The organism is Streptococcus sp. 4094 (assembly GCF_013277125.1).
Classification (GTDB): Bacteria; Bacillota; Bacilli; order Lactobacillales; family Streptococcaceae; genus Streptococcus.
This window is the reverse complement of record NZ_VMMI01000012.1, coordinates 1-57,671: the sequence shown is the minus strand read 5'-3', so window position 1 is coordinate 57,671 and position 57,671 is coordinate 1. Positions and strand designations below refer to the sequence as shown.

Annotated in this window: 49 protein-coding genes (1 of these 49 running past the window's edge); 3 read left to right on the top strand and 46 right to left on the bottom strand. The window is 41.6% G+C overall.

Features of this window, described 5'->3' with window-relative positions; all coding sequences use genetic code 11:
• From HT721_RS04075 to HT721_RS04010, 14 genes are all read right to left on the bottom strand, one after another.
• Window positions 1-449: the beginning of a glycosyltransferase family 2 protein gene (locus HT721_RS04075; RefSeq protein ID WP_164226464.1), read on the bottom strand. Its footprint begins 538 nt before the window's first position; the window shows 449 of its 987 coding nt (coding positions 1-449); it begins with the start codon at window positions 447-449; its stop codon lies beyond the left edge, outside the window.
• A 1-nt stretch (window position 450) separates the two neighbouring features.
• Complete coding sequence (locus HT721_RS04070) at window positions 451-1,554, bottom strand: glycosyltransferase (protein ID WP_173214124.1); 1,104 nt, start codon at window positions 1,552-1,554, stop codon at window positions 451-453.
• Window positions 1,544-2,389: a phosphorylcholine transferase LicD gene (locus HT721_RS04065; protein WP_173229023.1), complete on the bottom strand. Its 846-nt coding sequence runs from the start codon at window positions 2,387-2,389 to the stop codon at window positions 1,544-1,546. The genes HT721_RS04070 and HT721_RS04065 overlap by 11 nt, the downstream gene beginning before the upstream one ends.
• 125 nt (window positions 2,390-2,514) lie before the next feature.
• The gene (psr, locus tag HT721_RS04060; RefSeq protein ID WP_054386687.1) at window positions 2,515-3,789 is read right to left on the bottom strand and encodes a polyisoprenyl-teichoic acid--peptidoglycan teichoic acid transferase Psr; all 1,275 of its coding nucleotides are present in this window, start codon (window positions 3,787-3,789) and stop codon (window positions 2,515-2,517) included.
• Complete coding sequence (gene pheA, locus HT721_RS04055; RefSeq protein WP_173229021.1) at window positions 3,786-4,634, bottom strand: prephenate dehydratase; 849 nt, start codon at window positions 4,632-4,634, stop codon at window positions 3,786-3,788. The genes psr and pheA overlap by 4 nt, the downstream gene beginning before the upstream one ends.
• Window positions 4,631-5,107: a shikimate kinase gene (locus HT721_RS04050; RefSeq protein ID WP_173229019.1), complete on the bottom strand. Its 477-nt coding sequence runs from the start codon at window positions 5,105-5,107 to the stop codon at window positions 4,631-4,633. The genes pheA and HT721_RS04050 overlap by 4 nt, the downstream gene beginning before the upstream one ends.
• Complete coding sequence (gene aroA / locus HT721_RS04045) at window positions 5,100-6,383, bottom strand: 3-phosphoshikimate 1-carboxyvinyltransferase (protein WP_173229017.1); 1,284 nt, start codon at window positions 6,381-6,383, stop codon at window positions 5,100-5,102. The genes HT721_RS04050 and aroA overlap by 8 nt, the downstream gene beginning before the upstream one ends.
• Before the next feature lie 91 nt (window positions 6,384-6,474).
• Window positions 6,475-6,813, bottom strand: a complete 339-nt coding sequence (locus tag HT721_RS04040) for a YlbF/YmcA family competence regulator (RefSeq protein WP_173229015.1) — start codon at window positions 6,811-6,813, stop codon at window positions 6,475-6,477.
• A gap of 10 nt (window positions 6,814-6,823) precedes the next feature.
• A complete protein-coding gene (locus HT721_RS04035) occupies window positions 6,824-7,927 on the bottom strand; it encodes a prephenate dehydrogenase (RefSeq protein WP_173229013.1) in 1,104 nt (367 codons plus the stop codon).
• Between the two features lie 9 nt (window positions 7,928-7,936).
• Entirely contained in the window at window positions 7,937-9,103 is a 1,167-nt protein-coding gene (gene aroC / locus HT721_RS04030; RefSeq protein WP_173229011.1) for a chorismate synthase, read from the bottom strand.
• 9 nt (window positions 9,104-9,112) lie between these two features.
• Window positions 9,113-10,180 (bottom strand): 3-dehydroquinate synthase, encoded by a 1,068-nt coding sequence (aroB, locus tag HT721_RS04025; protein WP_173229009.1) that lies wholly within the window; start codon window positions 10,178-10,180, stop codon window positions 9,113-9,115.
• An 18-nt stretch (window positions 10,181-10,198) separates the two neighbouring features.
• Entirely contained in the window at window positions 10,199-11,053 is an 855-nt protein-coding gene (locus tag HT721_RS04020; protein ID WP_173229007.1) for a shikimate dehydrogenase, read from the bottom strand.
• A complete protein-coding gene (gene aroD, locus HT721_RS04015) occupies window positions 11,043-11,720 on the bottom strand; it encodes a type I 3-dehydroquinate dehydratase (protein ID WP_173229005.1) in 678 nt (225 codons plus the stop codon). The genes HT721_RS04020 and aroD overlap by 11 nt, the downstream gene beginning before the upstream one ends.
• Window positions 11,717-12,880: a class I SAM-dependent rRNA methyltransferase gene (locus HT721_RS04010; protein ID WP_173229003.1), complete on the bottom strand. Its 1,164-nt coding sequence runs from the start codon at window positions 12,878-12,880 to the stop codon at window positions 11,717-11,719. The genes aroD and HT721_RS04010 overlap by 4 nt, the downstream gene beginning before the upstream one ends.
• A 149-nt stretch (window positions 12,881-13,029) precedes the next feature.
• On the opposite strand from HT721_RS04010, the gene HT721_RS04005 reads away from it, so the two are divergent.
• Window positions 13,030-15,147 carry an LTA synthase family protein gene (locus tag HT721_RS04005; RefSeq protein ID WP_173229062.1) on the top strand — a complete coding sequence of 706 codons (2,118 nt, stop codon included), beginning with the start codon at window positions 13,030-13,032 and terminating at the stop codon, window positions 15,145-15,147.
• Between the two features lie 565 nt (window positions 15,148-15,712).
• On the opposite strand, the gene HT721_RS04000 is transcribed toward HT721_RS04005, so the two are convergent.
• Both HT721_RS04000 and HT721_RS03995 read right to left on the bottom strand, forming a co-directional pair.
• Window positions 15,713-17,347 carry a hypothetical protein gene (locus tag HT721_RS04000; protein WP_173229001.1) on the bottom strand — a complete coding sequence of 545 codons (1,635 nt, stop codon included), beginning with the start codon at window positions 17,345-17,347 and terminating at the stop codon, window positions 15,713-15,715.
• Complete coding sequence (locus tag HT721_RS03995) at window positions 17,328-18,077, bottom strand: ABC transporter ATP-binding protein (RefSeq protein WP_173228998.1); 750 nt, start codon at window positions 18,075-18,077, stop codon at window positions 17,328-17,330. Before HT721_RS03995 ends, HT721_RS04000 begins: the two co-directional genes overlap by 20 nt.
• Before the next feature lie 178 nt (window positions 18,078-18,255).
• Here HT721_RS03995 and HT721_RS03990 point away from each other — a divergent pair, with 178 nt between their 5' ends.
• On the top strand, window positions 18,256-19,710 hold the full coding sequence (locus HT721_RS03990; RefSeq protein ID WP_173228996.1) for an alpha-amylase: 1,455 nt from the start codon (window positions 18,256-18,258) through the stop codon (window positions 19,708-19,710).
• Window positions 19,711-19,905: 195 nt separating this feature from the next.
• Here HT721_RS03990 and alaS read toward each other — a convergent pair whose 3' ends face one another.
• The 10 genes from alaS to budA form a co-directional block, all read right to left on the bottom strand.
• Entirely contained in the window at window positions 19,906-22,524 is a 2,619-nt protein-coding gene (alaS, locus tag HT721_RS03985) for an alanine--tRNA ligase (protein ID WP_173228994.1), read from the bottom strand.
• 21 nt (window positions 22,525-22,545) lie between these two features.
• On the bottom strand, window positions 22,546-23,031 hold the full coding sequence (locus tag HT721_RS03980; protein ID WP_173228992.1) for an LURP-one-related/scramblase family protein: 486 nt from the start codon (window positions 23,029-23,031) through the stop codon (window positions 22,546-22,548).
• Window positions 23,032-23,540: 509 nt separating this feature from the next.
• Window positions 23,541-24,074 (bottom strand): DUF5626 family protein, encoded by a 534-nt coding sequence (locus tag HT721_RS03975; protein ID WP_023939759.1) that lies wholly within the window; start codon window positions 24,072-24,074, stop codon window positions 23,541-23,543.
• A gap of 159 nt (window positions 24,075-24,233) precedes the next feature.
• A complete protein-coding gene (locus tag HT721_RS03970) occupies window positions 24,234-25,304 on the bottom strand; it encodes an ABC transporter substrate-binding protein (protein ID WP_023939757.1) in 1,071 nt (356 codons plus the stop codon).
• On the bottom strand, window positions 25,301-26,074 hold the full coding sequence (locus HT721_RS03965; protein WP_000712740.1) for an ABC transporter permease subunit: 774 nt from the start codon (window positions 26,072-26,074) through the stop codon (window positions 25,301-25,303). Before HT721_RS03965 ends, HT721_RS03970 begins: the two co-directional genes overlap by 4 nt.
• Window positions 26,071-26,877, bottom strand: coding sequence for an ABC transporter permease (locus HT721_RS03960; protein ID WP_000753801.1), 807 nt, complete (start codon window positions 26,875-26,877; stop codon window positions 26,071-26,073). The genes HT721_RS03965 and HT721_RS03960 overlap by 4 nt, the downstream gene beginning before the upstream one ends.
• A complete protein-coding gene (locus HT721_RS03955; RefSeq protein WP_042750955.1) occupies window positions 26,858-28,015 on the bottom strand; it encodes an ABC transporter ATP-binding protein in 1,158 nt (385 codons plus the stop codon). The genes HT721_RS03960 and HT721_RS03955 overlap by 20 nt, the downstream gene beginning before the upstream one ends.
• A gap of 159 nt (window positions 28,016-28,174) precedes the next feature.
• Window positions 28,175-29,080 (bottom strand): UDP-N-acetylmuramate dehydrogenase, encoded by a 906-nt coding sequence (murB, locus tag HT721_RS03950; protein ID WP_173214092.1) that lies wholly within the window; start codon window positions 29,078-29,080, stop codon window positions 28,175-28,177.
• Between the two features lie 110 nt (window positions 29,081-29,190).
• Window positions 29,191-29,943, bottom strand: a complete 753-nt coding sequence (locus tag HT721_RS03945; RefSeq protein ID WP_173214089.1) for a YhfC family glutamic-type intramembrane protease — start codon at window positions 29,941-29,943, stop codon at window positions 29,191-29,193.
• Window positions 29,944-29,952: 9 nt separating this feature from the next.
• A complete protein-coding gene (gene budA / locus HT721_RS03940; protein ID WP_000360314.1) occupies window positions 29,953-30,684 on the bottom strand; it encodes an acetolactate decarboxylase in 732 nt (243 codons plus the stop codon).
• Window positions 30,685-30,825: 141 nt separating this feature from the next.
• On the opposite strand from budA, the gene HT721_RS03935 reads away from it, so the two are divergent.
• Window positions 30,826-32,097 (top strand): PLP-dependent aminotransferase family protein, encoded by a 1,272-nt coding sequence (locus HT721_RS03935; protein WP_173214087.1) that lies wholly within the window; start codon window positions 30,826-30,828, stop codon window positions 32,095-32,097.
• A 150-nt stretch (window positions 32,098-32,247) separates the two neighbouring features.
• Here HT721_RS03935 and HT721_RS03930 read toward each other — a convergent pair whose 3' ends face one another.
• From HT721_RS03930 to hprK, 20 genes are all read right to left on the bottom strand, one after another.
• Window positions 32,248-33,063 (bottom strand): ABC transporter substrate-binding protein, encoded by an 816-nt coding sequence (locus HT721_RS03930; protein WP_173214085.1) that lies wholly within the window; start codon window positions 33,061-33,063, stop codon window positions 32,248-32,250.
• Between the two features lie 158 nt (window positions 33,064-33,221).
• Window positions 33,222-33,875 carry a phosphate signaling complex protein PhoU gene (phoU, locus tag HT721_RS03925; protein ID WP_000946458.1) on the bottom strand — a complete coding sequence of 218 codons (654 nt, stop codon included), beginning with the start codon at window positions 33,873-33,875 and terminating at the stop codon, window positions 33,222-33,224.
• 11 nt (window positions 33,876-33,886) lie between these two features.
• Window positions 33,887-34,645, bottom strand: a complete 759-nt coding sequence (gene pstB / locus HT721_RS03920; RefSeq protein ID WP_173214083.1) for a phosphate ABC transporter ATP-binding protein PstB — start codon at window positions 34,643-34,645, stop codon at window positions 33,887-33,889.
• A 12-nt stretch (window positions 34,646-34,657) separates the two neighbouring features.
• A complete protein-coding gene (gene pstB, locus HT721_RS03915; RefSeq protein ID WP_173228990.1) occupies window positions 34,658-35,461 on the bottom strand; it encodes a phosphate ABC transporter ATP-binding protein PstB in 804 nt (267 codons plus the stop codon).
• A gap of 10 nt (window positions 35,462-35,471) precedes the next feature.
• Window positions 35,472-36,356, bottom strand: a complete 885-nt coding sequence (gene pstA, locus HT721_RS03910; protein WP_000543046.1) for a phosphate ABC transporter permease PstA — start codon at window positions 36,354-36,356, stop codon at window positions 35,472-35,474.
• A complete protein-coding gene (gene pstC / locus HT721_RS03905; RefSeq protein WP_001070903.1) occupies window positions 36,346-37,263 on the bottom strand; it encodes a phosphate ABC transporter permease subunit PstC in 918 nt (305 codons plus the stop codon). Before pstC ends, pstA begins: the two co-directional genes overlap by 11 nt.
• On the bottom strand, window positions 37,263-38,141 hold the full coding sequence (locus HT721_RS03900) for a phosphate ABC transporter substrate-binding protein PstS (protein WP_173228987.1): 879 nt from the start codon (window positions 38,139-38,141) through the stop codon (window positions 37,263-37,265). The genes pstC and HT721_RS03900 overlap by 1 nt, the downstream gene beginning before the upstream one ends.
• Window positions 38,142-38,466: 325 nt before the next feature.
• Complete coding sequence (locus tag HT721_RS03895) at window positions 38,467-39,771, bottom strand: RsmF rRNA methyltransferase first C-terminal domain-containing protein (protein WP_173228985.1); 1,305 nt, start codon at window positions 39,769-39,771, stop codon at window positions 38,467-38,469.
• Window positions 39,772-40,545: an inositol monophosphatase family protein gene (locus HT721_RS03890; protein ID WP_173228983.1), complete on the bottom strand. Its 774-nt coding sequence runs from the start codon at window positions 40,543-40,545 to the stop codon at window positions 39,772-39,774.
• Window positions 40,535-40,813 carry a UPF0223 family protein gene (locus HT721_RS03885; RefSeq protein ID WP_001041974.1) on the bottom strand — a complete coding sequence of 93 codons (279 nt, stop codon included), beginning with the start codon at window positions 40,811-40,813 and terminating at the stop codon, window positions 40,535-40,537. Before HT721_RS03885 ends, HT721_RS03890 begins: the two co-directional genes overlap by 11 nt.
• Entirely contained in the window at window positions 40,813-41,214 is a 402-nt protein-coding gene (locus HT721_RS03880; RefSeq protein ID WP_000631259.1) for a Spx/MgsR family RNA polymerase-binding regulatory protein, read from the bottom strand. Before HT721_RS03880 ends, HT721_RS03885 begins: the two co-directional genes overlap by 1 nt.
• Before the next feature lie 209 nt (window positions 41,215-41,423).
• Window positions 41,424-42,041 carry a TIGR01906 family membrane protein gene (locus tag HT721_RS03875; RefSeq protein ID WP_173228981.1) on the bottom strand — a complete coding sequence of 206 codons (618 nt, stop codon included), beginning with the start codon at window positions 42,039-42,041 and terminating at the stop codon, window positions 41,424-41,426.
• Complete coding sequence (locus tag HT721_RS03870; protein ID WP_173228979.1) at window positions 42,031-42,804, bottom strand: TIGR01457 family HAD-type hydrolase; 774 nt, start codon at window positions 42,802-42,804, stop codon at window positions 42,031-42,033. Before HT721_RS03870 ends, HT721_RS03875 begins: the two co-directional genes overlap by 11 nt.
• Window positions 42,805-42,814: 10 nt before the next feature.
• Complete coding sequence (locus HT721_RS03865; RefSeq protein ID WP_112444284.1) at window positions 42,815-43,552, bottom strand: acyl-[acyl-carrier-protein] thioesterase; 738 nt, start codon at window positions 43,550-43,552, stop codon at window positions 42,815-42,817.
• Window positions 43,553-43,556: 4 nt separating this feature from the next.
• Window positions 43,557-44,687 carry a radical SAM family heme chaperone HemW gene (hemW, locus tag HT721_RS03860; protein ID WP_112444131.1) on the bottom strand — a complete coding sequence of 377 codons (1,131 nt, stop codon included), beginning with the start codon at window positions 44,685-44,687 and terminating at the stop codon, window positions 43,557-43,559.
• A gap of 175 nt (window positions 44,688-44,862) precedes the next feature.
• Window positions 44,863-54,561, bottom strand: a complete 9,699-nt coding sequence (locus HT721_RS03855) for a Rib/alpha-like domain-containing protein (RefSeq protein WP_173228977.1) — start codon at window positions 54,559-54,561, stop codon at window positions 44,863-44,865.
• 452 nt (window positions 54,562-55,013) lie between these two features.
• Entirely contained in the window at window positions 55,014-55,403 is a 390-nt protein-coding gene (locus HT721_RS03850) for a YtxH domain-containing protein (protein WP_173214060.1), read from the bottom strand.
• A gap of 14 nt (window positions 55,404-55,417) precedes the next feature.
• Window positions 55,418-55,801, bottom strand: coding sequence for a DUF948 domain-containing protein (locus tag HT721_RS03845; protein WP_173214058.1), 384 nt, complete (start codon window positions 55,799-55,801; stop codon window positions 55,418-55,420).
• Complete coding sequence (gene lgt, locus HT721_RS03840) at window positions 55,802-56,590, bottom strand: prolipoprotein diacylglyceryl transferase (RefSeq protein ID WP_173228975.1); 789 nt, start codon at window positions 56,588-56,590, stop codon at window positions 55,802-55,804.
• Entirely contained in the window at window positions 56,583-57,518 is a 936-nt protein-coding gene (hprK, locus tag HT721_RS03835) for an HPr(Ser) kinase/phosphatase (protein WP_173228973.1), read from the bottom strand. Before hprK ends, lgt begins: the two co-directional genes overlap by 8 nt.
• Window positions 57,519-57,671 lie beyond the last annotated feature (153 nt).

Here is a 57,671-nt window from a genome sequence, read left to right as displayed (position 1 = left end):
TATTCCCTCAGAAATGTTTGGGAATCACAGACAAAATAGTCATCCTGATTGGCTGACTGTGGGCTTTCATCATTAGCATAGACATTCATGACACCACAGCTCGAAACATCGGCATCTTCTTGCATTATTTGCTCATATAAGCTCTGAATCATTTCTGGATGGATATAATCATCTGAATCAATAAAAATCAGATAATCCCCATGAGCCTGCTTCATTCCATCATTTCGTGCTTGTGACAATCCTTCATTCTTTTTATGAAGCACTGACACCCTATCATCTTGTTCAGCGATTGAATCACACAAGCGACCACTTTCATCTGTTGCACCATCATCAACAAGAATGATTTCCAGATTTTGATAGGTCTGCTTCTGAATGGAAGCTATCGATTTTTCTAGGTACTGCGCCACATTATAGACTGGCACAATGACACTAATTAATGCAGTTTCCATGCTACTCCTCTAATAGTTTTTCTACTTGTTCGATTTGTTTGGCAATTGTAAATTGTTGAATGAATTGACTAGCCTCATCGACATCAAAGTTTGAGGCAGAAGTCATATAGTTCGTAATTGCCTGAGCTGCCTCTTGATTGCTCTCAATGATTTGTCCAAATCTTCCTTCTTGGGATAGTTCCTCAGCACCTCCAACATCCGTAGAGACAAAAGGGATTCCAAGGCTCAAGGCCTCCACATACACCCCAGGAAAACCTTCTTGTTTAGACATAGACAAGAGGATCTTCATCTGAGACAAATACTGGTATGGATTTTTTTGATAACCAAGGAAATGCACATAGTCTTCAAGCTCATACTCTTTAACTCGTTTTTTCAGTTCCTCTTCCATATCACCAGCCCCGATAAAATAGAGATGATAGTTTTTCCCCTCTTGGTGCAATAACCGTATCACTTCCACCACACGGTCAGAACCCTTATTTTCCTCAATCCGTCCGATGGTACAGATACTTTGAGGAGCAATCTCGATATCGATCTTCTCTTGAGATTTTTCTAAAATAGTCTTAAAATCATATCCATTGTAGACTGTCTGTAATTTAGAAGCATAATCTGGATAGACTTCCTTGATAGAATTGCTGGTCTTTTTTGAAATTCCTACAATGGTATTCGCAGCATCCAACTGGCGTCTATGTGATTCTCTTTTGGAGCTATCCTTAAGAAATTCTTCGATACTTCCATGAATCCAAGAGATTTTCTTGACTTCTTTTCTTTTAGAGAACAACAGTGGTGGATTCATAATGGTAAAGGAAACTTCAACATCATAATCATCTTCTACAAGCAAACGACGAGTCAGTCTTGGAAAATAAATTCTCATTCTCCACAAAAAAGCTCGTAACCATCTAGCTTGGCGATAATCTTGAAGAGATTTTAAAATGCCTACATGCTTGGGAACAGATTCGTATCCCTTGTCAAAGTGCTCCATTTCAAGAATATCAATATCATACTTTTCTGGATCCAGATTTGAAACAATGGTAGACAGAATCTTTTCTGCACCGCCTCCGAGAGAAAAAGACCACATAAAAAATAAGATTTTTTTCTTAGCCACCATATTCTCCCTTGTATTCTGTATAAGACTTATCCATATCAGCGATGACAGCATCATGATGCGGCATCTGCTTGTCTGCTGGCGGAGGCGTCATATAATCCCCAAAAGCAGTGCTGAGATAGGCATCATAGCCGATTGGAATAGGCATCTCTGTTCCTCCAAATGGCAAGAAAAGATTGTCTTCAAAAGATGCGATTGGGTACTTGTTTCTCATATAGCCAGGACCTGAGCATAATTCTGTAACGCCATCACTCTCAGACAAATCATACTTGGTCATTTCTTTCTCAGCTTTTTTCCAAATGCGATAACGGAGAGATTTTGGAGTCACACCCAGTAAAATACGGCTTCCCCATTTCATAAGTGTACCATGCTTTTCTGGGACAGTTTGCGCACAAAAAAGAGAATAAATCAAGGCCCAGCGAACCTGTTTCTTCCGCTCAGCTGGATTTTTCGGATAATAATCCAAAGGCAAAACGTCCAAGGCCAAACCATGTGGCAATTCTAAATCCTGCTGATAAGGCTTGATACAAGTGGTTTCCTTGTCACGAATGGTAATAAAAAGATTACGGTCTACAAAATTCTTGTTACTCTTTGACAAGAAATAACGTTCATCTGCATAACGAGGCCATAATTCTGCCAATTTCTCATAATCCTTACGGGGCATGAAAAAGTCTAGGTCGTCGTCCCAAGGAATGAAACCCTTGTTTCGAAGGGCACCAATAGCACCTCCCCCACAGAGGTAACAAAGCAAATCATGTTCTTTACAAAAGGCAACAAAATATCCAGCCATCTCCAGACTACGAGCCTGAATTGCTTTTAAATCAGTCATATTGTTCATTATTCTTTCTATCGTATCGTTTCATTATACCACAAATAGGGGGTGAAAATCTATTGAAGACTGTAAAAAATCAAAGCCTGACTGCTAGATAAATAGCTTTCAAGCTTTGATTTTCCTATCTTATTTTATCTCAAACCCATCTGAGCTAATTTATTCTGATATTTGTTTTGATCGACCAGCAAGCCCAAGCCTCCATAAACATCATAGGCATCTACCCAGTCACCCAGTTCTGGAATCGTCAATTTTTCAATACCATTTTTTGCTCCATCCAAAACAGATAAACCGTTTGTTAGGAGGAAAGTATAGGGTGCGTTGGTTGAGGTCATAGCAAAAACCTTTCCAAGAGCTTCAGAACCAGTGAAAAGTTTAGTGGGATCTTTAATTTGCTCTAAAATTGCTGTTAAAACTTGCTGCTGTCTTTTGGTACGGCCGTAATCCGCCTCATCGTCATCACGGAAACGAGCATAATTGAGCAGGGTCGAGCCATTCATCTGCTGCTTCCCGACTTTGATGGTTTGGGTTGGAGACTCAGTCTCAGTAGCGTGTAAATCATCTCCGACTGTAGCTTCTGTTAGTGGACGCCCATTCAATGTTGAAAATTGAGCATCAATCGTCACCCCATCAGGGAAAAGCGTGTCAATCGCTGTTGCAAAGGCCTGAAAATCGACCAAGGCATAGTACTTAATGTCCAAGTCAAAATTATCTTTCAAGACTTGGCGAACCATTTCTGCCCCTTTTTGTCCCTCTTGTTCTCCTAACTCATAGGCTACGTTTAACTTGTTATCCGTCTGTTTTCTACCATTAATCACTTGACTATAACCATCTATATAGACCAAATTATCACGCATGAAACTGACTAGCTTGATTTTCTTGTCCGAACCTCCGACATTTAAGACCATAATAGAGTCAGTCCGCGTCTCAGCACTATTTTGACCAATTCGACCGTCCGTCCCCATGATCAAAATATTAACCCCGTCTCTAGTGTCCTGACCATTAAAGACTTGAACCTGTGCTGCCTTAGCATCAGCAGTTTTCTTTGCACTAGCATCTTGGTAACCACGTAAAAACATGAATACCATGGCCAAAGCCACACAGACCAAAAGTGAAAAAATCACCATAAAAATGCGTTTAAGACGGAGCTTCCGTCTTTTCTTTTTGGGAGGGGAAGAGAGTGCTTGTGATTTGGATTGTGAACGACTCCGGTTCGCATAGCTTGGTAAGTCAACCTGCTCTTCTCTTTCTTGTTCCAAGCTGGAACTACTATTTACCCTAGCAAGAGTTAGCTTTTCTTGCAAATAGGCAAACTCATTTTTTTCTCTCTCATTGAGATAGTGAATATTTTTTAGCAAATAATCATAACGTAATTTTTCATGATGACTGAGAGGATTTTCTTTACTCATCTTCTCTCCTTTCCATGGTCTGATATTGGATAAATCGGATAGGTACCCAGAACTTTATACTGGATTCCAATCGCTTCTAGTTCTTTTTGGGCAAAGTGAACCAAGTCCTTATCAGTATAGTCCACATCGATAATGAAAAAGTATTCGCCTAGCGCTGTCTTGAGTGGACGACTTTCAATTTTTGTCAGGTCAATTCCTCTCCAAGCAAAGGTCGACAGGGCCTTATAAAGTGCACCTGGAAGGTTGTCCGGTAAGGTCAAGGCCAAACTCATTTTTTCAGTTTGTGCTTGCAAGAGAATAGAAGGCTTTTTAGCTCCCAAAACCCAGAATCTTGTGAAATTGGCTTCCATTTCCTGAATATCCTCGGCAATCAGTTCCAAGCCATATTCTTCAGCAGAACTTCTAGGTGCAATGGCTGCAAAGGGCTGGTCTGGATGTTCGGAAATAAAACGGGCCGCATAAGCTGTACTAGCTGTTACCTCGATTTGAGCCTCTGGATATTGTTCATCGATGAATTTCTTTCCTTGAGCTAAGGCCTGTGGATGAGAAAAAATCTTTTCAATCTTAGTATGGCCTGGAACCACCATCAACTGCTGATGAATGGGCTGAACGATTTCTGCCACTGCTTGGATGCGAGCCTGATGAAAAAGATAGTCCAAGGTTTCATGAACACTACCCTCGATAGAATTTTCAACTGGCACCACAGAATAGTCCACCAAGCCTTGCTCATAGGCCTTGATGACATCTGTAATGTTGGCAAAGGCCTGCAATTCCTCCTGAGGAAAAGCTGTCTGCACAACGTGGTGTGAAAATGATCCCTTGGGACCTAGATAAGCAATTTTCATCTCAGTTCCTCTATAATTTCCTCTGGGCTTAGCTTGATTACATCCAAAACCCGACTGGCCACTTCCTCATACCAAGCCTGTCTTTCTTGGAAAATAGCTGCTAATTCTTCCTTGCTATTATTTAGAAAAAGCGGACGCTGATTGTCCTGATCAGCTGCGATACGTTGGTAGAGGGTTTCAAAATCGGCTTTCAGATAGATGTTATCAGAATTAGTCTTGAGTAAGTCACGATTTCGCTGAGAAATGACAACTCCTCCGCCAGTTGACACAACTTGATCTCTTTGTAATAACTCAGCTAGGACTTCTGACTCTATCTGTCGAAAGGCTTCTTCTCCCTTTTCCGCGAAAAATTCCGCAATGGACATACCTAAACGCTTCTCTATCAGAGCATCCATATCGAGATAATTTGGATCTAAAACTCTGGCGATTGTGGATTTGCCAGCCCCCATAAAGCCTAATAACACCTTAGCCATGAATCAAGCTCTCCAAATCATCAAAGAAACTAGGATAGCTGGTATTGATGGCTTCTGCACGGTCAAGCTCCACCTCTCCATCAGCAACCAAGAGGGCCGCGATAGCAGTCATCATGCCGATACGATGGTCTCCAAAAGTATTGACTCTAGCACCGTGAAGGGCTGATTTTCCTTTGATAATCATTCCATCTGCCGTCGGAGTAATATCTGCTCCCATGCTATTTAAAGCGTCTGCCACCACCTGAATGCGATCTGTTTCCTTGACCTTGAGTTCCTCAGCATCCTTAATAACTGTTACACCTTGTGCTTGGGTAGCCAGAAGAGCAATAATGGGCAATTCATCAATCAAGCGTGGAATCAAGGCACCACCAATCTCTGTTCCTTTCAAGTCAGAAGACTCAACAGTCAAGGTAGCAGATTTAGCGACTGGATTGATTTCAGTTATTTCCAATTTTCCACCCATGGCGCGAATGACATCAATAATACCGGTGCGCGTTTCATTGATACCCACATTCTTAAGCACCACACGAGAATTTGGAACAATCAAACCTGCGACCAGCCAAAAGGCTGCACTGGAAATATCTCCTGGCACGACCACCTTTTGTCCTGTCAATTTTTGTGGTCCTTGGACTGTGATTTTCTTACCGTCCACACTTAAATGGCCACCAAATTGTTGCAACATATCTTCAGTATGATTACGGGTGCACTCTTTTTCGATAATAACTGACTGACCCTTAGCTTGCAAGGCTGCAAACATCAAGGCTGACTTGACTTGGGCAGAGGCAATTGGCAACTCATAGTGAATAGGTCTTAGGTTTTTCGTCCCTTTTAAATGAAGGGGAGGAAGGTCTCGCTCAGTTTGCCCTGAAATGCTGACGCCCATTTTTTTCAATGGAATCGTCACACGGTCCATAGGACGTTTGGAAAGACTATCATCTCCAAACATTTCTATTTCAAAGTCTGCACCAGCAAGAACACCTGAAATCAGGCGAATAGAGGTACCAGAATTTCCCATATCAAGAGCATTTCGCGGAGCTTTTAAACCATCCATGCCTACACCTTGAATGGTAATAACCCCATCTTTATCCTCAATTTCAACACCAAGGTCACGAAAAACCTGCATGGTTGAAAGGACGTCTTCACCCCGCAAAATATCATAAACCTTGGTCTCTCCCTCAGCCAAACTTCCAAAGATAATGGAACGGTGGCTGATAGACTTGTCACCTGGGACGCGGATACTGCCATGTAAGTGGCTAATGTTTGTTTTTAGTTTCATACTGGACCTCATACTTGCAATACTTTTACCTATTTTATCATAAAAAGCCAGAAATTCCTTAAAAATTCCTGACTTTAGGATAGTTATTTTCTTATTTTAGCAATTCTGAAACTGGCTCGAAAACAATTTTTTCAATGTCAGAAAGGTAAATTGTCAATTGTTGTTGCTTGGTAAAGAATTCTGACAAGAGGCTATTTCCTTGAATCTGTTTACCAAAGCCTTCCATTTTCGCTTGGAAGGATGCGTCTGGCACTTGACCTGTCTGTGCTAGTTTTTGAATTTCCTCTTGAAAGGCAACATATTCTGTAAAAATTTTGCTTGTCTCAGCATCTGCTGCAATCGCATCTTTAGCTGCCTTAATAGCCTTATATTCTGGCAGTTCGCATAGACCGCGACTGAGTTCGTTTGCACTATCGTAAATATTTGACATGATTTTCTCCTTATTTGATAACGACTGTGTAGTCGGTATTTTCTGTTATGAGGTACTCGGCTCGTTCCAAGTCTTGAGCGTTTTTAAATGAAATTTGTAGGATCCCGTGAATATCTTCACGGTTTTCCTCATTGATGTGAATATTAACCAAGGAAGTTCCACGTAGCAGTTCCAAGATTCGTAAAATGACATCTTCTTCATCGGGAACATCGACATAGAGGTCATAAGAGCTATCTACTCCACCACGCTTATGGATTTCCATGGCCTGACGTTGCTCACGCGCTTGGTTGAAAAAGTTCCAGATTTGCTCTTCATCTCCCTTGCTGATTGCCTGACCAATCGCTTCTAAACGTTCCTTGAAATCCTCAATCCGCTCTAGGATAGTCTCGCGATTGGACAAGAGAATGGAGGTCCACATACCTGGCTCGCTTTCCGCAATCCGAGTCATATCTCGAAAACCACCAGCCGCAAAGCGCCTTGCCATCTCATGTTCTTGAGCATAGACCGCTGTCTGCTCCATGAGACTAGAAGCTAAAATATGAGGGAAATGGCTAATCTGAGAAGTCACGCGATCATGCTCCTGGGCATCAATCTCGATAAAACGAGCATGAAGACCTGAAAGCAGATCCTTCATTTTCTCAAGCGTATCCTGACCTGTCAGACTCGAAGGTGTAAAGATATAATAGGCATTTTCAAAAAGATTGACATCCGCAGAAGCAGCCCCTGTCTTGTGACTACCGGCCATGGGATGAGCCCCGACAAAGCGAACAGGCTTGCCAGCTAAATACTGCTCGGCCGCATCCACAATGGCTGACTTGGTCGAACCAGCATCTGAAATAATGACGCCTTCTTTCAAATCCAAGTTGGCCAACTCCTTAATAAAGGAAATGGTTTGCTTTATTGGCAAGCTGAGGATAATGATATCTGCCAAAGGAGCAAAACTGGCAAAATCATCCGTTGCTCGGTCAATCATGCCTTCTTTCAAGGCTATATCTCTCGAAGCTTGACTGCGATTATAGCCTAAAATTTCATAATCTGGATGATCGCGTTTGATACCAAGTGCCATCGAGGCACCAATCAAACCAAGACCTGCGATATAGATTGTTTTTGCCATAGGAACTCCTTAATAGTTCTTTGTATAGTCTCGGTGTTTGGCTACCGCTTCTTTTAATTCCTCTAGATTGTCTGATGAGAATTTTTCAAGGATTTCTTGTGCCAGAACCGTTGCCACAACAGCTTCCATGACCACTCCTGCTGCTGGAAGGGCGGTCGGATCACTTCTTTCGACTGTTGCCTTGTAGGGTTCATGGGTTTCGATATCCACACTCATGAGTGGTTTGTAGAGAGTAGGAATGGGCTTCATAACGCCTCGAACAACAATGGGTTGCCCATTAGTCATACCACCTTCAAAGCCGCCAAGATTATTGGTACGGCGAGTATAGCCGTCTTCTTTATACCAGAGAATTTCATCCATGACTTGGCTACCTTTACGATAACCAGCTTCAAAGCCGAGACCAAATTCCACCCCTTTAAAAGCATTGATAGAAACAACGGCTTGGGCAAGTCTGGCATCCAATTTTCTGTCCCATTGGACATAGGAACCAAGACCAACTGGAACACCTCCAACGACTGTCTCCACAACTCCACCGATGGTATCACCGTCACGCTTGATTTGGTCAATATAGTCCTTGATTTCCTGTTCCCTTTCTTGGTTGACAATAGAAACTTCTGACTGGGCAGCTCTTTCCTTAATCTCAGCAACTGTGAGATTCTCAGGAACATCGATTTCCTTGCCACCAAAGACAACGACATGGTTGGCAATCTCCATATCCAGCTCAGCCAAGAGGCGTTTGGCTACTGCCCCAACTGCCACCCGCATGGTGGTTTCACGAGCTGATGAACGTTCTAAAGAATTTCGCAAATCGTCAAAACGGTACTTGATGCCCCCTACCAAGTCGGCATGACCTGGACGAGGATGGGTGATTTTTCGTTTGCTTTTAAGGCGGTCTTCAATGTCCTCCGCAGACATAATATCCAGCCATTTCTGGTGGTCTTTATTGACGACATCCATGGTAATGGGAGCCCCAGTCGTCTTCCCGTGGCGAACACCCGAAGTAAAGACAACCTGGTCACTCTCAATCTTCATACGACCACCACGACCGTAGCCACCCTGACGGCGCTTAAGGTCCTCATTGATATCTTCAGCTGTCAAAGGAAGTCCAGCTGGAATTCCCTCAATGATAGCTGTCAGACGGGGGCCGTGTGATTCTCCTGCTGTTAAATATCTCATACACTCTCCTTATTTTACCAAGTAGTCTTTCATCTCTTCCAGAGAAACTGGGTGAATAGTCGCTGAACCGAGCTCTGGTACCAAGACCAATTTCAAGGTGTTGCCACGCGCTTTTTTGTCATGAGTCAAAGCTTGATAAAGCTTATCAACATCCCAGTTTTCATAGTCAACAGGTAGTCCAAATTTCTGACACATAGCTGTAATGGACTGAGTTATGCCAGCTGGCATGAGGCCTTTTTCCTCAGCAACCTTGGAAATCTGTACCATACCCATGGCTACAGCTTCTCCATGCATGACTTTTCCATAACCGGCAGTTGCTTCAATGGCATGGCCAATAGTATGGCCAAAATTGAGGTAAAGGCGAACACCATTGTCCAACTCATCCTCAACTACCATCTTGCGCTTGACCTGACAAGAATGTTCAATCAAAGTCTCCGCATGTTCCAGAACACTCTCCACAGAACCATCCAGCTCCGTCAAGAGAGCCCACAGTTCTGAATCCTCAATCAAGCCATACTTGATGACCTCACCCATTCCTTCAATCAACTCTCTCTTTCCGAGTGTTTCAAGGACAAGCGGATCAATCAGAACCCCGTCTGGTTGGGCAAAAGTCCCCACCATATTCTTAGCAAATGGAGTGTTAACGCCTGTCTTTCCGCCGATAGAAGAATCAACCTGGGCTGTCAAGCTAGTCGGTATCTGAACAAAATGAATACCCCGCATATAGGTAGAGGCTACAAAACCAGCCAGGTCCCCAACGACACCACCACCGAGAGCCACGATTCCATCGCTACGAGTCAACCCCTGCTTAACTAGGAATTCATAGACTTTCTGGACAGTGGTTAAATTCTTTCTTTCTTCCCCTTCTAAAAAGTCAAAAACTGCTACCTGAAAACCAGCATCTTCTAGGCTGAGCTTGACCTTCTCTGCATAAAGAGAAGCTACATGGTTATCTGTCACAATGACCACTTTTTGAGGTTGCCAGAGTTCTCGCAACCATTGACCAGCCTGAGCCAGACAACCTTTTTCAATCTGAATATCATAAGGATGATGAGGAATATCGATTCTGATTTTCATAGGAGAATCTCCCTTTCTTTATTGGTATTTTTCTGTTAAGGACTGCCAAATCTCTTCTGTCGGCATTTCCTTGCCTGTCCACAGTTGAAAAGCTTCTGCAGCTTGATAGAGCAACATTCCCAGACCATTGACGGCTGAATTCCCCTGACTTCTGGCCCATTTTAAAAATGGTGTTTCAAAGGGTTGGTAAATGATATCTGCCACCAAGAGAGTTTCTGGTAAGCCTAGGCTTTCAGGAACTGGAGAGGATTGACCATCCATGCCCACACTTGTCGCATTGACCAGTAAATCAGACTCGGCAATCCTTTCTTGCAGTTCAGAAACATCTTCTAAAGCATACAAGTCCACTTTAAAGCCTGTCTGCTCCTGTAATTTGTCTAGGTAAGGTCTTGTTTTTTCCATCGAAACCGAACGAACAAAGACTGAAATCTGACTGACTCCGTCCAAAATAGCTTGTGCCAAAATGGACTTGGCCGCACCACCTGCACCCAGCAGGGTCATCTTTTTACCTGTAATTGTAAAAGAAGGCAAGCTCTTAAAAAATCCCTTGCCATCTGTATTATATCCAATTAAATTGCCATTCTCATTGACAACCGTATTAACCGCACCAATCAAGCATGCTTCATCGCTCAATTCATCCAAATAAGGAATCACTTGCTCCTTATAGGGCATGGATAGGTTGATACCAAACATCTGGTAGCGACGAATATTAGCCACCGTTTCTGCTAAGTCACTCGCTTCAATCTCCCAAGCCACATAAGCACCGTTGGTAGCTGTCGCCTCAAAGGCGCTGTTGTGAATAAAGGGGGAAATAGAATGCTTAATAGGATTGGCAACAACGGCAGCTAAACGTGTATAGCCATCAAGCTTCATCCAAAATCTCCCGAATTTTTTTCATGTTAGCTAAGGAAATCTGACCTGGGGCACTTGCCTCATCTAGACTAGCAAAGGACCAGCTCGAACCTGTCACATCCGCAGTGATACGAGAGACCTTACCCACCTTGCCCATAGAAATGGTCACATATTCCTGCTCAGGATTGAGGGTTTTAAAGCCTCGTGTATAGTTCATCAAGTCTAAGACATCCTGCTCCGTGTGAGCCATCACCGCAACCTTAACCAGTTTTGGATTTAGGCTCGTCAACTCTGACAAGATTTCCATCATATTTTCAGGTGTTCCTTGGAAATTGTGGTAACTCAAAACGAGATTTGGGAAGTCCAGCATTTCCTCAAAAACATCCTTGTAGCTGTAGTACTCAAAATCAATATAGTCTGGTTGATAGAGTTGCGCCACTTCCTTGATTAGATGGATATATTCTTCTGGAGAAAGGTCGATTTGTCCCCCTTCAGAGCGAGTTCTCAGGGTAAAAACCAACTCACGACCTGCGAATTTTTCAAAAATGGCTGGAGCTACCTGCAAAATCGCTTCCTTAGGCAGATAGTCGGCACGCCATTCAATGATGTCGGCATCCAGGTACCTTGTGGCATCCAGAGCCTGGGCCTCCTCTAAACTTCTTGGCATTACTGAAACGATCAATTTCATTTACTAACCTTCATACTAATCACCTTGAGGTAATTACTACTTTCATCTTTTTTATTATAGGCAAAATCTGCTGGAAGACCGTATTTGTTTAAAATCTGGTAACTTCTTCCTGCAAAGCCTTTATCAATTTGTTCTGTAAATTTCTGACGGGAAACATTGGCAGCATTGGTACTGGCAATGATAATCCCTTCCGGATTTAAAATCTCAAGACTCTGGAAAATCAACTTGTGATAATCCTTGGCCACAGAGAAAGTTTGTTTTTTATTCCGAGCAAAGCTAGGCGGATCTAGGACAATCACATCATAGGTCAAGCCTTTTCGCTTGGCATACTTGAAATATTCAAAGACATCCATGACCACAAAACGGTGGTCGTCTGTACTGATTCCATTTGCCTGAAAATGCGCTTGAGACAATTCTCGTGAACGTTTGGCTAGGTCAACAGAGGTTGTCTGGCTAGCTCCTCCCATGGCCGCAGCTACTGAAAAGGCTGCTGTGTAGGAAAACATATTGAGCAAGGATTTGCCCATAGCCAAACCGTCAACTAAGCTACCGCGAACTTCATGCTGGTCTAGGAAAATTCCTGTCATCAAACCATCATTCATAAAGACCTGATACAAGACACCATTTTCTAAAACAGTGAAAAAGTCAGGTGCTTCTTGACCATAAACATGGGCTGATTCATAGTCCAAACCCTTAAAGCGGATCTTCTCATAGGTCCCTAAAACCTCAGGAAAAACCTGTCTAAAGGCTTCTGAGATAACCTTGCGAATCTGATAAACATAAGAGTTATACCAAGAAAAGACAGCATAGTCGCCATAAAGGTCCACTGTCAGACCGCCAAAGCCATCTCCCTCTTGGTTGAAGAGACGAAAGGCAGTTGTCAAATCATCTTGATAGTAGGCGCTTCTCTTTTCTTTAGCTTGTCTAAACAGCATTTCAAAAAAATCTTGATTGAAGGTGATCTTGTCTTTACTGATAAACCAACCCAAACCCTTGTTTTGCTGAGAAAGGTAGGCAGTCCCAAGAAAGGTTCCTTCTTGACCCTGCACCTCTACTTCCTGATCCTTAAGATTGACATTCTCAAGATCACTGGCTTCTAGTAAAACTAGCCCCTTAGCGAGCTTCTTTTCAACCCTTTTGCTGACTCTTATTCTATTCATAACTACCATTATATCAAACTTTTAGACAATTCTCAAAAAAGAAACTACCCTTGCTTTTTTACTCTTCTTTTAAAAAATGGTATACTAATACTAATAAAAAATTAGGAAGTAAATGTGTGAAAAGCAATTTTAACAAAATCCAAAAAGCCATGGGTACCAGACTGGGTTTTGTCCTAACCCTTTTAATCCTCTATTGGCTCAAAACCTTATTAGCCTATGCCGTTGACTTTAATTTAGATATTCAAGTAGGCAAGTTGCAGGGAAATTACCTTGCCTTTATCGCCTTTTTCAACCCCCTTCCTCTAGGACTACTCCTGCTGGCTCTAGCCCTCTATGCTCGCTCAACCAAGATCTTTTATGGCCTGAGTATAGCTATTTATAGCCTATTGTTCATTTGGCTTTATTCCAATGTCTTTTACTATCGAGAATTTAGCGACTTTATCACGGCTAATACCATGAAGGTGGTCAGCAAGGTGTCTGTTGGTACTGCAGAACTAGAGTTACTGCGTCCTTGGGATTTTATCTATTTTATGGATTTCCCATTGCTAGCTTTCCTTTTCTATAAAAAATTCATCCATCTGGATAGGAGACCTTTCAAATTCCGCTCCAGTGTTGCTATCACTGCACTCTCAGCCCTGCTCTTTTCAGCTAATCTTTTCTTGGCTGAAATTGAGCGTCCCGATCTCCTATCACGAGGATTTTCGAATTATTATGTTGTCCGCGCCCTCAGTTTACCAGCTTTTCTAGGTTATAGTGCCAACCAATCCTATAGCGCCAACAAGGAGCGTGCCAAGGCCTCTGAGACCGACCTGCAACCTATTACAGATTATATTCAAGAACATTCGGCTAAGCCCAATCCAGACTATTTTGGCTTGGCCAAAGGAAAAAATGTGATTTATCTCCACTTGGAAAGTTTCCAGCAGTTCCTACTTGACTATAAACTCAACATAGATGGAACTGAGCATGAAGTCACTCCCTTCCTTAATTCCCTCTACCATTCGCAATCAACCCTAGCCTTTTCGAATATCTTTAACCAAGTCAAGGCTGGTAAGACCTCAGATGCGGAAACCATGCTGGAGACTGGTTTGTTTGGACTTGACCAAGGTTCCTTTATGGTCAACTATGGAGGTACCAATACCCAGCAGGCAGCGCCTTTCATCCTATCGAAAAATGGCTACCAATCAAGTGCAGTCTTTCACGGTAATATCGGGACCTTCTGGAATCGAAATACGACCTATAAACAATGGGGCTACCAATACTTCTTTGATGCTTCCTACTTCACCAAGCAAGACAGTAGCAATTCTTTCCAATATGGTTTAAATGATAAAATCATGATGAAAGATTCTATCCAGTATCTGGAGCATTTACAGCAGCCTTTTTATGCTAAGTATATCACGGTGTCCAATCACTATCCCTATGCTAGCAATCTGACTGGCGATGAGCTTGGTTTCCCCTTGGCCAAAACCAAAGATGAAACTATCAATGGCTATTTCCAAACAGCTAACTATCTGGATAGTGCTATCAAGGCCTTCTTTGACTATCTCAAAGAAAGTGGCCTCTATGAAAAATCCATCATCGTCATCTACGGAGACCATTATGGTATTTCCAACTCCCGCAATCCTGAGCTGGCACCCTTGATTGGCAAGACTTCTGAGAACTGGTCGAATTACGACAATGCCATGTTGCAACGAGTGCCTTTTATGGTGGTCATGCCTGGCTATGAAAAAGGACAAATCATCAATACCTACGGTGGACAAATCGATATCTTACCGACTCTCGAACACCTCCTTGGTATCGAATCCAGTTCCTTCCTTCAAGTTGGACAAGACCTCCTATCACCAGATCATCAAGAAATCGTTGCCTTTCGAACTGCCAATTCCTTCGTCACACCAAAATATACCAGCTACGACGGACGAACCTACTATACTGAGAGCGGTCTTGAAATCAGTAATCTTGATGAACAAGCTCAGACTGAACTGGAAAGCGTTCGGCAGGCAGCCAGCCAACAGCTAAAAATCAGCGACCAGATTCAAACTGGTGATTTGATCCGTTTCTACCAAGCAGATCATCTTGGAAAAGTTGATACAGAAAATATTTCTTACCTCAATTCCTTACCAATTCTTCAAAAGATTGAGCAGGAAAAAGGTAGTCAATCCACCAGTCTCTTTAGCCAACGACAAGGTAAGACCAGTACTGACCTTTTCAAGGCACCAAGTTACCAAGAACTCCATCCAGAGTCGGCAGAAACCGAATCAAAATCACAATAAAAATGCTCTTCCATCGTGGAGGAGCATTTCTTTTTATAAAATAAAATTCAATGAAAATCAAATAACAAACTAAGAAACTAACCTGTAAGATTGTAGGTAGAGAGGTTGTACCTGCAATATATGTCTGTCAAGTTTAGTGACGTAAATAGTAGAAGAACGATGAGAAGGCATAGAGAGAAGATAAATCAGCTTCAGCAGGTATCTGGAAAATTTGATTTTATAGAAAAGCCTTTTGTTACAAACTCAATATACTATCAATAAATAATATTATAGAAGCAACAATAATTAAAATTTCACCTATCTGCATCATTCTATTTCGAACTTTAAATATATGTTCTATCAAAAACACTTGGATCACACACATTATAGGAATTAACGTTTTTGAAATTGAAAAATATCCAAATAAATAAACTATAAACAACAAAAATAGAACTAGATTATATTTCTTATTCAAAACATTCCTCTCTATATTTTTGATTACCAATCTTAATCATTTATAACTACATTCTAACAAACTATAAAAGCGTTTGTCGAATTGAATTTATCAAGCAAGCGACCAACTATCTCATCTTTTTTCTATTTCTGCCAATATGCGTGACAGGTAGTAATGATAGCCAAAAATAGCAAGAGCAAGCAAGAGGATAAGAACTCCTACTCCCAAGCTGATGGCAAGGACAGGGGCGAGAGACTGAACCAAGAATAAGCTCCCTATTACAAGGGCCATTAAGATTGCACTATAAACCAAAATCAAAACAATTGCTACTATACGATTTGAACGGTTCACCAGGTCCGTAATGTTACTCCAATTGGTTGACAAATTTTTCACGTCCTTAAGGTAATGGTGGCAAGAAAGGATGACACTGGCAAGGATCCAAACTACAAGAAGGTAAATCATCGAAAGGATGGGCAAGCCTAGATATAGAGAAAGACCAAGTAAAGTCAGAACTGGTAAAAAGGACTGGACAGCAAATATAATCCAAAATTTCACTTTCACATAACGAGCAAAGTCAAAGGGTAAACTCTTAAGAAAATCAACATTTTCCCTCTCCAAGGACAAGGCAATTGAATGCAGGCTGGTGATATTGTTATTGACAACTGCTATAAAGAGAGCTACAAAAAACAAGGGTAACCAGTATGGAGGATGAATGTCTGGAACTATCTGAGAATCTCGGATTTTGGAAATCAGACCAATCATCATGAGATAAGGAAGGAAAGCACTTGTAAAAAGCACTGTAATCACGCCAGTCCCCTGTCCCAAGAGGGTGAGGTGGTAGCGTAAAACCATACGGAAAAATCCCTTTTTAGTAGTTGAAATTCTCTCCTTACTGCGACGTTCTTTCTTGACCTTCTCCTCACTGTTAAGCAGAATCACGTCATAAAAATGAGGAAGAACCTTCTTTTTGGTCAGGTAAAGTAAGAAGACAGTTAGAGTTATCCAAGCGAGCAGACCCAGTATGGCTTCTGTCGAAAAAGGCTCCACTGCTATTTTGTAAAAGATATGAAGAGGATAAAGGAGAAATGGAATGTCTCTAACTTTGTCAACAATACTTCCAAAAGTCGACTGTAGAAAGAGGACAAATATTAAAGGTATGAGAACTCCTATCCCAATCATCACATTGGCAAAAATAGACTGATACTTTCTGAAGACCGTAGTCTGAGCCAAGAAATGTACTGCCACTATCATCACTAGAGTCACAGAGACAAATAATAAGGCCAAGGACAGTAGCATCAAAGGCAAGCCCAGCCAAAGAGAAGGAGCTAGCCTAATGTAAAGGGCTAGAAAATAAGCTGGGATTGGTAAAATTCCAGTTAGAGCTGGCAAGAGAACAGACAGTCCTTTAGCGATTATAATCTCTGATTCTTTAAAAGCATAGGGCCTATAAGATGCCAAGTCCTTACTCTCATAAAAGACATTGTAAAAGGCAGTGAAAGAAGTTGAAAAGGCAACCACTAGTAAAATAGCAACCATGAAACTAAAATAAATAGGCATTTCCTCAAAAGGAAAATGAATGGCTATAATACTAAAAAAGATGAGCATCAAGAGACTGAAAAAAATGTAAGAACTTAGGACTCTAGCGGAAACATTTACTTTTTTCCCAGGATTCTTAGCCTGCTTCTTTCGTAGGTTAGCCAGATTAGCTTCTTGAGATGAATAGAGGATATTGATATCAACTAATTTTTTAATGACCTTGAGACGCATCCGCAACCTCCTCTTTTCTACCAGCAAGACTAAGGTAGATACTTTCCAAAGACTGGTCTGGGTGGTCTTTTCTCAAGTCCTCTACACTACCACAATAAATCAAATGCCCCTTTTTCAAAATGGCAATCCGATCACAGACTTGCTCAGCTACCTCTAGGACATGGGTTGAAAACAAGACTGTCTTGCCTTTTTGCGCATGCTCCTTCATCATTTGCTTCAAATCAAAGGCAGCCTGGGGATCCAAACCAGTCAAGGGTTCGTCCAAAACCCAAATATCGGGATCGGACAAGAGTGCTCCGATGACAAAGACTTTCTGACGCATTCCGTGAGAAAGAGTTTCAATAACCTGATAGCGGTTTTCAGCAAAATCAAAAACGTTCAATAGCCTAGCTAGACTAGCCTCCAAGTCAGAGCTAGTCAGATCATAGGATGAGGCGATCAATTCCCAAAATTCATTGGCCGTTAAACGTAAAAATAAGTCAGGCGAGTCTGCAACGTAGCCAATCTTTCGTTTGATAGCCAAGCGATTTTCCGATAACTCCTGACCATCTACCAAAATACGACCACTGCTGGGCGAAATGATACTGACTAAGGATTTTATGGTGGTCGATTTCCCAGCACCATTATGGCCAATCAAGCCCATAATCTCCCCATTTTCAATCTGCAAATTGAGATTGTTCAAGGCCTCTTTATCACCATACAACTTACTAACATTTTGAAATTCAATCATGGGATGACTCCTATCTTTATCTATATTACATACTATTATACTAGCACTTTGATACAAAAAAATCAATACTTTATTTTAAGTAGATACAATAGTTTCCTTCTATCTTACGCAAACGTTTGCGCCAAGAGATACTTTATGATAGAATAAAGAACAAGATTCACAAGTAAGAGGAAACATCATGCAAAATCAAACACTCATGCAATACTTTGAATGGTATCTGCCCCATGACGGTCAGCACTGGACGCATCTGGCTGAAGATGCTCCACACCTAGCTCATCTGGGGATTAGCCACGTCTGGATGCCACCAGCTTTTAAGGCAACCAATGAAAAAGATGTAGGTTATGGGGTCTATGATTTATTTGACTTAGGAGAGTTCAACCAAAAAGGGACTGTCCGCACCAAGTATGGTTTCAAAGAAGACTATCTTCAAGCCATTCAAGCCCTTAAAGCACAGGGAATTCAACCTATGGCCGATGTAGTTCTCAACCATAAGGCTGCTGCCGATCACATGGAAGCCTTTCAGGTCATCGAAGTGGACCCTGTAGACCGTACGGTTGAACTTGGAGACCCCTTCACCATCAATGGCTGGACTAGCTTTACCTTTGATGGTCGCCAAGATACCTACAATGACTTCCACTGGCACTGGTACCACTTCACAGGTACAGACTACGATGCAAAACGCCGAAAGTCTGGGATTTATCTGATCCAAGGGGACAATAAGGGCTGGGCCAACGAGGAATTGGTCGATAACGAAAACGGTAACTACGACTACCTCATGTATGCCGACCTAGACTTTAAACATCCTGAAGTCATCCAAAATATCTATGACTGGGCTGATTGGTTCATGGAAACGACTGGTGTAGCTGGTTTCCGCTTGGATGCCGTTAAGCACATTGACTCCTTCTTCATGCGCAATTTCATCCGAGATATGAAGGAAAAATATGGTGATGATTTCTATGTTTTTGGTGAATTCTGGAATCCTGACAAGGAAGCCAATCTAGACTATCTTGAAAAAACGGAAGAACGCTTTGACCTTGTCGATGTTCGTCTCCACCAGAATCTCTTTGATGCTAGCCGAGCAGGTTCCAACTATGACCTTCGTGGTATTTTCACAGATAGCCTGGTTGAACTCAAGCCTGACAAGGCTGTGACTTTTGTCGACAACCACGATACACAACGAGGTCAGGCTCTTGAGTCTACCGTTGAAGAATGGTTTAAACCAGCAGCCTATGCCCTCATTCTGTTACGCCAAGATGGGCTTCCATGTGTTTTTTACGGAGACTACTATGGGATTTCAGGGCAGTATGCTCAACAAGATTTCAAAGAAGTTCTTGACCGCCTCCTACTCATCCGAAAAGATTTGGCCTATGGAGAACAAAATGACTACTTTGATGATGCTAACTGTATCGGTTGGGTACGCTCAGGTGCTGAAAATCAATCCCCAATCGCAGTATTGATTTCAAATGACCAAGAAAACAGCAAATCAATGTTTGTCGGCCAAGAATGGGCTAACCAAACCTTTGTAGATCTACTTGAAAACCACCAAGGTCAAGTTACAATTGATGAGGAAGGTTATGGACAATTCCCTGTCTCAACTGCTTCGGTAAGTGTCTGGGCAGCCAATACAATCTAATTGCCAATGATTATTAAGTCAGATCCAATCGGATTTGGCTTTTTTCTATTCACAAAAAAGACCTACCCAAATGGATAGATCTTTATACTCAATGAAAATCAAAAAGCAAACTAGGAAGCTAGCCGCAGGCTGTACTTGAGTACGGCAAGGTGAAGCTGACATTGTTTGAAGAGATTTTCGGAGAGTATTACTTGATTACAATTTACCTGCTACTGCATCCAACAATTCTTGGATTTTAGCTTGGTTGCTTCCTCCTGCCATGGCCATGTCTGGTTTACCACCACCACGTCCATCGACGATTGGTGCCAATTCTTTGACAAGGTTTCCTGCATGAAGGTCTTTTGTCTTGCTTGCTACAAGGACATTGACTTTGTCACCGATAGCGGCAACTAGGACAAGAAGATCAGAGTAGTCTTTTTGTTTCCAGTTGTCCGCAAAGGTACGAAGAGCACCTGCATCTGATACAGAAACTTGGCTAGCAATGTAACGGTGACCGTTGACTTCCTTAACATCCTTGAAGATGTCTCCTGCGGCTGCAGCTGCGGCTTTTTCCTTCAACTCAGCATTTTCTTTTTGCAATTGACGAAGTTGTTCTTGAAGTCCTTCTACTTTATGAGGCACTTCCTTGACTTGAGGTGCTTTCAAGGTTGCTGCGACGGCTTTAAGAGCGTCTTCTTGTTCACGGTAGGCTTCAAAGGCTTCCTTACCAGTTACAGCCAAGATACGGCGAGTTCCTGATCCGATCCCTTCTTCTTTGACAATCTTGAAGAGACCAATTTCAGAAGTGTTGCCAACGTGAGTACCACCACAAAGCTCGATAGAGTAGTCACCGATAGTCACGACACGGACTTCCTTGCCGTATTTCTCACCAAAGAGGGCCATAGCTCCCATTTCTTTGGCAGTGTCAATATCCGTTTCAACTGTCTTCACTTCAAGAGCTTCCCAGATTTTTTCGTTGACTTGCTGCTCAATCGCACGCAATTCTTCAGCAGTTACTGCTTGGAAGTGGGTAAAGTCAAAGCGAAGGAATTCAACTTCGTTAAGAGATCCTGCTTGTGTCGCATGGTTTCCAAGAATGTTGTGAAGAGCAGCGTGAAGCAAGTGAGTCGCAGTGTGGTTTTTCATAACACGGTGACGACGATTTGTATCAATTGCCAAGGTATATTCTTGGTTCAAGGCAAGCGGTGCAAGGACTTCAACAGTGTGAAGAGCTTGTCCGTTTGGTGCTTTTTGAACATTTGTTACAGTAGCCACAACCTTACCTGACTCATCCAAGATTTGTCCGTGGTCAGCGACCTGTCCACCCATTTCAGCGTAGAATGGCGTTTCCGCAAAGATAAGTGAGGCAGTTCCTTCTGACACAGCTTCTACTTCTGCATTGTCAGCCACGATAGCCACCAATTTAGAAGACAATTGGCTAGCATTGTAGTTGAAAACACTTTCTACAGTGATGTTTTGAAGGGTTTCATTTTGCATACCCATTGAGCCACCCTTGACGGCTGATGCACGCGCACGTTCTTGCTGTTCTTTCATAGCTGCTTCAAAACCTTTACGGTCTACAGTCATACCAGCCTCTTCAGCGATTTCTTCAGTCAATTCAACTGGGAATCCATAAGTGTCGTAAAGTTTAAATACATCTGAACCAGCAATGACAGATTGACCTTTTTCTTTCAAGTCAGCTACAATGCCTTGGGCAAAGTGTTGACCTGAGTGAAGGGTACGTGCAAATGATTCTTCTTCGCTCTTAACGATTTTTTCAATAAAGTCACGTTTTTCAAGTACTTCTGGGTAGTAGCTTTCCATGATTTTTCCAACGGTTGGAACGAGTTTGTAAAGGAAAGGCTCGTTGATTCCCAATTTTTGACCATGCATAGAAGCACGACGGAGAAGACGACGAAGGACGTAACCACGACCTTCATTTCCTGGAAGGGCACCATCACCGATGGCAAATGACAAAGAACGGATGTGGTCAGCGATAACTTTAAAACTCATGTTGTCGCCATCTTGGTCATAGATCTTACCAGACAATTTCTCCACTTCACGAATAATAGGCATGAAGAGGTCTGTTTCAAAGTTAGTCTTAGCACCTTGGATAACGGCCACCAAACGCTCCAAACCAGCGCCCGTATCAATGTTCTTGTGTGGCAATTCCTTGTATTCGCTACGAGGAACAGCAGGGTCTGCGTTAAATTGTGACAAAACGATGTTCCAGATTTCGATATAACGGTCGTTTTCGATATCTTCTGCAAGAAGGCGAAGACCGATATTTTCTGGATCAAAAGCTTCTCCACGGTCAAAGAAGATTTCTGTATCAGGTCCAGAAGGCCCAGCACCGATCTCCCAGAAGTTGTCCTCGATTGGAATCAAGTGACTTGGATCCACTCCCACTTCAATCCAGCGGTTGTAAGAATCTTTATCATCTGGATAGTAAGTCATGTAAAGTTTCTCAGCTGGGAAGTCAAACCATTCTGGGCTTGTCAAAAGCTCATAAGCCCAAGTGATAGCTTCATCACGGAAGTAATCCCCGATAGAGAAGTTCCCCAACATTTCAAACATGGTATGGTGACGTGCAGTCTTCCCTACGTTTTCGATATCGTTGGTACGGATGGCTTTTTGGGCATTGGTAATACGTGGATTTTCAGGAATGATGGTCCCGTCAAAGTATTTCTTAAGGGTTGCTACCCCAGAGTTGATCCACAAAAGTGTAGGGTCATTTACAGGAACCAAGCTCACTGATGGTTCTACTGAGTGACCTTTGGTCGCCCAGAAATCAAGCCACATTTGGCGGACTTGTGCACTAGATAGTTGTTTCATATTGTCTCCTTATTTACTTGTTTAATGTGATTGGCTTTCCAGCATTTCCACATAGTCAATCGCGACACAGAGGGAAATGACTAGGTCTGCATAAGCATCCTCAAGAACCGTTACGGTATAGGTAGAGGTCAGATGGAAGAGTTCCTTCTTAATTTCCGCAATCAGCTGATCGCGATCATCCAGCAATTTGAAATCCAAATCCCAGATATTGCCCTCGATACGAAGACCTAGATTATCAAACTCATACTTATCTCGCCAGAAGGTCAACTTCTTACGAATGACAAAACTCGAGCCATCCCTAAGCTGAATCTCAAAACGAGGAAGCAAGGTCAAGATTTCTTTACTGATCTGACTGACTTGTTCACCAGCCACATCATAGATGGTAAAAGTTTTGGGAATCTTAAAAAATGATCCCTCCACCTGATAGGCGATTTCTCCCCTGTCATCCTTGATAGCGAAGCGTTCGCCTCCAAGACGAAACTTTTGTTTGACAAGAAATGTTTTCATCAACACCTCCAAAAATCAAAAGACAAGCTCATATCACGAAGGGCGAAAAACCGCGGTACCACCTTCATTCAATGAACTTGTCATTCTCTTGTTCTTATGCAATTGTTAAATTGAGTAGCATGACTTTCTAGCTTAGATGGCTCGCAGCACCGCCATTTCTCTGGACTAAGACAAGAGAAAATCAATTCTCAACTTTCTTATTATAACGTTTTTTTAAGTTTGCGTCAACTGGAAATGATTCCTATTTAAATAACCCATTCCCTACATCTCAGATTACTTTTTCAGAATATACTTTTTCTTACTGCCATTTTTCTTTTTATCCCAACTTTTATCCCAAGTTTTTGAATATTTCATAATAAAAGACACCAAATTATTTAATTTTGGTGTCTTTATCTGCTCTCTAAATATTTTAAATTGTTTATTTCTTAAGATTTTTTACTATTAAAAAAATGATGATTAGAAAGAGAGTTATAGTAAGAGCGACTGTCATCAAACCAAACATTCCCATTTTACTTCACCAGTGTAACTAGATAGTCTGCGTCGAGCTCTGCTCGAAGAGCTCCGTCCCAACTTGGGCCGTTAATCCAAGGAACACTGAGTTGAAATGTGAAATATGCTGTTGCTCTCCTATTACTTTCATGCACTAAATTTGCGGAGTTTGTGCCTACTAGATGGAAATACCATAAATCATATGCGCTGGTAATGTTACGAGTATCTATTGTGATATAGAAGCCACAGTTAAATATCCCGCGTCTGTAACTTATATGATAAGTTCCGTTACTAGCTTTTTCACTACCAACTTGTGCCCATCTAAAACTGGTTCTAGGTCTGTCAGCAACCTTTGTAACGGTAATTACATTTTCTTCCCCAGAATTATCTGTAAATACTTGTGTAGCAGAATCCCCGACTTTCATTACTAAAGATGTTCTTGTTTCATAACTACCGTTATTGTCAATATTTTCATCTGCCTTTGTAGTTGAAAATGTTGTTAAAAACAATAAACTAGCAACTGCTGTTAAGAAAATCATAAACTTCTTTTTCATGATTTATTCCTCCTATCTTTTTTAAAAGCATAGAATATTTAGAGAGTTTCTTGTGTTTGTGTTTACGCTTACATTATACCATAAAATATTGTTATTGCAAAGAAAAAGAGTTAAAAAAACGAACCAGCTCTAACTGATTCGTTTCGTGACTGCTAACTCCTACTTCCGATACATTTTAAACTGCAGGAAGAGGTCGCTATATTTTCCTGTCCATTTATGGTCAAATTTCTCATAAACTTCTAGGTGTTTCATAGTTTCAGCGTCTGGATAGAAGGCTTTGTCTTCTTTTTTCTCCTCTGGTAGCAGTTCCTTGGCTGGTAGGTTTGGAGTTGAATAGCCGACATACTCCGCATTTTGGAGAGCATTTTCAGGTTTCAACATAAAGTTGATAAAGGCATAGGCTGCATCTTGGTTTTTGACTGTTTTGGGAATGACCATATTGTCAAACCAAAGGTTGCTGGCTTCTGTCGGTACCACATAGCGTAGATTTTCATTTTTTTCTAGCATTTGGCTGGCTTCACCAGAGAAGGTCACGCCGATAGCAGCGTTATTCTGAATCATGTATCCCTTCATCTCGTCCGCCACAATAGCCTTGATATTTGGAGTGAGCTTGTAAAGCTTGTCCACTGTCTCTTCCAACTGCTGGGTATCCTTGGAGTTGAGGCTGTAGCCTAGCGAATTGAGTCCTAGTCCCAGCACCTCACGCGCCCCATCAAAGAGCATGATAGAGTTCTTATACTCTGGCTTCCAGAGGTCATCCCAATGCTCAGGCACTTCATCGACCATAGTTTCATTGTAGACAATTCCCAGTGTTCCCCAGAAGTAAGGAATAGAGAATTTATTACCTGGATCAAAGGATTGGTTGAGAAACTCTGGTCCGATATTTTCGATTCCTTCAAGTTTTGAATAATCAAGTGGCACCAAAAGGTCTTCGTCCTTCATCTTGTTAATCATGTACTCACTTGGGATGGCAATATCATAAGTCGTTCCACCCTGCTTAATCTTGGTATACATGGCTTCGTTGGAATCAAAGGTCTCATACTGGACTTGGATTCCTGTTTCTTCTGTGAATTGCTCCAAGAGTTCTGGATCGATATAGTCTCCCCAGTTGTAGATAACCAGTTTTTGACTATCTCGGCTATTGATTTTACTATCGAGATGAGTCGCAATTCCCCACAAGACAAGGATAATGGCTACAATTCCTGCTAAAAATGAATAGAGTTTTTTCATGCTTGCTCCTCCTTCTCACGTGAGATAAAGTAATATCCAACAACTAGGATAATACTAAAGAGAAAGACAAGGGCAGACAGGGCATTGATTTCTAGCGAAATCCCCTTGCGAGCTCGAGAGTAAATCTCGACTGAGAGGGTTGAAAAGCCATTTCCCGTTACAAAGAAGGTCACGGCAAAGTCATCTAGCGAATAGGTGAAGGCCATGAAATAACCTGCAATGATAGACGGTGTCAGGTAAGGAAGCATGATTTCCTTGAACATCTGAAATTGACTGGCTCCCAAGTCGTAAGCCGCATGAATCATGTCGCCATTCATTTCCTTGAGTCGAGGCAAGACCATCAAGACCACGATAGGAATGGAGAAGGCCACGTGACTGGAAAGAACTGTCAAGAATCCAAGTGAAAACTTGAGTTGGGTAAAGAGAATCAAGAAGCTAGCACCAATCATAACATCAGGAGCAACCATGAGGATATTATTGAGGGAAAGAAAGGCTTCTTGGTATTTCTTACGAGACTGATAAATGTAAATAGCACCGAAAGTCCCGATAATGGTCGCTATCAAGGCTGACAGAAAGGCCAAGAAAAAGGTCTGAGTCACAATCAACATGAGACGACCATCGCCAAACATGGTTTTAAAATGGCTCAAACTAAAGCCTGTAAAGCTGTTCATGTCGTTGCCTGCATTAAAGGCGTAGCCAATCAAGTAAAAGATTGGCAGGTAGAGGACAAGAAAGACCAGTCCCAGATATAGATTGGCAAATTTTTTCATCGTTCTCTCCTTTCCTTGGTCACCCACATGGTGATGAACATGGTCAGAATGAGAATCACACCGATGGTTGAACCCATACCGTAGTTGTCATTGGTCAGGAAGTTCTGCTCAATGGCTGTCCCCAAGGTGATAACGCGGTTCCCACCAATCAAACGGGTCAGCATGAAGAGACTCAAGCTTGGAATAAAGACCGACTGAACTCCACTTCGCACGCCGTTCATCGATAAAGGGAAGATGACATGACGGAAGGTCTCCCACTTGGTCGCACCGAGGTCATAGCTGGCATTGATGAGATTGTTATCCATATCGTCCAAGACATTGAAAATCGGCAAAATCATAAAGGGAAGCTCGATGTAGCTTGCGACAAAGATGAAGGAGAAATCGGTAAAGAGCAATTGCTGTGAACCGATTCCGATAAATTCCAAGAATTGGTTAATAGAGCCATTCTGACCAAAAATCCCGATAAAAGCATAGGCTTTAAGGAGCAAATTGATCCAAGTAGGCAGGATAATCAGCATAAGCCAGAGTTGACGGTGCTTGAGACGGGTCAAAAAGAGGGCTGTTGGATAGCTGATAAGCAAGGTCACAAAGGTCACAATTCCTGCATAGAGTACAGAGTTGAAACTCATTTTTAGGTAGGTCAAGTTTTGTGACGCAAAATAGGACTTATAATTTTCTAAACTGAATTGTCCTTCAATGTTGAAAAAGGATTGGCCGAAAATCAATACCAAGGGTGCCAGGACAAAGAGTGCAATCCAAAGCATGTAGGGCACTACAAAGAGTTTAGAGCTTGTTTTCTTCATCTCTTTCCTCCTCGATTGCATTGATCAAACCTGCTTCTTGCTCTTCGATTTCCACGTATTCTTCGATACGGGCATCGAACTCTTCTTCGGTTTCATTGAGACGCATGATGTGGATGTCTTCTGGTTCAAAGTCCAGACCGATTTCCTCACCCACAATGGCCTTGCGAGTCGAGTGGATCATCCATTCATTTCCAAGTTCGTCATAGGCAATAATCTCATAGTGAACCCCACGGAAGAGCTGGGTATCGACCTTAACTTGGAGCTTGCCTTCTTCAGGAAGGGTAATCCGCAAATCCTCTGGACGAATAACAACCTCAACAGGTTCATTTGGCTTCATCCCACCATCAACCGCTTCGAAGCGTTTGCCGTTGAACTCAACCAAGTAGTCCTCAATCATGATTCCTGGCAAGATATTTGACTCACCGATAAAGGTGGCAACAAAGTGATTGATCGGCTCATCGTAGATATCCACAGGTGTTCCAGACTGGACAATCTCGCCATCATTCATAACGAAAATCCAGTCACTCATAGCCAAGGCTTCTTCCTGATCGTGAGTGACAAAGACAAAGGTAATGCCCAATCGTTGTTGCAGTTCACGCAGTTCGTACTGCATATCTGTTCTTAATTTCAAGTCCAGCGCTGACAGAGGCTCGTCCAGCAAAACCACACGGGGTTGGTTGATGATGGCACGGGCAATAGCCACACGCTGACGTTGTCCTCCAGAGAGTTTACGGATGGAACGTTTTTCGTAACCTTCCAACTGAACCATCTTGAGAACTTCCGCTACGCGTTTCTCGATTTCTTTCTTGTCAATTTTACGCAAGCGGAGCGGAAAGGCAACATTTTCAAACACATTCATATGTGGAAACAAGGCATAGGATTGGAAGACTGTATGGACGTCTCGCTTGTTGGTTGGAATGTCATTGATACGGACACCATCCAGCAAAATATCTCCTGTCGTCGCATCCAGTAAACCTGCAATGATGTTAAGGATAGTTGATTTCCCTGAACCAGATGCGCCTAGAAGGGTGTAGAATTTCCCTTCTTCCAACTCAAAGTTGATGTCTTTGAGAACCTTAGTGTTGCTGTCTTCAAAAACTTTTGAGACGTTTTTGAATTCAATAATTGGTTTTTTCAATTGTCATTTATTCCTTCTTTTTCATAGATTAACAGATCAGGGCTCTGTCAGGCCGCTACTACCTCGTGTAGGAGATTGAACTGCCTACATTCTTCTGCACTAACGATAGGCTTTCACCCCCTTTCCATGACATAGCAGCAGCTTTTCAACTACAGCTTCCTACTTGCTTTCACCTAGAATACGGACTTCTCTCTCAAGAGTAACGCCAGAGTGTTCCTTGACTTTTTCGATAACAGACTCAATCAAGTCTTCGTAGTCTTTGGCCGTTCCGTCAGCAACATTGATCATAAATCCCGCGTGCTTTTCAGACACTTCTACGCCACCGATACGATAGCCTTTCAAGCCAGCTTCTGAAATTAATTGACCTGCAAAATGACCTACTGGACGCTTAAAGACCGAACCACAAGATGGATATTCTAAAGGTTGCTTGAGTTCGCGTAGGTGCGTCAAACGGTCCATTTCCTGCTTGATAACCTGATGGGTTCCTGGAGCAAGGGCAAATTTAGCTGACAAGACAACTGCACCAGACTCTTGAATGGCTGAGTGGCGGTAACCAAAAGCCAAGTCCTTGGCAGACAGGGTTTCGATTTCTCCATCCTTGGTCAAGACCTTACAAGACTGCAAGATGTGGGCAATCTCGCCACCATAGGCACCGGCATTCATAAAGACAGCACCACCAACGCTTCCAGGAATGCCACAAGCAAACTCAAAGCCAGTCAAACTATGACGAAGGGCAATGCGAGTTGTCTCAATCAAGTTGGCTCCTGTTTCTGCTTCGATGGTATATCCATCAACTGAAACGTTATTGAGCTTGTCACACAAGATGACAAATCCACGAATCCCACCATCACGAACGATAATGTTGCTGGCATTTCCAAGAACCATCCAAGGAATATTTTCTTGATTGGCAAATTTGACAAGGCGAGCCAACTCAAAACGATTTCGTGGAAAGACCAGATAATCAGCCTCTCCACCTACTTTTGTATAACTATAACTATGCAAGGGTTCCTTAAAACGGATATCAATTCCTTCTAAGATTTCAAGCATTTTTTCTCTTACAGACATGTCACTCTTCCTTTTACAAAATTCATTCCATTATACCATTTTTAAGACCATTTGACGACCCTAAAAAAATCTTGGGCTTATTTTAAACAAAAAAGAGGTTTCCCCTCTTTTTATGATTTTTTACAAAAGATTGCCTTGGTTCCATAGGCAACCAGAACGAGCTCCAGTGCTAGGACCACTTCAACCAAGACTGGATTTGTCAGCCAGCCAACTTGGACTAGAGATGGTGCCAGATCAAAGAAGGCATGTAGGCCATAGGCTGCTAGGAGATAAATCCATTTCTTCTGGCGAATAGCTTGGTAAACCCAAACTGTCAAAAGTAATTGGAAACCTAGCGCCAAGATTCGCTCAAAACCAAGCAAATAAATCTGCCAGATTGATAGCGACTGGATGGTTTTCAACATATTTTCAGACAGTAATTGCATAATCTGTGGATTTTGCGTTTGAACTGCCGAAAGAACGATGTAGAGATTGATCAAACTAGTAAGGCCTAGGAAAATCAACTCCAAGCCACCATGCCCCAAGCCATAGGCCAAGGCATCTGCCTTTTCCAAACTTCTCTTTTTCTCCAACCATTTGAAAAAAATAAGGCGAGCTGTTTCCTCAAAAAATGCTGCCATGGCTAGACCATAAATGATATAGACAAGCGGATGATCCTGCAAGAGGGCAATACTACCGTCTTTTTGAGGATGCAAAACCAAGATATGCACCAGTTTTTCCAAAATCTGTGAAGAGACAAAGAAGGCAACAGCCCCCAAGCCCAAGACAGCTAAATTGATCTGGTATTTCTTTTTGGCATACCAAATGCTCCCAAACAGAAAAGCTAGCAACAGCACCATGGTAATGATAATATGAATGGTCATTTTCTTCTCCTATTCTGCCTTTTCAATATCTTTTTTCATCTCGTCAACATTGAACTTAGCAAACAAGTATTGACGGTCTTGGACTGGGAAACGTTGGTCCAACTGGTCAACTGCTCCCACCTCGATAATGCCTTCCTTGATGACAAAGTCCATGACATGCCCACCGAAGGTCAAATCATCTGAGATGAAGTGGAGATGATAGCCTGCCACACTGACTCCATGGAAAATCTCTGGCGTCCAGAAACCAACGATGGTTCCCGCCACATTGTCACGACTATATTCAGGTTGATGGGTTGCTACCTCAGCAAACTTGGTATCTGGTGTTGACTTGGGAATCATACGCACATGCATATGCGAAAATTCCCCACGAATCTTGATCGATCGGAAAAGATTTTCCCCATCATAATAAGACTCGATTCGCTCTTCCAATTCCTTGTCCGTCATCTCAAAGCGCTGGCGGAAAATGACCTCTGCCTGATGTGGTACTACTGCTGCATAAGGAATAAGGGCATCTGGTGATACTTCTACAATTTCTGGTTGTTCTCCTGAGCCTTTGGCCTGATAGGCCTTGCCATCCAAGACAATCAATTCTCCATCAATAGAATCCAAGGTTCCCAAACCAAGGTCACCATGTTCTAGCAATTCTCCTACTGTCATAGTACCACCATAAAGGCCAGCCATCAAGGCTCCAAGGGTATTGTATTGAAATAATTTCACTGGTTCCTGCACGTTCTTATCCATTCACTTTCTTGTCTGTTATTCTATAAATCTTACTCCTAAGTATACCACATTTGCTCCTAGATGTGAACGAGAGAAACACTCTAGACATTGCCAAGAAGGAAAAAAAAGGGTACAATGTAACAAAATCAAGGGAGGTCTGGAATGAAGAAACAAAGCAAGTACCAAGAGGTTGTTTCCTATCTGAAAAATAGTATCGAGTCTGGACGATTTCCGACGGGAAGCCGCCTGCCTTCTATTCGTCAACTGAGCCTTGACTTTCACTGCAGCAAGGACACCATTCAACGAGCCCTGCTGGAATTACGGCACGAACAATACCTCTATGCCAAGCCCCAGAGTGGTTACTATGTCCTAGAACAAGGGCAACACCAGGACCTAGAAATTGAGGTTACGGACGAACACGCCAGCGCCTATGACGATTTCCGACTCTGTGTCAATGAAACCTTAATTGGCCGGGAAAACTACCTCTTCAACTACTATGACAACCAAGAAGGATTAGAAGACTTAAGACAATCCATTCACCAACTCCTCTTTGACCAAGCCCTCTACTGCAAGGCTGACCAACTGGTACTGACCTCTGGAACCCAACAAGCCCTTTTTATCCTTTCTCAAATTTCCTTTCCTAGCCAAGCCAAGGAAATCTTGGTGGAACAACCGACCTACCATCGAATGAATCGCCTCTTGATTGCTCAAGGTCTGGACCATCAAACGATTGAACGAGGCATTGATGGGATTGACTTGAAGGAGCTGGAGCGACACTTCAAGACAGGAAAAATTAAGTTTTTCTATACCATTCCTCGATTTCACTATCCTCTAGGCCATTCCTATTCAGAGCAGGACAAACGGGCTATTCTTGACTTAGCTGCCAAGTATAGTGTCTATATCGTAGAGGACGATTATCTGGGTGATTTGGACTCCAAGAAGGGCCAAACCTTCCACTATCTGGATACAGAAGAGCGCGTCATTTATATCAAGTCCTTCTCAACCAGCCTCTTTCCAGCCTTGCGGATAACAGCACTCATCCTTCCAAATGCTATCAAGGAAGCCTTTGTGGCCTACAAAAATATCCTAGACTACGATAGCAACCTCATCATGCAAAAGGCCTTATCACTCTATATCGACAGTCAATTATTTGAGAAAAATCGTCTGGTTCGCTTGTCCAATCAGGAAGCTCACCAGAAGCAAATCGAGGAAAGACTAGCTAACACTCCTTGTCCCCTTCCTCATTATCCCCTTCACGATGGTTTATTACTAGACCTGAGACAATATCCTAAAATTGCTAGTCTCAAACACAGCCAACTGGGCTTGGATTTCTTTGAAGAGGCCTATTTAAGCACCTGTCCTTATCAATTTGCCAAGGTGTCCTTAGACAATCTGGAAAATGTTTTAGACTATTTAAAAGCAGAATTGGACTGACTTCCAACTCTGCTTTTTCTTATACTCTTCGAAAATCTCTTCAAACCACGTCAGCGTCGCCTTACCGTAGATATATGTAACTGACTTCGTCAGTCTTATNNAGCAACCTGCGGCTAGCTTCCTAGTTTGCTCTTTGATTTTCATTGAGTATTATTCTTCAATTTCTGTTAGGCTTGCTGCCTTTTCAAGATATTTTTGGTAGGTACCGTCATCCTTGAGTTTTTGGATGACCTTGTCCACCACTTCTTTCAAATCAGCACTATTTTTTCTAAGGGCAACTGCATTGGCTTCGCCGTCCTTCATCTTCAAGCTAACAGTTGCGACAGCTAGGTCTGTATTTTTAGCAGCATAGCTAAGAGCAACAGGCTCATCCATATGAACGGCATCTACTTTTCCAGCCTGTAACTCATTGACAGCTTCACCCATATTAGTTAGGGAAGTCAATTGAGCTTTTGGCAATTGTTCCTTGACCATAGCTTCTGGAACAGTCCCTTTTTGGGCTGCAATATTAGCACTTTCAAGGCTAGTTAAATCCTTGTATTTTTCTACATCAGCCTTACGAACCAAGAAACTAATCTTGTTTTCATAGTAAGGGATTGAAAAATCAAAGACTTCTTTTCTCTCGTCAGTAGCGCTAATTCCCGCAACCGCTAGATCAGCCTTACCTGTTTGAAGACTAGTCAAGACATTGTCAAAACTCATGCTTGAGATTTCCAACTTAACCCCAAGTTCATCAGCGATAGCTTGGGCCATATCAATGTCCGCACCGACTACCTGGTTTTTTCCGTCAACCAATGATTGGAACTCAAAAGGTGCATAGTCAGGACTAGTCGCCACAACTAATTTCCCCTTTTGCTTAATGGCCTCAACAGCTGACTGAGAACCATTAGAACCCGACTGGCAAGCTACTAAGAAGAAACTTGCAAGAAAACTACATAAAACAAATATCCATTTTTTTGATTTCATAAATAAACAACCTCTCTGTTAATTTTGTATAATTATAACGCTATCCAAGTTACTTGTCAAGTGTTTTTTGAATTTTTATCTTAAAAATATTTTTTTTCATTCAAGAAAAGGAGCTATCAGTTGATTTCAAGCTCCTTTTTATACAGAATGAATCTGTTTTATAGTTCGACAATCTTGCCTGTTTCAAAGTAAACAACCCATTCACAGATATTCTTGGCATAGTCTCCAATACGTTCCAAGAAGGCAATCACTTGGAAGTAATCACGACCTGTAACAATGGCATCAGGATTTTTCTTGATTTCTTCTGTAGCCAAGTCACGAATGCTATCAAAGTAATGGTTGATTTTTTCATCCATGGCTGCTACTTCATAGGCCTGGTCTACTGAACCATTGAGATAGAGTTCAAGGGCTGCTTCAACGAAGTTCTTGACATCGCGACCCATTCTCTTGATTTCTTCTTCAACAGCTGGGATGCGTTGCTCCCCCTTCATACGAATTGCCGCCTTGGCAATGGAAACGGCATGGTCCCCCATACGTTCCAAGTCAGATACAGCCTTCAAGACTGTCAAAACAGTACGCAAATCTTGAGAAACGGGTTGTTGAAGGGCAATCATTTCAAATGATTTCTTCTCCAACTTCACTTCGTATTCGTTTACTTCTGCATCGTCTTCGATGACTTCCTTGGCCAAATCACGGTCGTGCGTAACAAAGGCACGCACTGTACGATTGATTTGGGATAGCACTTCTTGTCCCATAGCGTAGAACTGGTTGTGCAATTTCTCTAAATCTTCTTCAAATTGAGAACGTAACATCATTTATCTCCTTATCCAAATTTTCCTGAAATATAATCTTCTGTTTCCTTGTGTTGTGGGTTTAGGAACATCTTCTTGGTATCGTTAAACTCAATCAAATCTCCATCAAGGAAAAATCCTATCTTGTCAGAGATACGAGAGGCTTGTTGCATGGAACGCGTAACCAAGAGCATGGTGTATTTATCTTTTAGACCATACAAGGTTTCCTCAATCTTACCAGCCGAGATAGGGTCCAAGGCTGAAGTCGGTTCATCCAAGAGAATGATTTTAGGACTGGTTGCCAAGACACGGGCAACACAGACACGTTGCTGTTGTCCACCTGAAAGACCGATAGCTGAATCATGCAGGCGATCCTTGACCTCATCCCAGATAGAAGCTCGTTGTAGGGCTTTTTCTACCGCTTCATCCAGAACCTGCTTATCCTTAACTCCATTGATACGAAGCCCGTAAACAACATTTTCGTAGATAGACATAGGGAAAGGGTTCGGTTGTTGAAAGACCATACCGATTTCCTTACGCAATTCAACCGTATCGGTACGTGGACTGTAAATGTTGTGGCCGTTGTAAACCACCGAACCAGTTGTAGTCACCTCTGGATTGAGATCCCCCATGCGGTTGATAGCCTTGAGAAGAGTTGACTTCCCTGATCCAGATGGACCAATCAAGGCTGTAATTTCCTTAGGTTGGAAAGATAGGGAAACACTATTCAAGGCCTTCTTTTGATTGTAGTAAACGGACAGGTCTGACACCTGTAAAATCGCTTCTGTCATACTGTTTCCTTTCTATCCAAAGTGTCCTGTTACGTAGTCATTGGTTGACTGTAATTTTGCATTTTGGAAAATATTAGAGGTCTTATCGTACTCGATCAAGTCACCCAAGTAGAAAAATCCTGTGTAGTCACTAGCACGCGCAGCCTGCTGCATACTGTGGGTCACGATGATGATGGTAAAGTCCTTCTTCAATTCCAACATGGTTTCTTCTAGCTGAGCTGTCGCAATCGGATCCAAGGCTGACGCTGGCTCATCCATCAAGAGGATATCTGGTTTGACAGAGATGGCACGAGCGATACAGAGACGTTGCTGCTGACCACCTGATAGGGTCAAGGCCGACTTGTATAAATCATCTTTGACCTGGTCCCAAAGGGCAGCTTGACGAAGAGAGGTTTCTACAATTTCATCCAAGACTTGCTTGTCCTTAACCCCTGCACGTTCATGGGCAAAAGTGATATTGCGGTAGATAGACTTAGCAAAGGGATTTGGTCGTTGGAAGACCATCCCGATATGCTTGCGCATTTCATAAACGTTGATTTCTGGACGGTTAACATCAATTCCTTGATAAAGGATTTGACCTGTTACCTTGGCAATATCAATGGTATCATTCATACGGTTGAGACTGCGGAGGTAGGTTGATTTCCCTGAACCAGAAGGGCCAATTAAGGCTGTAATTTTATTTTTTTCAAATTGCATATCGATGCCCTTGATGGATTCATTTTTACCGTAGTAAACATGTAAATCCTTAGTAGAGAGGGCCACTTTCTCTTCAGGAAAGGTGATGATATGCTTTTCATCCCAATTATATTTTGACATGGCTTCTCCTTTAGGCAGCGGTTAATTTCTTATGTAGGTAACTTCCGAGTTTACGAGCTCCAAAGTTAAAGATGAGAATAAAGATGAGGAGCACGGCCGCAGAACCTGCTGATACGATAGTTCCATCAGGAATAGTACCTTCACTATTGACTTTCCAGATGTGGACAGCCAAGGTTTCTGCTTGACGGAAGATAGAGATTGGGCTAGTAACACTGAGAATATTCCAGTTAGACCAGTCAAGGGCTGGAGCAGATTGTCCTGCTGTATAGATAAGTGCAGCCGCCTCACCAAAGATACGACCAGAGGCCAAGACGACACCCGTTACAATACCTGGGAGAGCTTCTGGAATGACCACATGGACCACAGTCTCCCAACGAGAAATCCCAAGGGCTAAACCAGCTTCACGTTGCGTATGGTGAACGTGTTTCAAGCTATCTTCAACATTACGTGTCATCTGAGGCAGGTTAAAGACTGTCAAGGCCAAGGCACCTGAAATGATTGAAAATCCATACTCAAACTGAACTACAAAGATCAAGTAACCAAAGAGACCCACAACCACTGATGGTAGTGAAGACAAGATTTCAATACAGGTTCTGACAAAATTGGTCACAGGACCTTTTTTGGCATATTCAGCTAGGAAAATCCCAGCTCCCATAGACAAAGGCACAGAGATAATCAAGGTGATGACCAGAAGGAAGAAGGAATTATAGAGCTGAATTCCAATCCCTCCGCCTGCTTGGTAAGAAGATGATTTGCCAGTCAAGAAAGACCAAGAGATGTGGGGCAAACCACGAACCAAGATATAAAGAATCAAGGATGCCAGGATGGCAACGATAATTCCTGCAATTGAGTAGAGGACAGCTGTTGCAATTTTATCTAATTTCTTAGCGTGCATAGTTTTTCTTTCCTCTTTCTTTCGTAATCAATTTAATCACACTGTTGAAGGCCAAACTCATCAAGAGCAAGACTAAGGCCAGTGACCAGAGAACGTTATTGTCAACTGTTCCCATAACGGTATTTCCGATACCCATGGTCAATACAGAGGTCAAGGTCGCAGCAGGTGTTGTCAATGAAGTTGGGACAACGGCTGAGTTTCCGACCACCATCTGAATGGCCAAGGCCTCACCAAAGGCACGCGCCATCCCAAAGACCACTGCGGTGAAAATCCCTGAACGCGCTGCCTTTAAGGTCACGCGCCAGATGGTTTGCCAACGAGTGGCCCCCATAGCCAAACTAGCTTCGCGGTAATGACGAGGCACCGCACGCAAGCTATCGGTTGTCATAAAGGTTACCGTCGGTAAAATCATAACAAAGAGAACGAAAATCCCTGACAAGATCCCAAAACCAGTTCCACCAAAGACACTGCGGACAAAGGGAACTACGACCTGCAAACCAATAAATCCATATACGACTGAAGGAATCCCAACCAGCAATTCAATGGCTGGCTGCAAGATTCTAGCACCTTTTGGTGAAACTTCGGTCATGAAGACTGCCGCACCAATGGCAAAAGGAGTTGCGATAAGGGCTGATAGGATTGTGACAATAAAGGAACCCAAAATCATTGGAAGGGCACCAAATTGTTTACCTGAAGGATTCCAAGTTTGTCCAAAGAGGAAATCAAAGATGTTGACCCCATTGACAAAGAAGGTCGACAAACCTTTTTGGGCTACGAAAATCAAAATCATAGCCACAATGATGACAATCAAAGACAGACAGGCAAAGGTCAAGCCTTTTCCTAATTTCTCTAGACGAGAGTTCTTTGAGGGAGAAAGTAATTTTTTAGCTAATTCTTCTTGATTCATTAGTGACTCCCTTCTAGTGCTGTCACCGTTCCAACAGCGTCTTTTTCAACCTTCATTTCCTTGACAGAAATATAGCCCATTCCCTTAACGATTCCGCTTTGCGCTTCATCAGAGAGGACAAAGTTGAGAAATTCTGCCACCAATTCATTTGGTTGGCCTAGGGTGTACATGTGTTCATAAGACCACAAAGGCCAGTTATTGGTCGTAACATTTTCTGAAATCGGCTCATAGCCATTCAACTTCATGCGTTTCACCGAGTCATCCACATAGGCAAAAGCTAGGTAAGAAATGGCTCCTGGTGTTTGGGAAACAATGTTTTTGACCATCCCGTTTGAATCCTGTTCTTGACTCTGCATAGCAGATTGGCCATCCATAACAACACTATCAAAGGTTGCACGCGAACCAGAACTTGCCGCGCGGTTGATAATGGAAATGGCTAGGTCTTTCCCACCGACTTCTTTCCAGTTGGTCACTTGACCTGTGAAGATGCTACGGAGTTGTTCAGTTGTCAGATTTTCAACGTCAACTTCCTTATTTACAATCACTGCCAAGCCCGCTACAGCAACCTTGTGGTCTACTAGAGCGGATGCGTTGATACCGTCTTTTTCCTCGGCAAATACGTCTGAATTTCCTACATCAACGGCTCCAGATTGAACCTGAGACAGACCTGTACCAGATCCTCCACCTTGGACGTTGACTGTTTTTCCAACGTGCAGAGAGCCAAATTCATCTGCTGCTGCCTCGACCAAGGGCTGAAGAGCCGTTGAGCCAACAGCTGTCATGGATTCTCCACGATCAATCCAGCTAGCACATCCCGCCAAAGAACCTGCCAGCAAAAGAGCCGCAAGGGATAGAGCGAGTTTTTTCCTTTTTTTCACTGTTTTTCTCCTTGAAAATAATGGTGAATGCTGTGAATTTTTTCAACTATTTATTTATGTTTTTCTTTTGATAATTGGGAGCCAACTAAAGTTCTTATACTCAATGAAAATCAAAGAGCAAACTAGGAAACTAGCCGCAGGCTGTACTTGAGTACGGCAAGGCGACGTTGACGCGGTTTGAATTTGATTTTCGAAGAGTATTAGCTTGGTTTAACTAGAAATTTGCTTAGTTACCTTTCCACCAATTTTGACTTAAAATGAAAGACAATTTGAAAAAAATCCATACTTCCACTATAACATAGACAAGCTACTTTGACTAGCATTTTCACTTGAATCTGAGGCCTTTAGGAAAATAATTTTTCAAAACATTTCCAGTCACCTTAGCAAAGCCCAAACCATTGCCTTGAACCAAAACTTGGTACCAACCATTTGGCATACTTTCCGCCAGCTGAACGGTTTCTCCAGCCACATACTTTACAAACGCTTCTTGGTCAATTTCAACTGACTGCTTGACCTGACTCGGTTTCAAGGCTAGACCAAGAGCGAAACTGGGTTCAAAGCGTTTCTTCTTAAAAGTACCCAAATGCAGACCATTCCGAGCAATCTTGAGTTTTCCTAAATCTGGCAAGAGTTCTGGCAAGAGATAAAGCTGGTCTCCAAAAGTCTGCAAGATACCCGGTAGATTGACCTGCAAATGTTTTTGGGCAAATTCCTGCCACAAGGCAACTTGTTCACGGCTGAGATTGCTCTTACTTGCCTTACATTTAGGTGCTGTATTTTCTCCTTTAAATTGCAAATGGGCTACAAACTGACCTTCTCCCTTAAACTGATGAGGATACATCCGAGCCGTTTCTGGCAGGTCAATACCAGCTACCATTCCATTGATATGCTCTACTGGCAACAAGTCAAAATCATAGTCCTCCAGTAGCCAATTGACAATCTCTTCGTTTTCCTCAGGAGCCCAGGTACAGGTTGAATAAACCAAGCGACCACCTTCAGCTAGCATGGTTACTGCATCTGCCAGAATTTCTCTTTGCAAGCTAGCGCATTGACTCGGATAATCTAATCTCCAATAGTCCATAGCATCTGGTTGCTTACGAAACATTCCTTCACCAGAGCACGGGGCATCAAGAACGATTAGGTCAAAATAGCCTTTAAAAACCTTAGCCAAACGGTCAGCAGATTCATTGGTCACCACGACATTTGTCGCCCCAAATCTCTCCATGTTTTCTACTAAAATCTTAGCCCGTTTGCTTGAAATTTCATTGGAAACGAGAAGACCCTCCCCTGCTAGATAGGCTGCTAGCTGAGTTGATTTACCACCTGGAGCAGCGGCCAAATCCAAGACCTTCATCCCAGGACTGGGCTTGGCTACCTGAGCCACCATCTGAGCAGCGGGTTCTTGCGAATAAACTAAACCAGTAGCATGCTCAGGCGATTTCCCTGAAACCTTCCCATAATGTCCCCAAGGAGTTTGAGGAATGTCATCAGGAAAGGAAACTGGCGCTTCTTTTAAAGGATTGACCCGAAAAGCCGAAACCGCTTCCTCCTCAAAAGAGGCAAGAAAATCTCTTGCCTCATCTCCTAGTATCTCTTCATATTTTTCAACAAATCCTTCTGGAAATTGCATTTAAGTTCTTTTCCTTTCGTAAATATAGGACTGAATTTCCTCCAGCATCTCAAGAGGCACCATCATGACCGGCTGTCTGGTTTGAAAATCAGGAGCTTTACCAGAAAGGGTCACCACCCGATAGCCCAGACCTTCCCCTAAAATACTAGCTGCAGCATAATCCCATGGTTGCAGATAAGTGACATAGGTCAATAAACGCCCTGACAAAATCTTGGCAAAACTAATGGCCGCACTCCCATAGACACGAACACCAAGTACTGCTCGACTCAAATCAGCCAGCCCCCATTCGTTGGTTTCCAGCATGCCACTATTTCCCGCAATGAGAAAATCTCCAAGTGGTTTGGCTTTAAAGGGAGCTAGGAGCTTATCGTTTCGACAAACTGGAAAGGCTCCACCACCATGGTAACAATCCCCTTTGACAACATCATAAATCAGTCCAAACTGCCCCTGACCATTTTCAAAATAAGCCATCATGACAGCAAAATCTTCCTGCTGAGCCACAAAATTATTGGTACCATCAATGGGATCAATGACCCAAACCTTGCCCTCTTGAACCGAGGCTCGCAGACAACCTTCTTCAGCACAAATCTTATCCTCAGGATAACGGGACAGAATCTCACCAACCAAGAGTTCCTGAACTTCCTTGTCCAATCTGGTCACCAAATCCGTTGGAGAGGACTTGGTCTCAATCTGCAAGTCTTCCTGCATATGGTCAAGTATATACTGGCCTGCCTTCTTGACGAGCTCTTTGGCAAATTCAAATTTACTTTCCAAGAGAAATCTTTCCTTCCCCTTTTTCCTTGGCAGCCTGAACTGCTCGGTAAAGCGAATAGCCACTAACTGTTTCAAATTCTCGTCCCAAACGTTTTTCTTCGCTCTTGCTTGGCACGACCGCCTTGAATCCCTTATAAGAGTCCAGTAACTTTTTAGCCTCTACCTTGCCTTCATAGGCAGCTTCAACATCATTAAAAAAAGAAAGCACTGAAGCAAGTTCTTCAGTGCTCCACGACAAATCTAGTGGGTAACTATACTGTTTGTTCATTAACTAATACCAGCTCTCATTCTTGCTTCTTTTAGTTCTTGCTTACGGTAACTACGAGGGAGAAAAGCACGAATCTCATCTTCATTAAAACCGATTTGCATGCGTTTGGCATCGATAATAATGGGACGACGCAAAAGACTAGGATACTGCTCAATCAAATGAAGCAATTCCGATACCGAGATACTCTCTACATCAATATTCAGTTTTTGAAAAATTTTTGAACGAGTTGAAATGATGTCATCAGTACCATTTTCGGTCAAGGAAAGGATGTGTTGCAATTCTTTTCTTGTTAAAGGACTGGTCATAATATTGTGTTCCACAAAGGGAACCTTATGTTTTTCTAACCAGGCCTTAGCCTTACGACATGATGTACAGCTCGGTGATAGAAATAGTGTAATCATGCTTTTCTCTTCTTATCTATACTTTGCTACTTCTATTATACAAAAAAATAAAGCGCTTGACTAGAGATTTTTAGAAAAAAAGCCTATTTTTTCAAGAAAAATAGACTGTTCGCGAACGATTGATACAATTGGATTTGGTTAATTCACTCTTAACAATGATTTCAAATGATATACATTTTTATATATATAAATTAAAAACATCTTTCTTTTCACTTCTTACGACTTTTTAGACACAGATAGCCAAAGAAGCTTTCATAGAGGGCAAAAAAGAGAAGAAAAGCATGAAGGAAAAAGGTCTCTGGCAAAATCAGAATAACTGGATCCTTGGCTGGATCAAAAAGCCAGGTATCATCTCCCACAAAGAGAATTTGATGGAAAAGAGTAAAAAATTGGTCAAAACCAATCAAAACTCCCCCAAGACCAATCACCAAAGGCAAAACTACTAGAGTCAGAAGTCCCTTACTAAATAAAGATAAAAAGCCCTTTTTCACAATCCCTTTGACAAAGACATAGAAACTTGGTAATGTCACTAGAGCAACTAGTTGAACTAGATGAAAGAGGTCCTTGACCACCGCAAAATGGTGCAGCCCAGCTGCTGACGAACGAAAATCTGGCATCTGCAAGACCTGACTAAAAGGATCGGTCAGGTAATCCATCAAGATATGAAAGTTGTATTGAATGGTTTCTGGTTTTAAATAGACCCTATCCATTAAGTTCAACCACTGAATTTCCAGCGGATAAAAAATCCAAGCCAAATAAATGGTCAAAAGGATTGAGAGGGAGAGGAGAAAGAGCATAGAGCTCCAAAAGGTCAGTTTAGTTTTCATCAAAATCCCACTCCGCAAGACTAGAAACCACATGTGTCGGTGCGATTAGAAGGTCTGCTACTTCTTCTGCCTTAGTAAAACCTGTTGTCACTAAGAGCGTTGGAATGCCATTGTCAATCCCTGCTCGAATATCAGTCAGGTAATTGTCCCCAACCATGATTAATTCTTCACGTTCCAAGCCTAAGTGCTCAACCGCCTTGTCCATAATGATGGCATTTGGTTTTCCGATATAAACAGGCTTCACTCGTGTTGCTACTTCAAGAAGGGTAATCAGTGAACCAGCACCTGGCAAAAGCCCTCGTTCTGTCGGGATGTTGAGGTCTGGATTAGTTCCGATAAAGTGAGCATCCTTTTGGATAGCCAGAGTTGCTGTCGCAAATTTTTCATAGTCGACTTGCCAGTCCAGACCTACTACCACATAGGCAGGATTATCCTTGTCTTCCACATAACCAGCCGCCTTGATGGCTTCCTTGAGCCCTGCTTCTCCGATGACATAGACCGTCTTTTCAAGACCCAAGTCATTCATATAGTCGATAGTCGCCAAAGTAGCTGTGTAGACAGTCGATAGGGGCGTATCGATATTAAAATTCTGAGCCAACATCTCCTGAACACTCTCTGGAGTGCGGGTTGTATTGTTGGTCACAAAGAGATAGGGAATGTCCCGCTTTTGCAATTCATGGACAAAAGCCTCTCCTGCTGGAATTCGGTCTTTCCCCTTATAAATGGTTCCGTCTAAATCAATTAAATAGCCTTTATATTTCATCTATTTCTCCCTAATCCTTTTTTATTTCTTGCCAAGCGATGATAGCTTGGGCATTGGTCGCACCGTCGCTTGTAATCTCATGCTTGCTTTCCAGTCCAGTCCGTTCAACATCCGATGTAATCACCCCACCTGGTCGAACTTCCTTGACATACTTGAGGTTAATTTTTTGGGGAATATAGTGGGTCAAAAAGTCCGCTCCCATGATCTCAAAAATCCAGTCCAAGTATTTACTGTTATTGACATGACCATTCATATCCAAGTCGTAAAAACGAACATGGTAATCCTTACTGATTGGCTCTTCCAAGGACTCATACTTTGGCCCGCGGATAAGTTTTTTATCAAAATCAGACTGGTAAGGAGCCACAATCTCAGGTTCGACAGCATGGACTTTTCGACTGTCTCGATCCATGAGAACAAAGGTCGCCATCATGTAGATAAGGTCCTGCCCCGCTTCATCATAAATGGTAAAGCGACGGTAGCAAAAGAGTCGATTGTAGCTCAGGGCTTCCGTTTCGATGGTAATTTCTTCCGCAAAACGAGGCAAACGAACCACCTCAATATCGTATTCTGTGATAATCCAGACCAGATTATAGTTTTCCAAAATGGCCTTATCACTAACTCCCAGTTCAATCGACTGCATCCCTGAAACTTGCAGGGACAGCAAAATCACATCTGGAAGCTTGATATGACCGTTCATATCAGCCATATCAAAAGGAATTTTCATTTTCATTTGATAAGTTAAGCCCATCATCCTACTCCAAAATAAATCGTTCTGCTACGATGTCTCCTAAAAAGAGACCTCTTTTTGTCATGCGCACGCGATCACCGTCTATTTGCATGAGACCTTGTTGAACCAAGTCTCTGACAATTTCTCCATAAAGTCCATCGAAAGACCGTCCAAATTTTTCTTCAAATCGCGCCATAGAGACCCCTGATTTCTTGCGGAGCCCCAAGAACATTTCTTCTTCCATTTGCTCCTTTTGACTCAGGTGCTCTTCTGTGATGCGAGCATTACCTTCCTCAACTGCACTGAGATAATGACGAATGGGACCATGATTTTTATAGCGCACTCCATTGACATAACCAGATGCTCCAGCACCGATGCCATAGTATTCAGCATTGTCCCAGTACATGAGATTGTGACGACTTTCAAAACCGGGTTTGGAGAAATTGGAAATCTCATAATGCTCAAAACCAGCTCGCTCCAGCGCTGCGATGATGTACTCAAACATCTCAGCTTCCAGTTCCTCCTTAGGCAGAGGTAATTTCCCTCGTCGCATACGATTCATAAAGACCGTGTGATTTTCCAAAATCAAGCTATACAGACTCATATGGGGAATATCCAACCCAATGGCTTTAGCCACATTTTCCTTGACCTGCTCCATGGTCTGACCAGGCAACGCATAAATCAAGTCGATAGAGATATTGTCAAAACCAGCCAATTTCAGGCGGTCGATATTTTCATAAATATCCTTCTCCAAATGACTGCGCCCAATCTTTTTCAGCATTTTGTCGTCAAAGGTTTGCACACCTAGCGAAACACGATTGACAGCCGAGTTCTTCAAAACAGCAATTTTATCCGCATCCAAGTCCCCTGGATTTGCCTCAATGGTCAACTCTTCTAAGACAGACAGGTCCAAGTTTTTAGTCAAGCCCTTCAATAACACCTCTAGTTGCGTAGCCGACAGGGCTGTCGGTGTTCCACCACCGATATAGAGGGTTCTCAACTTTTGAATATCATAAGAACGAAACTCTTCTAACAGATGCTCTAAATAACTGTCGACTGGCTGATTCTTGATAAAAACTTTTGAAAAGTCACAATAATAACAAATCTGGGTACAAAATGGAATGTGCACATAGGCTGACGTTGGTTTTTTCTGCATAGTAATTATTATACCACAAAAGCGAACAATACTTAGAATTCCCTTTAACAAAATCCTAGCATTGTTCGCTTTCTTTATCTAAACATTCTTTGTATTTTATGACGAACACGATTCCCAGAACCAATCTAGTTTGTCTTTACAATACAAAAGAATGAATGTTCATTTGACTAAATTTTTAGTCTTCTTTTTTCTTTCTAAGAGCAAGTCCGAGACCACTTAGAATACCAAGAAGTCCTAGAGATGCAAGAGTCGCATTTGATTCTGTTCCTGTATTTGGCAATACATTTTGAGAATCATTTGATTTAGCTCCGTTATCACTAGCATCTGTAGTATCTTCATGATCTGCATTCGGTGTAACTGCATCTGGAATTGGAGTTGTTGGTGCAGGCATAGGCGCAGGTGTATCTTGACCAGAACCTCCATTAGTGTCAGGTTTGACTGGCGTATCAGGTGTCACTGGTGCAACTGGATTTGTATCTGTTGGTGTTGCTGGTGTTACCTTAGCTGGAGTTTCTACTGGAACTTCTACAGCTGGTTGACCTGGTTCAGTAATCTTACCTGTACCTGGAACTTTACCGTCTGGTAATTCACTGTTTGGTATTGTAGCTTTTCCGTCTTGTCCAATTATTACGACAATTGGTGTGCCATTCTTACCTGGAATTTCTACCTTCGTTCCTGGTGGATATGTTGAACCATCTGGTTTCTTAGGCGTTACTGTAACGTCACCTGTATTTGGATCTTGATAAACATCTAGTGTTGGTATCTTACGGGCTGGGGTTGTTACAATTACTTCTACAGGATCTTTTCCTGGTTCAGTAATCGTTCCTTTTCCTGGTTCTATTCCATCTGGTAAATCTTTATTAGGTATAGTTCCTTTTCCGTCTTTTCCAATTATTACGACGATAGGTTTACCATTCTTACCTGGTATTTCTACCTTAGTATTTTCTGGATATAGTGTTCCATCTGGTTTCTTAGGTGTTACCGTCACATCCCCTGTATTTGGATCTTGATTCAACTCTACTGTTGGTGTCTTACGAGCTGGGGTTGTTACATCCACCGGATTAGATGGTTTCTTACCTGGTTCTGTTACGGTTCCTTTTCCTGGTTTAGCTTCTTTTGGAAGTTGGTCATTTGGAACTGTTCCTGAGCCATCTTTTCCAATTGTCACTACTATAGATGTTCCATTTTCTCCTGGAATTTTCACCCTACTACCTTCCGGATACGTTGTTTTATCTGTTTTCTTCTTCGGTGTGACGACTGCATCTCCATTTGGTTTTATTGTGATTTCAATTGTACCTAATTCTGCCGTTTCTGGCGCAGTAGGATCAATTTTTTTCGGTGTTTCTACCTTAACTTCAACTGTTGTCTTACCTGGTTCCTTAATCCTACCTGTTCCTGGAGTATCTTCATCAGGTAAATCATTATTTGGAACTGTTCCTGTTCCATCATTTCCGATTGGTACAACGATTGGCTTGCCATCTTTCCCTGGAATTTCTACCGTAGTTCCTGGTGGATATGTTGTTCCATCTGGTTTTTTCGGTGTGACGGTGACATTTCCTGTAGCTGGATCTTGTGTCAGCTCTACTGTTGGAGTCTTACGAGCAGGTGTCGTTACAGCTACTGGTTGTGACGGTTTCTTATTCGGCTCTGTTACAATTCCTTTTCCTGTGACAGCTTCTTTTGGAAGTTTATCATTTGGAACTGTTCCTGAGCCGTTATCTCCAATCGTTACAATAATAGATGTTCCATTTTCTCCTGGAATCACAACCTTAGTTCCTGATGGATATGTTGAGCCATCTGGTTTCTTAGGTGTAACTACTGCATCTCCATTTGGATTTCTTGTAATTTCAATCTTACCTGATTGGTCTGTTTGAGGAGCGATTGGATTGATTTTACCTGGCGTTAGCACCTGAGCTTCCGTAGTTGGTTTTCCTGGTTCTGTAATCTTACCTGTTCCAGGTGCATTTCCATCTGGTAAGTCGTTATTTGGAACTGTTCCTGTTCCACCTTGTCCGATTTCTACTACAATTGGATTACCATTTTTACCTGGTATTTCGACCTTAGTTCCTGGTGGATATGTTCCTCCACCTGGCTTCATAGGAATCACTGTTACATCTCCAGTTTTTGGATCTTGATCCAAACGTATAGTTGACGGCTTACGAGCAGGCGTTATCACATCCACTGGTTGTGACGGTCTAGCTCCTGGCTCTGTTACTATTCCTTTTCCTGGCACTTCATCTTTTGGAAGTTTGTCATTCGGAACTAATCCAAAACCATCTTTTCCGATTGTCACAACAATAGGTGTTCCATTTTCTCCTGGAATTTTCACAGTCGTTCCTGCTTGATATGGTGTTCCATCTGGTTTTTTCGGTGTTACTGTGACATCTCCAGTTTTTGGATCTTGATCTAATTGTAGTGTTGGAACCTTTTTAGCTGGTGTTGTAATATTCACTGGTTGTGATGGTTTTTGATTTGGTTCTGTAATGATAGCTGTTCCTGGTACATCTCTTTCTGGTAAATCACCATTTGCAACTGTACCTGAACCATTTTCACCGATTACTACATCAATCGTTTTTCCATCTTTGCCTGGGATTGTTACAGTAGTTCCTGTAGGATAGTTTGAGCCATCTATTTTCTTCGGTGTTACTGTAACATCTCCTGTGCTTGGGTTTTGAGTCAACTCTACCGTTGGTGTCTTACGAACTGGCGTTGTTACATCTACTGGTTTTGATGGTTGTTTGTTTGGTTCTGTTACGACACCTTGTCCTGGTACTTCACCTTTTGGAAGTTGATCATTTGGTACTGTTCCAAAACCTTTGTCACCTATCGTTACTACTATTGTTGTTCCATTTTCACCTGGAATTTCTACCTTCGTATCTTTAGGGTACGGTTTTCCGTCTGGTTTTTTCGGTGTAACAATTGCGTCTCCATTTTTCTCACGTGTAATAGTTATTTCCACAGGAGTTTGTGTTGTAGCAACTTTTGGATCTGTTCCGTTTTTCTTTTCTTCCTCATCTGAAATTCCATCATTATCATCATCTTTATCTGTCACATCTGGATCTCCATCTCCATCTGTATCACGTTGAATAATAACTGGAACTTCTACTCGAATTTCCTCATCACCATTCTTAACTTTAACTGGAATGTTGATTTTACGTTCTTCATCACTACCCCAATTAGTTACGCTCGGTGTTCCTGTTAATTTACCATCTTTATCAACACTTAATCCATTTACTGGGTTTTCTGTTGTAATTGTTGAACCGTCTTTATTCGGTGTGACAACTTTCGCTAATGTTGAAGGAACTGGTTTCTTCTCTGTAACTTTAGTTGGATCTGAAACTTTTGCAGTTAGGTTGTTTGCATTTTTCGGATCTGTTCCATTTGCTTTTTCAACTTCATCTGGAATTCCATCGTTATCATCATCTGTATCTGTAACATCTGGATCTCCGTCTCCATCTGTGTCACGTTGGATTGTTACTCGAACTGTTACGTCTTTTTCTTCCGTTACTTCTTCTTTACCATTTTCTGTGAATTTTTCTACAACTTTAGTAACTTTAACCGGAATGTCGATAGGGCGTTCTTCTTCCTCTTTATCCCAATCATTTACTGTTGGGATTCCTTCCAGTTCGCCTTTATCATTGACTTTTAGTCCGTTCACTGTTCCATTTGGGGCGTTTGTTACAATCGTTGAACCTTCTTTATTTGGAGTTACAACTTTTATTGGAGTAACTGGTTGTTTCTCCTTCACTTTGTCTGGATTTGTAACTGCTACTTCTAAATCATTTGCAGCTTTTGGATCTGTTCCGTTTGTATCCTCTACAGTGTCTGGGATTCCATCGTTATCATCATCTGTGTCTTCTGAATCTGGGATTCCATCATTATCTGTATCACGTTGGATTGTGACTGGAACTTTTACTATGATTTCTTTATCACCATTTTTTACTTTAACCGGAATTAAGATATGACGTTCTTCTTCGTCTTTTTTCCAATTATCTACTGACGGTGTTCCTTCTAAGTTACCTTCATTATTGACTTTCAAGCCATTCATTGGATTTTCTGTCGTAATTGCTGAATTTGGCATATTCGGTGTGACAACTTTTGTTGGAGTTACTGGTTTTTTCTCTTTAACTTTAGTTGGTGAAGCAACTATTGCTGTTAGATTATCAGGAACTTTTGGATTTGTTCCATTACTTTTCTCTACTTCATCTGGAATTCCATCATTATCATCATCTGTATCTAAAACGTCTGGTGTTCCATCTCCATCTGTATCACGTTGGATTGTTACTGGAACTTTAACGGCAACAGTTTCTATAACATTTTCTTTACCATCTTTCTTTCTCGTTACTGTAACCGGAATGTTGATAGTTTTTTCTTCATCATCGCCCCAATTGTCCACTGTTGGAGTTCCTGTTAATTTACCTTCTCCATTAACTGTCAGACCGTTCACTTCTGGCGTAGTTGTAGTAATTGTTGCATCTTTTTTATTTGGAGTGACAACTTCTTTTGGAGTAACTTCTTTTTTCTCCAGCACTACATTCGGTTTTGTAACTTTCACACTTAGTCCGTCTGCAGTTTTTGAATCTGTTCCATTATTCTTTTCATCTTCATCTGAAATTCCATCGTTATCATCATCTAAATCGTCAACGTCCGGAGTTCCATCGTTATCTGTATCACGTTGGATTGTCACTGGAACATGTACCGTAACTTCCTCTTTTGGAGTTCCTTCTTTTTCTCTCGTAATTTTAACAGGAATTGTGATATTACGTTCTTCTTCTCCGCCAACCCAATCATTTACGGTTGGTGTTCCTTCTAATTTACCTTCTCCATTCACTTTCAATTCATTTACTGGATTTTCTGTTGTAATTGTTGAACCTTCTTTATTTGGCGTTACAACTTTTGGTAAAGTCGTCGGTACTGGAGTTTTTTCTTTCACTTTAGCTGGAGCTGTAACGATTCCTGTCAGACCATTTGCTACTTTTGGATCTGTTCCATTTCTCTTTTCATCGTCATCTGAAATTCCATCGTTATCATCATCTGTATCTGTCACATCTGGATTGCCATCTCCGTCTGTATCGCGTTGGATTTTAACCGGTACACTTACATTAGCTTCTTCCGAATCCTTCTTAACTTTTACTGGGATAGTAATATCACGTTCTTCTTCACCTTCACCCCAAGAGTCTACTTTTGGAGTTCCTGTTAAACTTCCATTATTATCAACGGTTAATCCATTTACAGAAGCTGGTGTTTCAATCGTTGATCCTGTCTTATTTGGTGTAACAACTCCTGGTTCAGTCACTTGTTTATTCTCAGTAACAGTAGATGGTTTTACTGCTCCTGTTAGACCATATGAGGTTGGCTTGTCTGGTTTATCAAAAATCTTTGGATCTGTTCCCTTTGCCTTTTCTTCCTCATCCGTAATTTTGTCACCGTCATCATCTGGATCTGTAGTGTCTGGTTCTCCATCTCCATCCGTATCACGTAAAATTGTAACTGGTACGCTTACTGTGATTTCTTCGTTTCCATTCGTAACTTTAACTGGAATTGTGATAGCACGTTTTTCTTCGTCTTTGCCCCAATTTTCTACTTTTGGCGTTCCTGTTAATTTACCTTCTCCATTAACTGTTAATCCATTCACTTCATCTGGCGTTGCAATCGTTGAACCCTCTTTATTTGGTGTGACAACTTTTTTAGAGTCAACTGCACGTTTCTCCAAAACTTCATTTGGTTTCGTAACTTCTGCTGTCAAATTCGTAGGTACACTAATATTTACACTAACGTTATCTGTTGTTTTATCTGGATACTCTACCACAACAACTGCCGAGACAGTTTGTCCACCTTGGCTCGTATCTGGTGGCGTTAACCAATGATATTTTGTTCCTTGTGGCAAATCTTGTTTGTTTCCAATACTATCTTCTGCGTTAGGTGTTGAGTTTTTAGGAACTGTTCGATTGATTCCTACTGGGTTATACTTGTCATTTTGTCCTTTAACTACAATTTCAATTGTTTTTTCAGCCTTATTATCATTCTTATCATAAGCTGTAATCGTTACTTTTGTTACTCCTGAGGCTCCAGTTGGAGTTCCTACGATTTGATTATTTTCAAATTTCAATCCATCTGGTAAGTCTTTTACTTCGATTGGAGTATCTTCACGCATTCCAACTCCACCATCGTTATCTTTAGCTGTTACTGGAATTGGTATAATTTCCTCACGATTTGTAACTGTAGCTCCATTAGCTGAAATCGTTGGTGCTGTTCTATCACGTGGTGTTACATCAAATGAGAAAATCACTGGTGTAGCTTTATTTCCTGCATCATCTGTTGCGTTAAATATAATTGTATTTTGTTTACCAACATCTTCAGCTATAGTATTAATTGTAATCTCTATTTCTTTTTCTTTTTCTGTATTTTTCACATATCTAGACGACACTACTCCTGTTGTTCCAACATTGTACCTCTTAAAATATTTAGCTAAAAATTCAGTCGCTTCAAAAGTAACATTTTTATCATCTTTTGCTTTTACTCTAAATGTTATAGTTTCGCCTTCTACTACTTTTAGGTTGTTAGCAGATAGTGTTAAAATAGGTGGTTCATTATCCGGTTTTATTGCAGTTGCTTTTGCTGGTTCTGAATCATCACTCGTTCCATTTTTGGTGATAGCTGTTACAACTGTTTCATTTTTTACTTTTTCAGCAGGGATTGTAATTTCACCTGTGTCTTCATTGATGTTGATTTCTGGATCATCTGAAATCCATTGATTAAATGGATTTTTTGTTCCTACTACTGTTTTTGGTGAATCATCTTCTCCTGTGTAAGTAACCGTAATTTTATCTGCTTTGGTTGGATCTTGTGGTTTTGCTGTTACAGACCCATCCTCATTTGCCGTTACTGTTGGTTTTTCTGGTTTTGGTGCTCTTGCTGTTTCTGTTGCTGGGTCTGAGTCAACACTATTTCCATTTTTTGTGATAGCTGTTACTACGGTATTATCTCTTACCTTATCAGCTGGAATTGTAATTTCACCTGTATTAGAATCAATAGTTACACCTGGATTGTTCACAACAGTCCATGTACCATCATTTCCTTTATTACCTACTACCGTTACATTTGTTCCATCTTCGTCTTTATAAGTAACCGTAATTTTATCTGCTTTGGCTGGATCTTGTGGTTTTGCTGTTACATTACCGTTATTTGGTGCAGTTAAGATTGGTTTTTCTGGTTTTGGTGCTTTTGCAGTTGCTTTGGCTGGAGCTGATTCATCACTGTTTCCATTTGTTGTAACTGCTGTTACTTCTGTATTATCTTTGACTTTATCAGCTGGAATTGTGATTGCACCAGTACTTGCATCGATTTGAACGTCTGGATTACCCGTAACAGTCCACGTTCCATTTCCACCTTTATTTCCTTCAGCCGTCTTATTAGAACCATCTTCTCCTGTGTAGCTAACTTTAATTTTATCTACTTTCGTTGAATCTTGCGGTTTAGCTGTTACAGATCCATCTTCTTTTGCTGTTGCTGATGGAGCTTCTGGTGTTTTTGCCTTATCCTCTGTAACATGAATAGGTGCATCTACAATAAATGTTCCACGTTCTGGAATAATGACTTCCACTTTACCATACACAGGTGCATTTGGTGCTGTAGCTTTTGATACATCTGGATCTTTAAACCAACGGTATGTTGTACCAGCAGGTAACTCTTTTGTATTAGCAATACTATTAATTGCATCTGGAACGACACCTTTATTAGTTGTTTGCTCTTTAGATACTGGTTTAAGATTATATTTAGCTGCTTCGTCTGGTTTCAACGGTAATACACCGATAATTGCATTTTCACCAGTTCTATAGCGTCTATATCCACCCTCTGTATATCCTCCATAAGCAAGGAATGGGTCATTGGCTAGACGTTTTTTTATTTCGTCAAGCATAGGGTTATTAGTGTTTTTATCTCCCCAATCCGACATAATACTATCATTTAGCTCTTTTCCTTCAAGAATTTTCGTCTTGAAAGTAATAATTGAACGTTGCCCTGCAACTACGTTCATTCTGTCTTCTATAACACCTCGAACAAGATTGTATTCAAGACCATCTTTACGAATCCCCAATATATCACTAACACGAGAAAAGGCATCGTTGTTAGGTTCTGTACCATCTCCGCTATTTTTACGATAAATATTAAACCTCCAATTATTCAGTCTAGTACCAGCCTCTGGGTTTATATATTTAAGCCATCCGTCTACATTTTCAGTATAAGCCGCCCCTGAACGTCGGACGCCATCTTTTACATAAGCACGAAAAGCAGAGTGTTCATACTCCCATGCTGATGCACTAACATAATCCTTATGGAAGGTCTGTTTTCCATCTTGGTATTTTGTATACGTAAATTCATAAGGATCTCCAACCGTACGTGGAATCGCAAGTGAAATTTTTTTAGAAACACCAGCCAATCCATTTGGTCTTGGCCCTGAATCTAATATCCAGTAATAATATTTATCCCCATTATTTTCAATACGCATTTCACGGTAAACACGAATATTGTCATAGGCTTGATCAGCAGTTCCCTTACTTACGAAGGCATATTGTTTTGTATCTGGAGAGAACACGTCACGATGTGAATAGTTAATCATAGGGTTTTTAATCCAACCAACCCCGAAGTCTGTTACTTTCGTGTTACGTACTGTACTTGTTCCACGACCAACTTCTTGACCATTCTTTTTGATAACAGTTGTAACAACCGCATCGTTTACCATTAAGTTCGTATCAACATTGACTGTGAAGTATCCATTTGATTGTGATCTAGTTGTGTATTTTCTTCCGCCGATTGATACTTCTACATCAGCTTCTGCCGCTGTATATCCATCAACTTGTGCAATTCCTGCTAAACTATCATTAAAAGCTACTGTATCTGTTTGTTTTACTGTAGTAGTAGTAACAGTCTGTCCATTAACCACTAATTCAACAACATCTCCAACTTCAATACCTGGGGCATTTAATTTAAAAGCTCCAGTATCGTCTAGTGTAGAAGTCAATACAGTTGTGCCATTTCTTTTAATCTCAATTGTTGAAGATGGCGTTGCATATCCTGTAATAAATCCAGAGTTGGCTACAACGATTCCTAACTCACCACGTTTGGTATTTTTATCAATAGGTGCTGAGCGAAGATCAGATCCTTCTTCCATGGTTTCGCCATTACGTGAATCACGAGACCCAGTATTGGCAATCGTATTTTCACCTTCTTTTAAAACCTTCTTAGGCGCATTTATCTTAGGCATCGAAGATAAGACAAAAATCTTCTCATTAAGTTTTTTAGCGATTGCATCAATTTCAGCTTGTGTCAATTCAAGACTATTGTTATTAAGCACACTATTAGCTGCTTCTAAATCTGCCTGGATTGCGGCAAGGGTCGAAGCTGGAGCTTTTTCCTTGTTGACCTTATCCAAGAGTTCTTGAACTTTTGTAATATTAGCTTGTAATTTAGTCTTATCTAATGTTTGTTTTTCAACTACCTCTTTATCAAGGGCAGTAGTCTCGTTTTCAGATGCATTCTCAGTTGAAGTTTCAGGTAGTTTCTCAGATAAAGTCTCAGCCGGATTCTCAGCAGTGGTTAGTGATTTTTCTTCTTTACCTGTAGTTAGAGAATCTTCTGTTTTAGGCAAATCTACTATTGTAGCAGTATGAGCCTCTTCTTTATCTGGGATAACCGGTGCTTCAGTAGTATCTGAAACTTGAGCAGCCTCAACTCGAACAGCCTGATGCCCAGACAAAAACATCAATGCCGCAACAGCTACTGAAGCTGCACCAAAGCTATATTTACGAATCGAAAAGCGCAGTACCTTTTCACCTTGCTGTCGATTTACTTTATATGAATTCGATTTGTGTTCCATTTCTCCTCCTAAGGAAAATATAATAAAAAAGCAATCTTTATAACTTCAACTCCTTAAAAAGAGTTAAGCTACAAAAATCACTATGATGATTGCTATAGGCAAATAACATCACAGCTATCACAGCTATCACAGCTATCACAGCTATCACAGCTATCACAGCTATCACAGCTATCACAGCTCAATTATACTATTTTCTACATACTTAATCAAATATTTGGCCTTATATTCTTTAACATTCGAAAATATTGTATATTTAAGTATAACATTGTGAATATATTGATATTTTTTTAAAAACAACTCTGTTCACAAAAAAGTAGATTATACTTATCTATTTTCAAAAATCATTAAATTTCTTTTTATTTAAGGTTTTATCCACATAAAAAAACCTATAAGCTCTATAGAGGTATAATCCACTAGAGAGTTTATAGGACCTAGAATAGTTACTATTTCTTTTATTCTTCTGTTATGTCAATCACAATCTCTTCTGATTCATCAAGAGTTTCGGCCTTTTCTTGCCATTGCTCTTTGAGATTATTGAATCGATCTTTTGATGCTTCTGTCGCTTGGCGAGCACATGATTTGGCTTGAGCAAGGATGCTGTCCACAGTGATTTCACCTGACTCAACCTGTTCTTTGGTTTTCAGAACAAAATCTGTAGCTTGCTCCTTAACTTCTGTCAGTTTTTCACAGACCTGCTCCTTGGCATACTCTGGATCTTCTCTCAAATCATCCAGAAAATCTTGAGCCTGACTGCAAACTTGTTTGCCCTTGTCACTTGTTAAAAACAAGGCAAGAGCTGCACCTGAAACGGTTCCTAAAAGGATTGAGGATAGTTTACCCATAAGGATTCTCCTTTTTATTTTTTGAAAAATTTACTTGCAAGACGAAGAGCTGACAAACTTGCCCCAGTCTTGAGTGTTTTTGAACCAGCTGATGAAGCTTTCTTGCTCAAGACACGCGCATGGTCATTGAGGTCTGAAACAGATAGAGACAAATCTGCAACAGCACTAAAGAGTGGATCAATCGTTGCCATCTTGACATTGATATCATCTGCCAAGACATTGACCTTAGCCAGCAACTCATTGGTATAATGCAAGGTCACATCTACATCTGAAGTTAATGTTTTAATCGTCTTTTCTGTTTCATCGATAACACGTCCAAGCTTTTGCACAGTAATGATTAGATACACTAAAAATACAATCAAAGCAAGGGCTACAAGAATATATGCAACTTCTAACATTTAGTTTTCCTCCTCTGAAATATAGTAAGGGGCCTTCTTTCGATTTTGATATAGAATGATAAAAATACCCAGTCCGATAAGGACAACTGATAGCCATTGCGATACCCGAAGGCCAAAGAACATGAGGCTATCTGTTCGCATGCCTTCGATGACCATACGACCGAAACCATACCAAATCAAGTAAAAGGCCGTGATATGGCCTCGTCTGAGACTCTTCCATTTTCGTCTGAATATCAAAATCAAAGCAAAGCCAAGTAGATTCCATAGAGACTCATAAAGGAAGGTCGGCTGACGGTAGCTCCCCTCAATATACATCTGGTCACGGATGAAGCCAGGTAGATAATCCAAATTATCCACTGCTGCACCATAAGCTTCTTGGTTAAAGAAATTACCCCAGCGACCCAAACTTTGGGCTATCATGACGCTAGGCGCTGCAATATCTAGAAAATCCCAAGTATTGATGAGTTTACGATCAGCAAAGATATAGAGTACAAGGGCACCAGTTATCAAACCACCGTAAATGGCCAAACCACCATTCCAAATGGCAAAAACCTCTCCCAAATTCTGACTATAGTAATCAAAACGGAAAATGACATAGTAGAGACGAGCTCCTAAAATAGCCAAAGGAAAGGCTATCAAGATAAAATCTAAAATATCGTCTGGTATGATCTTCTTTCTAGGCGCTTCTTTCATGGTCAAATAAACCGCAAGAATCAAACCTGTCACAATACACAGGGCATACCAACGAATGGCTAGAGGGCCTAGATGAATAGCAATTGGATCAAGCATTTTGCACCTCATTTCGAGCGATGAGATTTGTCAAGCGTTCTTCGAACAAACGAGTCGCATCAAAGCCCATTTCCTTGGCACGATAATTCATGGCAGCTGCCTCAATCACGACAGAAATATTACGACCTGTTTTCACTGGAATACGGATACGAGGAATGGCTACACCAGAAATTTCTAATTCCTCTGCATTGTTTCCAAGACGATCAAAAGTTTTATGCGTATCGTAATTTTCCAAATAGACAGCAAGCTGAACCTGTGAAGAATCCTTGACAGCACTGGCACCGTAGAGACTCATAACATCGATAATCCCAACCCCACGAATTTCAATCAAGTGTTTCAAAATTTCAGCTGGTTCACCCCAAAGAGTAATCTCGTCCTTGGCAAAGATATCGACCCGGTCATCAGCTACCAAACGGTGACCACGTTTGACAAGCTCCAGACCTGTCTCACTCTTACCGATTCCACTATCTCCCTGAATCAATACACCCATCCCATAGATATCCATCAAGACACCGTGCACACTGGTACGTTCTGCCAAACGAGAATCCAGATAGCTAGATAACTCTCCAGACAAACGACTAGTAGCCGTACGGCTGGTTAAAATAGCAATCTTACATTCTCTAGCAGCCTTTAACATCTCCTCTGGAACCACCAAACCACGGGCAACAATGACCGCAGGTGTCTCAGGTAGAAACATTTTTTTCAAAACTTCATAACGGCTGTTGGAAGGCATGCTGATCAGATAAGACCACTCCTTCATCCCCAAGAGCTGGATCCGCTCTGGCGTGTAGTAGTCAAAATAACCTGTCATTTCAAGACCGGGTCGCGTAATATCCGCTATATTGATTTCCTTTTCAAGCAATTCTGGTTCGCCATAGACAATGTCTAGTCTAAGCTTTTCAATCACTTCTTTTACTAAAACCGACATCATTTCCTCCTTCAAATGAGTTCTTTTTACTATTATATCAAATTGTAGGAGGATATTTCAGATTTTTGCAGGCTTTGGAGTATTTATTTATACTCAATGAAAATCAAAGAGCAAACTAGGAAACTAGCCGCAAGCTGCTCAAAACACTGTTTT

Bases quoted from the DNA above. Each gene is read 5' to 3' on its own strand.
- HT721_RS04070 (WP_173214124.1), bottom strand. From the start codon at position 1,554: ATGGTGGCTAAGAAAAAAATCTTATTTTTTATGTGGTCTTTTTCTCTC.
- HT721_RS04065 (WP_173229023.1), bottom strand. From the start codon at position 2,389: ATGAACAATATGACTGATTTAAAAGCAATTCAGGCTCGTAGTCTGGAG.
- psr (WP_054386687.1), bottom strand. From the start codon at position 3,789: ATGAGTAAAGAAAATCCTCTCAGTCATCATGAAAAATTACGTTATGAT.
- pheA (WP_173229021.1), bottom strand. From the start codon at position 4,634: ATGAAAATTGCTTATCTAGGTCCCAAGGGATCATTTTCACACCACGTT.
- HT721_RS04050 (WP_173229019.1), bottom strand. From the start codon at position 5,107: ATGGCTAAGGTGTTATTAGGCTTTATGGGGGCTGGCAAATCCACAATC.
- aroA (WP_173229017.1), bottom strand. From the start codon at position 6,383: ATGAAACTAAAAACAAACATTAGCCACTTACATGGCAGTATCCGCGTC.
- HT721_RS04040 (WP_173229015.1), bottom strand. From the start codon at position 6,813: ATGTCAAATATTTACGATAGTGCAAACGAACTCAGTCGCGGTCTATGC.
- HT721_RS04035 (WP_173229013.1), bottom strand. From the start codon at position 7,927: ATGGCAAAAACAATCTATATCGCAGGTCTTGGTTTGATTGGTGCCTCG.
- aroC (WP_173229011.1), bottom strand. From the start codon at position 9,103: ATGAGATATTTAACAGCAGGAGAATCACACGGCCCCCGTCTGACAGCT.
- aroB (WP_173229009.1), bottom strand. From the start codon at position 10,180: ATGAAAATCAGAATCGATATTCCTCATCATCCTTATGATATTCAGATT.
- HT721_RS04020 (WP_173229007.1), bottom strand. From the start codon at position 11,053: ATGAAGCTTGATGGCTATACACGTTTAGCTGCCGTTGTTGCCAATCCT.
- aroD (WP_173229005.1), bottom strand. From the start codon at position 11,720: ATGAAATTGATCGTTTCAGTAATGCCAAGAAGTTTAGAGGAGGCCCAG.
- HT721_RS04010 (WP_173229003.1), bottom strand. From the start codon at position 12,880: ATGAATAGAATAAGAGTCAGCAAAAGGGTTGAAAAGAAGCTCGCTAAG.
- HT721_RS04005 (WP_173229062.1), top strand. From the start codon at position 13,030: ATGGGTACCAGACTGGGTTTTGTCCTAACCCTTTTAATCCTCTATTGG.
- HT721_RS04000 (WP_173229001.1), bottom strand. From the start codon at position 17,347: ATGCGTCTCAAGGTCATTAAAAAATTAGTTGATATCAATATCCTCTAT.
- HT721_RS03995 (WP_173228998.1), bottom strand. From the start codon at position 18,077: ATGATTGAATTTCAAAATGTTAGTAAGTTGTATGGTGATAAAGAGGCC.
- HT721_RS03990 (WP_173228996.1), top strand. From the start codon at position 18,256: ATGCAAAATCAAACACTCATGCAATACTTTGAATGGTATCTGCCCCAT.
- alaS (WP_173228994.1), bottom strand. From the start codon at position 22,524: ATGAAACAACTATCTAGTGCACAAGTCCGCCAAATGTGGCTTGATTTC.
- HT721_RS03980 (WP_173228992.1), bottom strand. From the start codon at position 23,031: ATGAAAACATTTCTTGTCAAACAAAAGTTTCGTCTTGGAGGCGAACGC.
- HT721_RS03975 (WP_023939759.1), bottom strand. From the start codon at position 24,074: ATGAAAAAGAAGTTTATGATTTTCTTAACAGCAGTTGCTAGTTTATTG.
- HT721_RS03970 (WP_023939757.1), bottom strand. From the start codon at position 25,304: ATGAAAAAACTCTATTCATTTTTAGCAGGAATTGTAGCCATTATCCTT.
- HT721_RS03965 (WP_000712740.1), bottom strand. From the start codon at position 26,074: ATGAAAAAATTTGCCAATCTATATCTGGGACTGGTCTTTCTTGTCCTC.
- HT721_RS03960 (WP_000753801.1), bottom strand. From the start codon at position 26,877: ATGAAGAAAACAAGCTCTAAACTCTTTGTAGTGCCCTACATGCTTTGG.
- murB (WP_173214092.1), bottom strand. From the start codon at position 29,080: ATGTCTGTAAGAGAAAAAATGCTTGAAATCTTAGAAGGAATTGATATC.
- HT721_RS03945 (WP_173214089.1), bottom strand. From the start codon at position 29,943: ATGACCATTCATATTATCATTACCATGGTGCTGTTGCTAGCTTTTCTG.
- budA (WP_000360314.1), bottom strand. From the start codon at position 30,684: ATGGATAAGAACGTGCAGGAACCAGTGAAATTATTTCAATACAATACC.
- HT721_RS03935 (WP_173214087.1), top strand. From the start codon at position 30,826: ATGAAGAAACAAAGCAAGTACCAAGAGGTTGTTTCCTATCTGAAAAAT.
- HT721_RS03930 (WP_173214085.1), bottom strand. From the start codon at position 33,063: ATGAAATCAAAAAAATGGATATTTGTTTTATGTAGTTTTCTTGCAAGT.
- phoU (WP_000946458.1), bottom strand. From the start codon at position 33,875: ATGTTACGTTCTCAATTTGAAGAAGATTTAGAGAAATTGCACAACCAG.
- pstB (WP_173214083.1), bottom strand. From the start codon at position 34,645: ATGACAGAAGCGATTTTACAGGTGTCAGACCTGTCCGTTTACTACAAT.
- pstB (WP_173228990.1), bottom strand. From the start codon at position 35,461: ATGTCAAAATATAATTGGGATGAAAAGCATATCATCACCTTTCCTGAA.
- pstA (WP_000543046.1), bottom strand. From the start codon at position 36,356: ATGCACGCTAAGAAATTAGATAAAATTGCAACAGCTGTCCTCTACTCA.
- pstC (WP_001070903.1), bottom strand. From the start codon at position 37,263: ATGAATCAAGAAGAATTAGCTAAAAAATTACTTTCTCCCTCAAAGAAC.
- HT721_RS03895 (WP_173228985.1), bottom strand. From the start codon at position 39,771: ATGCAATTTCCAGAAGGATTTGTTGAAAAATATGAAGAGATACTAGGA.
- HT721_RS03885 (WP_001041974.1), bottom strand. From the start codon at position 40,813: ATGAACAAACAGTATAGTTACCCACTAGATTTGTCGTGGAGCACTGAA.
- HT721_RS03880 (WP_000631259.1), bottom strand. From the start codon at position 41,214: ATGATTACACTATTTCTATCACCGAGCTGTACATCATGTCGTAAGGCT.
- HT721_RS03875 (WP_173228981.1), bottom strand. From the start codon at position 42,041: ATGAAAACTAAACTGACCTTTTGGAGCTCTATGCTCTTTCTCCTCTCC.
- HT721_RS03870 (WP_173228979.1), bottom strand. From the start codon at position 42,804: ATGAAATATAAAGGCTATTTAATTGATTTAGACGGAACCATTTATAAG.
- HT721_RS03865 (WP_112444284.1), bottom strand. From the start codon at position 43,552: ATGGGCTTAACTTATCAAATGAAAATGAAAATTCCTTTTGATATGGCT.
- hemW (WP_112444131.1), bottom strand. From the start codon at position 44,687: ATGCAGAAAAAACCAACGTCAGCCTATGTGCACATTCCATTTTGTACC.
- HT721_RS03855 (WP_173228977.1), bottom strand. From the start codon at position 54,561: ATGGAACACAAATCGAATTCATATAAAGTAAATCGACAGCAAGGTGAA.
- HT721_RS03850 (WP_173214060.1), bottom strand. From the start codon at position 55,403: ATGGGTAAACTATCCTCAATCCTTTTAGGAACCGTTTCAGGTGCAGCT.
- HT721_RS03845 (WP_173214058.1), bottom strand. From the start codon at position 55,801: ATGTTAGAAGTTGCATATATTCTTGTAGCCCTTGCTTTGATTGTATTT.
- lgt (WP_173228975.1), bottom strand. From the start codon at position 56,590: ATGCTTGATCCAATTGCTATTCATCTAGGCCCTCTAGCCATTCGTTGG.
- hprK (WP_173228973.1), bottom strand. From the start codon at position 57,518: ATGTCGGTTTTAGTAAAAGAAGTGATTGAAAAGCTTAGACTAGACATT.